Origin of the sequence: Parvibaculum sp. (assembly GCF_035325945.1) — a bacterium.
In the GTDB taxonomy this organism is placed as follows: domain Bacteria; phylum Pseudomonadota; class Alphaproteobacteria; order Parvibaculales; family Parvibaculaceae; genus Parvibaculum.
This window is the reverse complement of the sequence record NZ_DAOKYX010000009.1, coordinates 1-54996: the sequence shown is the minus strand read 5'-3', so window position 1 is coordinate 54996 and position 54996 is coordinate 1. Positions and strand designations below refer to the sequence as shown.

Sequence of the window (54996 nt, the reverse complement as noted above, 5' to 3'; positions counted from 1 at the left end):
CCGGCGGCTGGCACACGCATCTCGCGCTGCTGGCCGAGCAGCTCGAAGGAAATCCGACAACGCCTTTCTGGACAGCCTTCGACGGCGTCGAGGACGAATACCGCAAACGCTATGGGAAGCGGCGTCCCGCCTGATCAGCGCCCTTCGAGCAGGCGACGCGCCTCATGCAGATCGGTGACGACGGCGACGCATTTCGCGCGGATGTCCGCCGTCGGCGCGACGATATCCGGCACCATGACGGGCATCGTGCCAGCGGCATGTGCCGCACGGATGCCGTTGTGCGAATCCTCGAGCACGAGGCATCGACCCGGCTTCATCGCCAGCGCGCCCGCCGCCTTCATGAAGATTTCGGGATCCGGCTTGCCGTTCGTCACATCGTCGCCGGTGAAGACGATTTCGAAATGATCGCGAATGCCCGCGCGGCTCAGGTGCCTCTCGGCGACCGCACGCGACGATGAGGTCGCAAGCGCTATGGGAACACCTCGCGCGCCGAGATCAAGGAGCAATTCACCGGCGCCCGCCTTCAGCGGGATGCCCGCCGCCAGCAATTCCTCGGCGATTTCGGCGATGCGCGACTTGTAGCCGTCGAGCGGAAATCCCTCGCCGAAATGCGCGCGGATGATCGCGTAGCCCGCCGGTCCCGGAACGCCGATGAGCGAATGGAAAAGCGCATCGGTCATCTCATAGCCGAGCGCGGAGCACGCCCTTTGCAGCACGACCCTGTAGATGCGCTCGGTATCGAGCAGCAACCCGTCCATATCGAAGATGACGGCCTCGACGGGATTGGGAAACGACATCACGCTCAAACACTCCGCTCGAAAGCACAAGGGGGAAGCTCCGCGCTTCCCCCTTCATTTGCATCACTCGGCATTCTCATCATTCGGCCGCGGCCTTGAGCGCCGCGGGCCTCTGATCCGGCGGCGTTGCCTCGGCGGCGAGCGCCCGGATCGCCTCGTCCAGCGCCTGCACCTTCTGGTCGGTCGAGCCGAGACGGCGGACAGACACCGTGCGCTCCTCCGCCTCGCGCTTGCCCGCGACGAGGATCACCGGAACCTTGCCGACGGAATGTTCGCGGACCTTGTAATTGATCTTCTCGTTCCGGAGATCGAGTTCGACCCTGAGCCCCGCATCGCGAAGCGCCTGCGCGACATCCTGCGCGTAGCCGTCGGCTTCCGAGGTGATGGTGGCGACCACGACCTGCACCGGCGCGAGCCAGAGCGGAAACTTGCCCTCGTAATGCTCGATCAGAATGCCGATGAAGCGCTCGAGCGAGCCGAGGATCGCGCGATGCAGCATCACCGGGCGGTGCTTGGCGCTGTCCTCGCCGATATAGGAAGCGTCGAGCCGTTCGGGCAGGTTGAAGTCGAGCTGCAGCGTGCCGAGCTGCCAGGAGCGGCCGATCGCATCCTTCAGATGGAATTCGAGCTTGGGGCCGTAGAAGGCGCCCTCGCCCGGCGCCAGCGTATATTTGCGGCCGAGCGCGTCGAGCGCATCGGCAAGCGCGCGCTCCGCCCTGTCCCACGTCTCGTCGGAACCGACGCGCTGCTCGGGCCTGAGCGCCAGACGTACGTTGAGATCCGTGAACCCCATATCGTCATAGACGCTTTCGAGAAGCGCGACGAACGCCTCCGTCTCGCTCTGAATCTGGTCCTCGCGACAGAAGATGTGCGCGTCGTCCTGCGTCATCTGGCGCACGCGCATGAGCCCGTGCAGCGCGCCATGCGCCTCGTTGCGGTGGCAGCAGCCGAACTCGGCCATGCGCAGCGGCAGGTCGCGATAGGATTTCACGCCCTGCTTGAAGATCTGGATATGCGCGGGGCAGTTCATGGGCTTGATCGCCATGAGCTTGGCCTTGCCCGAAACGATCGGCGCATCATCGTCCGTCGAGGGAACTTCGTCGGGAACAACGAACATGTTTTCCCGGTACTTGCCCCAATGGCCGGACTGCTCCCAGAATTTTGCATCGAGAAGCTGCGGCGTGCGAACCTCGACATAGCCCGAGGCGTCGATGCGCCGGCGCACATACTGCTCCAGCGCCTGCCAGACGCGCCAGCCCTTCGGGTGCCAGAAGACGGAGCCCTGCGCCTCCTCCTGCAGATGGAAGAGATCCATCTCGCGGCCGATCTTGCGATGATCGCGCCGCTCGGCCTCCTCCACCATGGTAAGGTAGGCCTTGAGGTCGGCTTCCGTCGCCCAGGCCGTGCCATAGATGCGCTGAAGCATCTCGTTGCGGCTGTCGCCGCGCCAATAGGCGCCGGCGAGCTTCGTCAGCCTGAAGGCCTTGCCGAGCTTGCCCGTCGAAGGCAGATGCGGCCCGCGGCAGAGATCGAGCCAGTTGCCCTGGCGGTAGACGGAGACGTCCTCGCCCGCCGGAATGCCCTCGATGATCTCGGCCTTGTAGGCTTCGCCGATCTTCTTGAAATAGGCGATGGCCTCGTCGCGCGGCCAGACCTCGCGCGTGATCTTCTCGTCGCGGTCGACGATCTCGCGCATCCGCTCCTCGATCTTCTCGAGGTCTTCGGCGCGGAAGGGCTCGGCCCGCGCGAAATCGTAGAAGAAACCGTTCTCGATCACCGGCCCGATTGTGACCTGCGTGCCGGGGAAAAGCTCCTGCACGGCTTCGGCCATCACATGGGCGCAGTCATGGCGCAGGATTTCGAGCCCGTCCGGCGTCGTCGGCGTCACCACCTCGACGATCGCATCCCGGTCGATCATCGTGACAAGGTCTTTCACCTTGCCGTCGATCTTGACGGCGATCGCCTTCTTGGCCAGCGATTTCGCAATGCTCTCCGCAAAGGCGCGGCCGTCCATCGGCTCCGCCAGTTCACGCACCGATCCGTCGGGCAGCGTTACCTTGATCATCTTGTTTTTCTCTCTTCCGTCCCGCGCAATTCGGCCGACCAGGACCAGCGCCCAAACGCCCAGGGCCTGTACCACGGCAACTCGGGGAGGGTCTGCGGCACAGGGTCGAACCCATGCGTACCGTATGGATGGCACCGGCTCAACCTCGAGAGCGCGAGCCACCCGCCCTTCCAGGCGCCATGACGCTCGATTGCCTCCATCGCATAGTCGGAGCAACTCGGCAGGTGCCGGCAGCGCGGACCGAGCAATGGCGAGATGAACCAGCGATAGAGCTGGATCAGGCCACGCATCGCGAGCGAGAAAGGGGCAAATCGCATTCAGGGGCCGACGAATGAGCCGGGGTCCAATGGACCGGCCATAGCGGGAAGTTTGCAAATTGAAGCGAAGGCCGGCACGCAGACGCGCGCCTCAGGGCCCGGCTTCTCAGGCCGGGCCGCTGCTAGTGGGGGTGCCGGGCCGCGCCGCAGTCCCACTCCTCAGGCCCTTGATCTGTGCCGGTTGCAAAGACACGCTCTCGTCCTTGTTTGGCGTTCCGTATGTTTGGCATCCAATGCGGAGGGAGCGCCGCTCCTTCCGGTCCCTGCCGGCAGGCTATGCCGGTATGGTTGACAGAATATTACATTCCGCGGCGGCGAATGCCAGAGACGGCCATCACGCCTTTTCCTGCGCGTCTGCCATCGCCTTGTCGACAGCCTCTTCCACCGCGTCGAAGACGAGCAGCGTGGAAGCGTGGCGCGCCTTGTAGTCGCGCACCGGCTCCAGCACCTCGAGGTCGCGCCACTTGCCGCCATAGATCTCGCGCGGCGGCTCGCCACCCTCCTTGAGCATGCGGCGCATGGCGGCGCCGACCTCGTGGAGTTCCGCCGCTGTCGCGCCGATGACATGGCGCGCCATGATCGAGGACGACGCCTGACCGAGCGCGCATGCCTTCACATCCGCTCCATAGGCGACCACCCGGTCACCTTCGACCTTCACATCGACGGTGACCTTGGAGCCGCAGAGCTTGGAGACGGCCGTCACGCTCGCATCCGGATCGGCAAGCCGCTCCGACAGCGGAATGTCCGCCGCGAGCTTCAGAATGCGCGTGTTGTAAATCTCGTTCAGCATCTTCGTTTCAACCGGCGACCCGCCAGAGCGTTCCCTGCGGGCCGTCCTCGATCAGAATACCGCGCCCGGCAAGCTCGTCGCGGATACGGTCGGCTTCCTTGAAATCCCGCCCCTTGCGCGCCGCCGCCCGGGCCGCGATCAGGGCCTCGATCTCTTCCGCATCGATATGGGGTGTGACCCCGGCTCCTGCAAACCAGCTTTCCGGGTCGGCTTGCAGAAGGCCGACGAGATAGCCCGCATTCTGGAGCGCCGCCTTGAGCCGCGCCCGCTCCGCCGGCTCGGTCGCCACATGCGCCTGCCGGGCGAGATCGAAGAGAACGGCGAGCGCCTTGGGCGTGTTGAGATCGTCGGTCAGCGCCTCCATGAAGGCGTCGGGCACGGTGTCGTTTGCGTCCGCCTCCACATCGGAAAGCGCACGCAAGGCGCCATAGAGCCGGTCGAGCATGCGCCGCGCCTGGGCGAGCCCGTCCGCCGTCCAGTCGAGCGGCTGACGGTAATGGCCATTGAGGAGCGCAAGCCGGATCGCCTCGCCCGGCGCCTGGGCGATGAGATCGTGCACCAGCAGCACATTGCCGAGCGACTTCGACATCTTTTCCTTTTCGATGTTGACGAAGCCGTTATGCAGCCAGAAGCGCGCCAGCGGCGCATGGTCATGCGCGCAGTTCGACTGGGCGATCTCGTTCTCGTGATGCGGGAACTGAAGGTCGATGCCGCCGCCGTGAATGTCGATCGTCCGCCCGAGATGCTTTTCGATCATGGCCGAGCATTCGATATGCCAGCCGGGGCGGCCGCGGCCCCAGGGACTGTCCCAGCCGGGCTGGTCCGGCGTCGAGGGCTTCCAGAGCACGAAGTCGGCCGGGTCCTTCTTGTAGGGCGCGACCTCGACCCGCGCGCCTGCGATCATGTCGTCGCGGTTGCGGCCCGACAGGCGGCCGTACTCGGCATAGCTCGGCACGTTGAAGAGCACATGGCCATCCGCCTCATAGGCGTGGCCGCTGGCGATGAGCCGCTCCATCATCGCGATCATGCCGGCGATGGTTTCGGTCGCCTTGGGCTCGATGTCGGGCGGCAGCACGCCGAGCGTGCCCATGTCCTCGCGATAGATCCGCGCATATTTCTCCGTGATCGCGGCGATCTCGACGCCCTGCTCCTTCGCGGCGGCGATGATCTTGTCCTCGATGTCGGTGATGTTGCGCGCGTAGACGACATTCGGGTAGAGGCGGCGAAGAAGCCGCGCCAGCACGTCGAAGACAACCGCCGGGCGCGCATTGCCGATATGGGCGTAGCTGTAGACCGTCGGACCGCAGACATACATCGTCACCCGCGCCGGATCGGCGGGCTCGAACACCTCCTTGCGGCGGGTGAGCGAATTATGGAGCGTCAGTCGCGGGGACGTCGTCATCGGTGGCCTGATCTCAAGAGCTTGCGTGGAGTCCTGGCCCGGACCCCGGTCGCCGGAGGTCTTCAGGCCGTGAAAGTCGAATCTCGTGTGCTTCGACAGGTCATAAACCGATCTCCCGGGCGCCGGAATGGCGAATATGGCCGCTGGGACGCCCAGCCATTGTTAATCAACCCGATCGGGAGCGGCAAGGCCTGGAAATCCAGCCATTCCGCGCCCGGCGCGGCTGTCCGCAGGCCACTTTAACCCTGAATAGTTTGCGATTTCTATTGGATCGACCGGCCTTGATAGCGGGTTTTCGCAAGGCTATATGCATGCTTCAGACGATGTCACATCAAAATGAGCATGGCATAAACCCCCCGTGCTTGATGGGCAAAACGGGCCGGCGCCGAATGGTACCGGCTTCGTTGACTTGAACCGGCGGCATCCGCCCTCCACATCGGCGAGGACGTGCCGGCGGGAAACCCCGGGGAGCATGACCGGAAGGCCCGTGACCGACCGGGACATCATGCTCTCGATTCAACAGCCAGAGTGCGCCCCTGCCGCAAAGTAGCCCATGCTTGGCGGATCGCGCTCCAGAGATGGTCAAATGGACATGAATGCTGCAGTTGACGGCTTGCGCTCAACCTTGGACGGCACCACCCGCCCCTCGCCCCTGAAGAAGCCCAGCCGCGAGGAAGCGGAAGCCGCCGTGCGCACGCTGATCGCCTGGGCGGGCGACGATCCGAGCCGCGAGGGCCTGCTGGACACGCCCGGCCGCGTCGTCCGCGCCTATGAGGAATTCTTCGAGGGCTACAAGGAAGACCCCTACAAGGAACTGACGCGCACCTTCGAGGAAGTCGAAGGCTATAACGACATGGTCATGCTCCGGGACATCGCCATCGAGTCCCATTGCGAGCACCACATGGTCGCCATTCTCGGCAAGGCGCATATCGCCTATGTCCCGACCTCCAAAGTCGTCGGCATCTCCAAGCTCGCGCGTGTGATCGAGATTTTCTCCAAGCGCCTTCAGACGCAGGAGACGATGACGGCGCAGATCGTCGACACCATCAACCGCGCGCTCGAGCCGGCCGGCGTCGCCATCCTCATCGAGGCCAAGCACCAGTGTATGACCACGCGCGGCGTGAAGAAGCCCGACGTGGCGACCATCACGAGCCAGTTCACCGGCGTCTTCCGCGACGATCCGCGCCTCGAAGCCCGCTTCATGCAGATGATTCGCGGCTATTGATCGCGCTTCGCCCGCGTCCCGTTCCCCGACTGCAAGTTGATGGCCCGCTTCATGCGGGCCATTTGCATCTTTGCTATACAATGCATGAAGCACGTGGATGGCCCGGACGAACCGGGCCGTGAGGCATTCGAGGTTTGGCGCATCATGAGCTCTTCCCTTTTCGGCCCGCGCGGCAGCGAAAACGAGATCGAGAACGGAACCGTCTTCACGCCGAAATTCGATGCGGACGGCCTCATCCCGGTCATCACGAGCGACGCCGCCACGAACGAAGTGCTGATGTTCGCCTGGATGAACGCGGATGCGCTGGAGCGCACGCTGCGCACCGGCGAGGCCTGGTACTGGAGCCGTTCACGCAAATCTCTGTGGCGCAAGGGCGAAACGAGCGGCCAGACGCAGAAGGTCGTCGCCATGCGGGTCGATTGCGATCAGGACGCGCTGCTCATCGGCGTCGAGGTGGGCGGCGATGGCGGCGCCTGCCATGTCGGCTACCGCTCCTGCTTCTACCGCTCGGTCGAACTGGCGCCCGGCGGCGCCGAGGTCCGGCTCCGCACGATCGAGAGCAAGATCGCCGACCGGAAGCCCGGCTGACCCTGCCTCGCCCCGCCTCTTTTCCGCCCGAACGGCATCGACATCCTCCGGCCACGCCGAAGTCGCCCCTTTTCAAGCGGCGCGGCAAAGGCGCATGATGCCCCAACGGGGGGTTCTACTGACGAAGCATCTGGAATGACCCGTCCGAAAATCGGCATTGCACTTGGAAGCGGCGTCGCCCGGGGCTGGGCGCATATCGGCGTACTGAAGACGCTCTCCCGCGCCGGCATCGAACCCGACATCATTTCCGGCACCTCGATCGGCTCGCTCGTCGGCGGCTGCCATATCGCCGGCAAGCTCGATCCGCTCGAAGACTTCGCCCGCTCGCTGACGCGGCGCAGGCTCATCGGCCTCATCGACTTCCGCTTCCGCTCCTCCGGCCTCATAGGCGATGCGAAGCTCGAAGCGATCATGCTCAAACATCTGGGAGGGCTCAGGATCGAGCACCTCGACCGCATCTTCGTGGCCGTGGCGACCGAACTTGCGACCGGCCATGAGCTGTGGCTGCGCGAGGGCAGTCTCGTACAGGCGATCCGCGCCTCCTACGCGCTGCCCGGCGTCTTCACACCCGTGCCGGTCGACAAGCGCTGGCTCATCGACGGCGCCATCGTGAACCCGGTGCCGGTTTCCGTCGCTCGCGCGCTCGGCGCCCGTCTCGTCATCGCGGTGAACCTCAACACCGATCCCTTCGATCCCGCGACGCGGCGGCACTGGGAAGGCGGCCATACCCCGCTTTATGTGAGCCCCATGCCGCCATTGCCGGAGGAATACGACCTCACCGAAGAGATCGACGAACTCGTTGCCGAGGAAGCCGAGGTCGAGGCGGCGATGGCGCCGGGCGAACCGGGCGCCGACAGCCCGCTCATGCTCGGGATCCGCACCACTCTGAGCCGCCTGCGCGGCAAGGGCAGAAGCGCGGAGCGCGAAATCGTCAAACGCGCCATGGGCACGCGGCAGCGCGGGCCGGGCTTTGCGAGCGTTCTCCTCGCCTCGCTCAATATCGTGCAGGACCGCCTCGCCCGCGCGCGCCTCGCCAGCGATCCGCCCGACATCGTCATTGCGCCGAAGATCGGCCACCTGACCCTGCTCGAGTTCGATCGCGCGGACGAACTCATCCGTCTCGGCGAGGAAGCGGCGGAGGAAGCCCTTCCGCAGATCAGGGAAATGTGCGAGCTGCTGCGCTAGCGGACTTCGCTTGCCAGCGTCCGCGCGATGCCGACAAAGCGGCTCAATGTCGGCGAGGGGTTGTCGCGGCGCCAGACGAGGCCCGTTTCGATGCTGGGCGGCTCGCCTTCAAGCGCGACATAGCGCACTCCAGCGCGGCCGAGATTTTCGAGCGAACGTGGAACGAGCGCGATGCCCATGCCCGCCGAGACGAGGCTGATGATGGTCTGCATCTGGATCGCCTCCTGGCCGATGCGCGGCTCCGCGCCACTCACCGCATAATAGCCGGTGATGAGGTCGTGAAAGGCGGGCGCCGTGCGGCGCGGGAAGATGATGAGCGGCTCGGCTTCGAGATCGGCGAGCCTCACCTTTCCCTTCGCGCATTCGACCCGCCCTTCCCTCGCCCAGGCTTCCGGCATCGCCGCGACGAGGGGCTCGCGCAGCAATGCGAAATAATCGAGCGAAGGATGAAGCGTTGCCTGTGGAGGCGGAATGATGAAGCCAGCGTCGATCTCGCCATCGAGCAGCGCTTCGATCTGAAGATCGCTCGTCGCCTCGAGAAGCGTCACCTGAACGGCGGGATAAGCGGCGGTGAAGCCGCTGACGAGCGGCGGCAGAACGCTGTAATCGGCGGTGCTCACAAAGGCGAGCTTGAGGAGCCCCGCCTCTCCGCGCGCGAGCTGACGCGCGACCTCGGGCAGCGCGGCCGCGTCATCGAGCAGCTTTCGCACATGCGGCAGCCATTGGGCGCCGGCAGGCGTCAGCGCGACCATCCGCTTCGTCCGCACAAACAGGCTGACGCCAAGCTCACGTTCAAGTGCGAGAATGGACTGGCTGAGCGGCGGCTGCGTCATGCCGAGCCGCTCGGCGGCGCGGCCGAAATGCAGCTCCTCCGCGACCGTCACGAAATAGCGAAGCTGCCGGAGATCCATCACAGGCCCCGTGATACGAAAAACGTCTTAATATCAGGAGAATAATATATTTCTTTCTTGTTTGAAAACGATCTAAGCATGACTGACCGACGCCGCCACGTCTGACCGGGAGGAAACGCCCATGTCCGCCAATGAAAGATCGAAGCACATCACGCAAGGCATCGCCCGCTCGCCCAACCGGGCGATGTTCTACGCCCTGGGCTACGAAAAGGCCGATTTCGACAAGCCGATGATCGGCATTGCGAACGGCCACTCGACCATCACCCCCTGCAATGCCGGGCTTCAGCCGCTGGCCGATGCGGCGGCCGCCGCCATCAAGGCAGCGGGCGGAAACCCGCAGATGTTCGGTACGCCGACGATTTCCGACGGCATGGCGATGGGCACCGAGGGCATGAAATACTCCCTCATCTCCCGCGAGGTCATCGCCGACTGCATCGAGACATGCGTGCAGGGCCAATGGATGGACGGCGTCCTCGTCATTGGCGGCTGCGACAAGAACATGCCGGGCGGCATGATCGCGCTCGCACGCACCAACGTCCCCGGCATCTATGTCTATGGCGGCACGATCAAGCCGGGAAAATGGAAAGGTGAAGACCTCTCCATCGTTTCGGCCTTCGAGGCGGTCGGCTCCTACATGGCCGGCAAGATGAGCGAGGAGGATTTCGAGGGCATCGAGTGCAATGCCTGCCCGACCACGGGTTCCTGCGGCGGCATGTACACGGCGAACACGATGAGTTCCTCCTTCGAGGCGCTCGGCATGTCGCTCCTCTACTCATCGACCATGGCGAACCCCGATGGGGAAAAGATCGACAGCACGGCGGAATCCGCGCGCGTCCTCGTCGAAGCCGTCCGCAAGAACATCCGGCCGCGCGACATCATCACGCGCCGTTCGATCGAGAATGCCGTCGCGCTGATGATGGCGACGGGCGGCTCCACCAATGGCGTCCTGCATTATCTCGCCATTGCCCATGCGGCCGAGGTCGAATGGACGCTCGACGACTTCGAGCGCATCCGCCGCAAGGTGCCCGTCATCTGCGATCTGAAGCCTTCGGGCCATTATATGGCCGTTGATCTTCACAGGGTCGGCGGCGTGCCGCAGGTTCTCAAGCTCCTGCTCAATGCCGGGCTCATCCATGGCGATTGCCTCACCATCACCGGCCGGACGCTGGGCGAGGAACTGGCCGACATACCGGACAGCCCCGCAGCCGGGCAGACGGTCATCCGCCCGCTCGAAAAGGCGCTCTATGACGAAGGCCATCTCGCCATTCTGAAGGGCAATCTCGCGCCCGATGGTGCCGTCGCGAAGATCAGCGGGCTGAAAAACCCGGTCATTCAGGGACCGGCCCGCGTTTTCGACGACGAGGCGTCGGCGATGGACGCGATCCTGTCGGACAAGATCAAGCCGGGCGATGTTCTGGTGTTGCGCTATCTCGGCCCGCGCGGCGGCCCCGGCATGCCGGAAATGCTCGCGCCCACCTCCGCCATTGTCGGCCGCGGCCTCGGCGAGAGCGTCGGCTTCATCACCGACGGGCGCTTCTCCGGTGGAACATGGGGCATGGTCGTCGGCCATGTGACACCCGAAGCCTATGAGGGCGGCACCATCGCTCTTGTGAAGGAAGGCGATCTCATCACCATCGACGCCCACCGGCTGCTTCTGCAACTCGATGTCGACGAGGCCGAGATCGAAGCGCGGCGCAAGGCATGGCGCCAGCCACCGCCCCGCTATACGCGTGGAGTGCTCGGCAAGTTCGCCCAGCTTGCAAGGCCCGCAAGCGAAGGCGCAGTGACAGGGTAAATCGACGAACGGCGCGGACCGGCGTGAAGATCACACCGGTCCGCTCATCGTTTGGAGCCTAGCTGCTCGCGATGTAGAGGCGCATCGCCTCCGTTTCCATCACGGTTTCCGCGATGCGGTGCTTCACCACGTCGCCGATCGAAACGATCCCGACCAGTTCGCCCTTGTGAACGACCGGCAGATGGCGAAACCGGCCATTCGTCATGATGTCCATCAGCTCATCGGCTGAATCGTTGAGATCGCAGGTGGTGACGCGCGACGTCATGAAATCGCGCACCGGACGGTCGAGCGCCTCGGCGCCGGAAGCCGCGACCGCCTTGACGATATCGCGCTCCGACAGAATGCCGAGCACCTGCTGTCCATGGAGCACCACGACGGCGCCGATACGGCGGCTGGTCAGCAATCGCGCGGTTTCGCCAAGCGTCATGACCGGCGTGGCCGTCACGACATCGGAACCCTTGGCCTTCAGGATAGAGGCAACATTCATGGCTTCTCCTCCGTTACCGGGCTTGAGACCATGATGCGGCATTCAGTCGCACGGAGCAAGCATCACGATTCGCAAGACTGCTTGCGCCGCGAGAACGATTTTCGACGCTTCCCCACCGGGAAGCACCTGATCCCCGGCATCAAACAGGCGATAAGCTCTGCAACGGACCGAAACGGCATCAACGATTCGACGGCAGGCAAATGTGGCAACGCGCCTATCTCCAGCGGCTGAAACATGATCTCGAACACTGGATCGAGCGCGGCTGGGTGACGCCCCAGAACGCCGAGGCCATTCTGGCGTCGGCGGGCGGAGAAGCGGCCACGCGCCGCATTCCCCAGTTGCTCGCCCTTCTCGGCGCGGTGCTGATCGGCTTTGCCGCCATGAGCTTCGTCGCCGCGAACTGGAGCGAGATGTCCAAGCTCGCCAAGCTCGTCATTCTCGTCGGCGCGATGTGGGCAGCCTATGGCGCGGCCTTCGTGCTGGCGCGGCGCGACCACCCGGCCTTTGCGCAAGCCGCGGTCCTCGGCGGGCTCGCGCTTTTCGGCGCGAACATCGCCCTCATCGCGCAGATCTACCATGTCAGCTCGGACGATCCCGGCTGGCTGCTCGTCTGGTGCCTCGTCGCGCTCGCCAGCGCCTGGGCGCTGCCATCGCGGCCAGCGCTGGCGCTTTCGTTGTTGCTCGCGATCTTCTGGTCCGCATGGATCGCGCCGCAGCCGGGCGCCGCGCATTGGGGCTTCTTCCTGCCCTGGGCGGCCGCGCTCGCGCTCACCATCCGGCTGAGCTGGCTCTCCGGCTTTCACCTCGCCATCCTGACCGCCTATGTCTGGGCGATCCTCAATGCCGAGGCGCTGGCAACGGCGCTCGACTGCGGGCGGGGAGAAATCGCTGCGATCTACATCCTCATCAGCATCGTGCTCTGGCTCGCGGGCCTTCGCATATCGCAAACCTCGTCGCGTTTCGGCGGCGCCATGGAAGCCTATGGCATCGCCGCCTCCTTCGCGCTCCTCTGGGTGCTGCAGGCGATGCCGCCCGAAAGCAAGGGCGGCGCTCTGTGGCTCCTGCCCGCAGCGCTCGCAATGGCTGGCGCCGCAACGCTCGGCCGGGGCGACATCCGAAGCGGGCGTCTCGCCCAGCGGGATGCAGGCGGCATAAGCCTCATCGCGCTCGGCGCGCTGCTCTATCCGCCGCTCGCCCATTTCGTGCCGGGGCTGGTGCCCTGGGCCTATGCCGCGCTCTTCCTCGCGCTCTCGGCCTGGCTCCTCGCCTATGGCTCGAACCGAAGGAACAGGCTCGCGCTCAATGCCGGTTTCGCGGCCTTCGCCGTCGAGGTCCTTTATCTCTATTTCGAGACGCTGGGCTCGCTGCTCGGCACGGCCGCCTTCTTCGCGCTTGGCGGCATCATCCTGATCGCAGGCAGCCTCCTCCTCGCGCGGGTACGAAGGAAGCTCGTCGGAGCCGCCGGAGAAGGAGCGCAGAAATGATCGCACGGTTCGGCCGCTTCGGCGCGGCCCTCATCATCCTCGTCCTGCTCCAAACGATCATCATCGGCTGGATCGTCGCCGACCGCATGGCGCTTCTGCGCTCGCCGGATACGGTGACGCTCAAGACGGAGCCGGTCGATCCGCGCGACCTCTTCCGGGGCGACTATGTGACGCTCGCCTATGGCCTTTCGCGACTCTCGCTTGAAAGCCTGACCGGCGACAAATCGTTCAGCGACGGCGACAGGGTTTATGTGGCGCTGGTGCCGGAAGGCGCGGACTGGCGGGCGGCCGGCGTCTGGCGCGACTATCCGAAGAATGCGGGCGACAGCAAGATCATCCGTGGCCGGATCACCAGCGTCGCGCGAAACGTGCCGCGCGTGCGCGCCCTTCCACGCTCGAAAAACGTCGAGGAAGTCCCCTGCGAAGAATGCGTCATGCTGACCGTCACCTATGGCATCGAAAGCTATTTCGTGCCGGAGGGGCAAGGCCGCAAACTCGAAAACGCCCGCAACGCGCAGGCGCTTTCGGTCGATGTCGCCCTCGCCCGCAATGGCGAGGCGGCGATCAAGGGCCTGCGGCTCGACGGCGAACTCCTTTATGAAGAGCCGCTGCTCTGAAGTCAGGAAGCCGCGCGGAAGGCGCGATACCAGCCGCCCGTGAGCACATAGCGGGGGAAAGTGACCCACTGCTCCAGCAGGATGCGGAGCAGTATGTCGGCAGGGCCCCGGAAGGGATCTGGCGGCACCGCTTCGAGCCTGTGCCCTCGCCCCTGCAACGCCAGCGACAGAACCATGGCGGCGATGCCGAGACCCGCAAGCGGCAGCGATGCGGAAGCCGCCCCGCCGATCGCCACCAGCGAGCCGGCCATGAAGACGGGCACCGCGACGATATGGATGAATAGATTGCGGCGCGCCGCATGGCCCTTCGCATAGACGGACCACTGCCGCTTCAGTGTTTCGGAGACGGACATGGTGTGCCTCAGGCTGCGTTGCGCCAGTTGCCGTGAAAACCGAAAGGCACGCGCGCCGGCAATTCCACGCGGGCAAGCGGCCCCTTCGCGATGTCGCCCGTGTCGAGCACGACGAAATCGCTGAGATTGCGCGCCTCGTCATAGACGAGCGTGACGAGCCATCCATCGCCCTCCGGCGCGGCGGCGGAGCGCGGCACGAAAACGGGCTCCATCACATATTTTCCGGCACCGGGCTCCCATTCGCGCCGCCGCCCGATGGCGAGGTCGATATGGACGAGCGTGTCGAAGGGCTTGCCCGGCGCGGGCGGACGGCGATTGCCAGCATAGAATCCATGGCGATAGGAAAGCCCGGCGAAGCGCTCGTCGAGCCGGGGAAACTCGCCGCCCATATCGGTCAGCGGCTCCTCCCTGTAGCTGTTGGAGTTGCCGTCGAGATCGAAGGTCCAGCGCACGAGCATGGATGGCGCATCGGCAAGCGTGAGATCGGCCTTGCTGCCATCGGCATCCGGAAAGAGCGGTACACGGATATATTTCATAACATCGGCGATGACGCGCGTCTTGCCGCCTTCGCGCTGCGTATAGGCGTTCATCGGGTGATAGACATAGCAGGGATCGCCCTCGAACCAGCGGATCGTATCGACGCTCGCATCGCGCGCCATGATGCCGATGCGCGTGCCGGCGGAAGGATCCCAGGCAATCACGGGGCCGCCCTTCATGATCCGCTCGACATCGATCGTCGCCGGAAAGATCGGGAAGATCACATGCTCGTCCGTGGTGATGAAGTCATGCACCATCGAGGCATAAGGCGCCTTGAACATTTCGGAGCGCGCAAGACGGCCCGAAGCATCGACCACCTGATAGGAAATGTCGGGCGAGCCGGGCCCCGCCGCCATATAGCCGAAGAACAGCATCTCGCCCGTCCTGGGGTCGATCTTCGGATGCGCCGTCATCGGGCCCTGATACTTGCCCTCGAAGGTCCATGTGCCCCGGGTTTCGAGCGTGTCGCCATCCATGGCGACGGGCGAGTTGCCCTCGTCCAGCGCCAGAAGCTTGCCGCCATGCCAGACGATGTTGGTGTTGGCGACATTGTTGCGGATGCCCTCTCCGCCCGGCGCCGCCCCCTCGCCGAAGCCGGTGCCGAGAAGCCTGCGGCCCGCTTTCCGCTGGGCGACATACTGCTCCGTCCGCACCCAGCGATTGCGATAGCTCGCCCTGCCGTCCTCGACATGGATCGCATGGACCATGCCCTCGCCCAGAAACCAGTGATGCTGGCTGCCGAGCGGCGGAAACATGGGGTTCGGACCGTTTCGGTAGAGCGTGCCGTTGAGCCCCGCCGGAAGCTCGCCTTCGACGACCACCAGGTCCGGCGCCTCGCACTCCGCCATGACGGGGGCAAAATTGCCGCGTAGAAGCGGATTGTCCGGAAAGGGCTTCGACATGGGTGACTCCCTTCATAACGATGATATAACATTGTTATAGGTAACCATTGAGCTACAGGTCAAGCCCGGCTATCAGAGAGGACGGAGATCTTGAGACGATGAGCATGGACGAGCGGGCTGACATTGCGGCCGACAGGCGCCGCCTCGCGCAGAGGGCGGCATTGCTCGATGCCGCGAGCGAAATGCTGATGCGCGGCGGGCCGGACGCGATTTCGCTGCGCAAGCTCGCGGCGAAGGTCGGCACCTCGACCATGGCGGTCTATACGGCCTTCGGCGGCAAGGAGGGGCTCATCAACGCCCTGTTCGACGAAGCCTTCGACCGGCTCGCCGAGGCGCAGCGCGCCGTGCCGAAGGCGCCCGAGCCGCTCATCTGGCTCCAGGGGCTCGCGCGCGCCTATCGCAGCTTCGCCCTTGAAAACCCGTCCTATTACGCGCTGATGATCAGCGTCACCATGCCGGTGAGCGAGAGCCTGCGCCACGAGGAGCCCTCCTGCACGACGCCGCCCGCGCGCGGCATCGCGCAGCAGCGCGGCTATCAGATGCTCTTCGACGCGGTGAAGGCTTGCGTCGCGGAGGGAAGCCTGCCCTCCGATGTCGCGCCCGCCATCATGGCCGATGCCTTGTGGGCGACCGTTCATGGCCTGTGCAGCCTCGAGCTTGCCGGCTTTCACGCCAGCGCAGAAGCGGCCGAGACGCGCTTCTCGCTTACCTGCGGGGCCGTCCTCAAGGGACTGCTGACGCCGAAGGGGCTGGCGAAACTCGAAGCACTGGCCGCCCGGTCGCTCAAGCCGGAGAATTGACCGACGGGAACTTGCCCAGCGGAAACGGCTTTTCCTCGCGCGCGAAGACGACGAAGGCAAGGCATTCCCAGATGTACTGAACGAGGTTGCGGCTGAAGAGGCGCAAATCCTCGTTCTTCTCCTTGGTCACGAGGAGCACCACGAGCTGAACGAGCCCGAGGAAAATGGCCAGGGAGAACGCGACATTGGCGAGGAAGCCGAACACGATCATGTAGACGAAACGCAGCCAGATCGGCTCCTGCTCGGTTACGCTCGAAGAGGCGGATGTATCGCTCATCGCTCATTTCCTCCACGGATGAAGCCCGACAAAGGGGCTTCGGATCATGTGGCCCTGCCCGGACGAGATTCAATAAGGCAAGTCAGAGCCGATTGCGCCCGCTCCATTCGCCATAGCCGACATTGCCGGGGCCGCCGGACGGCGACATGCGGTAGGGATCGAAAAAGCCGAAAAACAGAAGCCCGGCGAGGAAGCCGCCGAGATGCGCTTCCCAGGCGATGTTCATCTGCTCGCCGGTGACGGTGAGCCCCGTTGGCCCGAAGAGGAAATTGAGGCCGATCCAGACGCCGACGAAAATGAGCACGCGGCGGTCGGTGAGCGCATGAAGAATGCTCGCCTTGGCGCGGGGCGCTGCTCCCTGGCCTCCCATGCCGCCAAGCCCGCCCAGCGCCCCGTCGGCCAGAAAGACGAAGCGCGCCGCGCCGCCCATGAGGCCCGAGATCGCGGCCGAGGCGCCGACCACAGGCACAAGCGAGCCGGGATTGAGATAGACCTGCAACAGCGCGCCCGCGATGCCGCAGAAGAAATAGAAGAGCAGAAACCGGACCGTGCCGATGCGCCTTGCGACCGGACTGCCGAAGGCGAGAAGCCAGACACTGTTGACGATCACATGGGTCCAGCTTCCATGCAGGAAGGTGTAGCTGAAGAGCGACCATAGATCGCCCGCTGCGCCGCCCGGAAAGATGAGATCGGGATGGGCCGGGACGCCGGTGAAGCGGCCGGGAAAAAGCGCGAAGAGGACGAGTATCTCCGACTGCTGATCGTCCGTCAGATGGCTGAAGACGGCATATGCGCCGAGCATGGCAACGACGAGCGCAAGCACCACCCCAGGCACGTTGAAGGCGCGCGGCTCCCTGCGGCGCGGCCTCGTCTCGTCGATGTCAACCATGCGCGGCCGCCATGAGCGCCGCCTCGACGAGCGGCAACCTGTCATTGCCGAAATACATGTCGGTCTTGTTGACGAACATGGTCGGAGAACCGAAGCCACCCCGCGCGACCACTTCCTCCGTGTTGGCGCGCAGACGCGCCTTCACATCGTCCGACTTCATGCGCTCGGCGACCATTTTCCAGTCGAGCCCGGCCACGCCGCAGATTTCGGCAAGCACCTCCGGCTGCGAGATGTCCCTGAGTTCGCCCCAATAGGCACGGAACGTCGCCCAGGCGAAGGGCACGAGCTTGCCCTCGTCGAGCGCGACGATCGCGGCCCGCATCGCATCGACCGCGCGAACGGGAAAGACGGGCGGCTGCCCGATCTCGACACCGCAATAGCGCGCCCAGTCGCGCAGATCCTTGACGTAATAGCGGCTCTTCACCGGATGCGGGTTCGCGCGCTGCTCATAGACGCTTTCATTGACGGCATTGAACACGCCGCCGACCAGGATCGGCCGCCAGTCGATCACGGCGCCCGTCCGCTCGGCCAGCGCCTCGATGCGGCTGAAGGCGAGATAGGTCCAGGGGCTCGAGCAATCGAAGAAGAATTCGAGTGTGGGTCTGATCGCAGCCAAGAGTGTGCCTTTCCAGTCGGGGTCGATTGCCTTTGGCAGTTGTGGCGAGTGTCGCTCGCGCCATGGAACTCCGCAACCCGGCGGCGCGACGCTTGCGCGACCGCGTGCCAGCGGCGCACAGCCTTAACATTTTCCTGCCGCGCGTGTCGAAAGAGGACAGTCGCGGGACGGCCGAATGGCTTGGGCGAGGACGCGACGCCGCAAGACTGCCGCCGGGCAGCGGGCAGAAATGGCGGAAGTCCGCCACACACGACGCATGACCATGGTGGCACAGCGGTTGCAATCCATGGCTCGACTTCGGCCGCGCCCCGAAAACGGCATCCACAAGAAACGACCGTCGGGCGCGACCGGAACCGGCAACCAGGAGACCGATCGTGCTTGCAACCGGACTGTCGAAATTGGCTGAACAGGGACTGCCCAAGCGGACGCTTGGCGCCCTTTCGATCGCCTTCGCGCTCACGGGTTGCATCAGCCCCAGTGCAGGTTCGAACGGCCAGTACACCTCTCCCATCGGCGATGCGCCGGTCATCAACAACGAGACGCCCTATTCGACCGCGCTGCGCTGCCTCGCCACGCACATCCCGGCGAACCAGCAGGCGATCCGCATCGCCGTCGGCAATATCCGCGACTATACGGGCAAGGAAGAAGCGGACGGTTCCGGCCGCAAGCTCACGCAAGGAGCTTCGCTCATGGCCATGTCGGCACTCGGCAAGGCCGGCGTGCCGCTCGTGGAGCGCTATGACACCTCGGTGACGGAACTCGAACTCAAATACACGAACAACAAGCTCATCGGAGATGCCGACGAGAACGACTATCGCAAGATATTCGCGGGCGAAATCCGAGGCAGCAATTACTACCTCGTCGGCGGCATCACCGAACTCAACTTCAACATCCGCTCGGGCGGCGTGTCGGGCTCGGTCGCGAGCACCTCGGACACGGGCTGGGGCGCGGATGCCGGCGGCAAGATCTATGTGATGAATATCGGGCTCGATCTCCGGCTCGTGAACAGCCGCACGCTGGAGGTGGTGGACTTCGTCTCCTACCAGAAGCAGATCGTCGGCCATGAAGTGAGCGCGGGCGTCTTCGACTTCCTCGGCGGCAAGCTCTTCCAGATCGGCGCGGGCGAAAGCGCAATGGAGCCGATCCAGCTCGCCGTGCGCTCCGTCATCGAACGCGCGGTGCTGAAGATGCTGGTGCCGCTCTATCAGGTCAATCCGTCGGACTGCGCGCGCTTCGGCGACAAGGGCGACCCGATGGGCGCGATCGACTATCGCCAGACGAACCCCGGCGCCGCCGAGCGCCCCTCCCCCGTGCGCGAGCGCGAAGCGGAACGCACAGGCCCGGCCGCGACCGAGCAGAGGAGCGTGCAGCGCGCTGCGAGCGATCCTTACGCCTATTACAGCGAGATCGACAATTCCGGTCTTCGCGGTCAGGTGAACTGACGCACGGGCAAGTGTCCTGAAATTTCTCCGGCGGCGTCGCAACCAGATCGTCGGAGATGAGAAGCTCAGGTTGCCGGCGGCCGAACCTTTCGGCCGCACCTTGAGAGCCCGCGGCCGGGCTTTGTATCGGCCGCAACCGAAGCCGCAAACGGGGGCACCGTCCGCGGCTTCGGCAACGAGTTGACTTCGGGGGGAGGGTTCGCCCTCCCCTCACTTTTCGCGTTTTGCGTCTTGCCCTACCCCTCGGCAAACATGAGCAGCAACGCTCCGGCGACGATGAGCGCGACCGCCGCGGCCTTGACCGCGTTCATCTCCTCACCGAAAACGACGATGCCGACAATGACCGTGCCGACAATGCCGACGCCGGTCCAGACCGGATAGGCGGTGCCGAGCGGCAGCGACTTCGTGGCAAGCGAAAGAAGCCACGTCGTCAGCACCATGACGGCGACATTGAGAACGGCGATGCCGGGCCGTGTGAAGCCCTCGCTCGCCTTCAGCGTATAGGTCCAGATGATTTCGCTCACCGAGGCGGCCATGAGAATGGTCCAGGCCATATCGCATACTCCATGTTGCAATATGGCGAAGCCGTCTCCGCCGATCGTTTCGGCGCGGTTGCCATGCGGAAGCCACGCCGCCGGGTCGTCCCGGTATGCAAGCTCACATAGGTCATAAGATGGCGGCAATCAACCTTGCGCGAGCGCTTTTGCGCGCCGCGGGCCGATCATCCCCGACATCCACGAGAAACGCAGGGCCATCGCGGCCGCGCAGGCGATGAGCCCGAGCACGAAAGCGATCCACACACCGAGCCCTTCGAGGCCAAGACCGAAGGCGAGGAACAGCGCCGACGGGAACCCGATGAGCCAGTAACTCGCGCCATTGATCCACATCGGGGCCTGCGCGTCCTTCAGCCCGCGCAGCGACAGACCGAACGTCACCTGCAGGGAATCGAAGAGCTGGAACGCCGCGCCCATGCGAAGAAAGATGACCGCATGCTCGATCACATCGGCATTGGCCGGATCGCTCGCATCGACATAGAGCCCGACGAGTTCGCGCGGAAAGATCGCGAAGGCAAGCCCCGTCACCGTCATGAAGGCGATCCCCATCACGGATGCCGTGACGCCCGCGATGCGAACGCGCGGCATGTCCTTCGCGCCCGCCGCCAGCCCCACGCGAACGGTCGCCGCCGTTGCAACGCCGAGCGGCACCATGAAGGCGAGCGCGCAGGCATTGAGCGCGACCTGATGCGCCGCCACCGATGCCGTGCCGAAATATCCCATCATCAGCGTGCCGGCGTTGAAGAACATCGCCTCGAAAATCATCGACATGCCGATCGGCATTCCGAGCCTGAAGACCTCGGTGAATTTCGACCATGACGCGCGCCCGAAGCGATGGAAGATCCGGTAGCGCGAAAGTTCCGGCGAGATGAAGACGGCCGCAAGCAGCGCGAAGAAGCTGAAGGCGAAGGAAACCGCGCTGGCAATGCCCGCGCCGAGAAGGCCGAGCCTGGGCGCGCCGAAATGGCCGAAGATCAGCGCATAGCCGAGCGCCGCATTGAAGGCGACGGTGAGCCCCATGACGACGAGCGGCGCGCGCGGGCGGCTCAGCGCATTCGCATAGGCGCGCAGCACCTGAAAGCCCAGCGTGAATGGAAGACCCAGCAGAAGCAGACGCACGAAAGCTCCGGCATCGGCGCTGAGCGCCGCCGGTTCGCCGACGGCGAGCAGCATCTGCTCGGTGAAGGCAAGAAAGAGCATCATGGGCGGCGACATGAGAAGGATCGCCCAGAACGCCATCCGCACACTCGCGCGCACTGCAGGCGCGGCGACGCGCCGCTCGCCGAGCGTATGGGCGATCATGGGCGAAACCGCGACGGCCGGCCCCATGCCGAGCAGCCACATCGCATAGAAAAGGCTGAGGCCGAGCGCGGACGCGGCGAGCGCCTCCTTGCTGTAGGCGCCGAGCATGAGGATGTCGATGGTGCCGACGCCCATCTGCGCGAGCTGCGTCACGACGATGGGCCCGGCAAGGCGCATCAGCGCACGCGCTTCGACGAGCCAGACGGGCGAGGCCTGCGGCGATGCCGGGATTTCGGCGGAAGTCTTCAGCAATGAATTGGTCATGGAACGGGCTTTGGTCTGTGAGCCCGGGAACGGCTAAACGGTGAGGCCGATACAAAAAACCCCTCCGAAGCATTCACCAGGCTCGGGAGGGGTGGGATCCTTGGATCAGCGGACGGCTAGTCCGCGCGCTCCTCGCGAGTCGTCGGCGCACACGAGCTATCGGCAACGCCGAAACGCTCTCTCCGTGCTGTGGTCATCGACTGATCCATGGTGCCGCTCGCGTCAGCGCAGGCCCGTGCCTGCAAGGATCGCGATGGTTACGCCCCGCTCCGAAGCCCGTCAATAGATGGAGAGGGATTATGTCCGAAGGGGCGCGATCGGCCGCGCGCCTGTGACCCGGCCGACACACCACGCCCTTGCCATCCCTGTGACATGAAAACGGGGAGAGCATTGCTCTCCCCGCCATGTAACGCATGCAATGCGGATGCGATCAGTAGCCGACGCCACCGCTGAACCAGGCGCCGCCATTGGTGCTGACGACCTGCTCGCCCCGGTCGGCCTTGCGGATCATGACTTCCGCGACGCCCTGCCTGCCATTGCCTGCCATATCGGCGACGCTCGCCCCGCCCTGACGCGGTGCGCAGGCGAGCATGCCGTTCGATCCATGCCGCAGCGCCTCGCCCTCGCGGCATTCGATGACATAGCCGCCCGTGTAATCCAGAACCTTCTGGCCCTCGGCGCCGGCCATCCGGCCGATGGTCGTGACGAGCATGTCGCCCGCAACGCAGTGGAACACCTCGACATCGTCCGTCGCGCCGATCTCGCGCATCGGCGTGCTGAAGCGCGCCGCTTCCTCGAGGCCCTTCGCGCTCACGCAGACGCCCTTCACCGGCTTCATCGCGAGCGCGCCGCGAACGACCACATCGAGGCTTCCCATCGGCGTCGCCTGCGGCGCGGCCACATAGTAGCTGCCGCCGCCACCACCCGAACCGTTGCCATTGCCGATGCCGAAGCCGCTGCCGCCCGACCCGCCGCGCCCGGCGCCCGAAGCCCGCGCCGCGACACCGGCGGCAAGGTTGGCATTGGAATTGGCGTTCGCATTGGCGATGGCGGAGGCGCTGAGATTGACGCCCGTATTCACCGTCACGTTCACGTTATTGGTGTTCGTATTGATGTTGGTATTCGTGTTCGTATTGGTGTTCGTGTTCTTGTTGTAGTTCTTGTTGTAATTCTCGTTGTGGTTCTTGTTGATGACGGTGCCGCCACCGTGCCCACCGCCATGATGCCCGCCGCCACCATCATCGCAGCCGCAATCCTCGGGCGGCGGAGGCGGAGGCGGCGTCTCGCAGCCCCCGCCGCAAGCCTGCGCCGGCGCGGCTCCCGTGAGCCCGTAGAAGCCGACGCTCATGACGAACGCCAGGGCGACCGTCGCGAAGAAGGGGGTCGATTGTTTCATCCTTGCACTCCTGGCCCGCAAGGGCACGTTCTCATGCGCCGCTAGGGCGCGCATGCCCCATGAATGCGAAAGCCATGCCGCAACGACACCGCATCGACGGGCCGGAACCGCACACGGACGAAACCGCAAGCGCGGGAACGCACTAACCCCTTGAAGCAGGCATCATTTGCCAAAATCCCTCGCCGCTCCCTCCGATGCCCTCGACCGGAGGCCGCCGATGCATGGCACGCTTTCTGCTGTGCTGCCCCATGTCGGCTGATTGCCACGCGGAAGCTGTATCGCGGCGGAACGCAAGGCCCTCAGAGGGACAGATCACAAGGCCGACCCAAAACGGGACGGCAGGCTTCGATTGAGTTAGCATTCTCGCAAGGGGGCAATCCCTGCGGCTCGCGCCGCCAGGGATGAGGGGGAGACCCCGCCGGGCGAGAAACCGCGCGGCAGGGGACGAAGAGAATGAAACACAAGACCATTCAGGCACTGTTCGACTACTGGAACACCATTCGCGCGGGCCGTCCCGCTCCCTTGCGCAGCGAGATCGAGCCGGGCGCGATCAGGCGCGTGTTGCCCTATGTCTTCATCCTCGAGCGGCAGAGCGGCGATGCCTTCTCCTTCCGCCTCGCGGGCACCGGCCTTTGCAGCGTCTATGGCATGGAGTTTCGCGGCCACAACATCCTCTCCATGTGGCAGGACGAATGCCATGAAAGCCTGAGAGACGCGCTCCACGCCGTCACGCGCAATGCGAGCGCCGCCATCGTCGAATATACCGCCACCACCAACGACCACCGCGAGGCGACCTTCGAGATGATCCTGCTGCCGCTCGCGCAGGACAATGGCGCCATCACGCGCGTCCTAGGCGCCGCCGTGCCGGTCGATCAGTTCGCGTGGATCGGCGAGCGCCTCTTCGCCCGGCAGTGGATCGACCGCATGCAGATCGTCGATCCGGAACGCATGCCCCGCCGCGAGCGCGCCATCGAAACAGCCCGCCGCATCGTGCGCGAAAAGCCGCCGGTGATTTCGAACCCCATCGGGAATTTCGCGCATCAGCGCCCGCCGCTGCGGGGCGAGCGGACCTATCTGCGCCTCGTCAAGGTGGTCCAGACGGGCGACGAGCGCAAATAGAACCGGGCAAGTCCGAAACGAAAAGGCCGGCGACGGGTTTCCCCCTCGCCGGCCTTCTTCATTCGTATGGGTCGAGGCGGCTCAGGCGGCCGCGCCCCGACGATCTTCCGCAATCGTCACATTTTCGGGCGCAAGCATCGCGCGGCCGAGAATGTCGTCCGAAATCTTCTCGGCGATCATGATGGTCGGCGCGTTGGTGTTGCCGCCGACAAGGGTCGGCATTACCGACGCATCGACGACGCGCAGGCCTTCGATGCCGTGGACGCGGCACTTGGCATCGACAACCGCCATCGGATCGTTGCCCATCTTGGCCGTGCCGACCGGGTGATAGATCGTCTCCGCCGTCTCGCGGACCCAGGCGTCGATTTCCTCATCGCTCTGCTTGTCCGCGCCCGGCCAGAACTCCGGCCCGCGATAGGGGTCCATCGCCCGCTGCGCGAGAATATTGCGCACCATGCGCACGCCGTCGCGCATCACGCGGCGGTCGGTCTCGGCGGCGAGGTAGTTCGGCTGAATGAGCGCATGATCGGCCGGATCGGTCGATTTGATCGACACATAGCCGCGGCTCTCCGGACGAAGCTGGCAGACATGGACGGTGAAGCCGTGACGATCGGACTTGAGGCGCGCATGATCGCGCATCATCGCCGCCACGAAGTGGAGCTGGATGTCCGGGATTTCGAGTTCCGGCCGCGTCTTGAGGAAGGCGCCCGATTCCAGACCGTTCGATGTCGCAAGGCCGCTCTTGAAGAAAGTGTACTGCATGCCCGTCAGGATCTGGCGGAACGGGTTCATCTGGCTGTGCAGCGTGATGGGCTGCTTGCACTCCGCGATGACCGTGCAGTCGAGATGGTCCTGAAGGTTCTGGCCGACGCCCGGCAGATTGGCCACGACATCGATGCCGAACTTCTGCAGCGTGTCGGCCGCGCCGATGCCGGAGAGCATCAGCACCTGCGGCGTGTTGACCGCGCCGCCCGACAGAATGACCTCGCGGGCGGCCTTCACCGTCTTGCGCTGCCCGTCCTGAACATATTCGACGCCGACGGCTTTCTTGCCATCGAACAGGATGCGCGAGGTGAGCGCCTTGACCTCGACCTTGAGGTTCGGCCGCTTGAGCGCGGGCACGAGATAGCCGACAGCCGCGCTGCAACGCTTGCCGTCCTTGATCGTGAGCTGATAGGGGCCGACGCCCTCCTGCTGCGGGCCGTTGAAGTCATCCGTATAAGGATGTCCAGCCTGCTTTCCTGCCTCGACGAAGGCATCGAAGAGCACATTGGTCTTGCGCGCATTGCTGACGCCGAGCGGGCCGTCGCCGCCATGGAAGGCGCTGTCGCCGTTCTCGTTGCCCTCGGAGCGGCGGAAATAGGGAAGAACGTCGGCGAAACCCCAGCCTTCGAGGCCGAGCTGGCGCCAGAGATCGTAATCGCGCGCATGGCCGCGAATGTAGATCATGCCATTGATGGAGGATGAGCCGCCCAGCACCTTGCCGCGCGGCCAGAAGAGCTTGCGGTTGTTCAGATGCGGCTGGCCTTCAGTATAATAGTACCAGTTGACCAGTTCGGTACCGATGAGCTTGCCGACGCCGGCGGGCATATGAATGAGGAAGTTCGAGTCCTTCGCGCCCGCTTCGAGCAGCAGAACCTTGTTCTGCGGATCCTCGGAAAGGCGATTCGCAAGGACGCAGCCCGCGCTGCCCGCTCCGATGATGATATAGTCGAAATCACTCATGATGTTTCCCGGCTGCTTCCTGATTGTTCGAGCCGTCGAGGAGGCGTGTGCTGGCGCCCATCCGTTCCAAGACATCCGCCTGGCGCCCGCCTTGCCCTCGATGGTCTGATTTTCGGTGAATAGTCAGCAATCATGAAAGCTGACGCAAGCGTCAATTTTGCTCGAAGCCGCCAAATCGCAGCAATTGCAAGAAAATCTGCCCCCAATCGGGCGTCTGCGATAAATTTTCGTTAACCCTGCCCCCCTATTCTTCATAATCGCAAGCGCCCTATTTCACCATTGGCGCGGAAGGCTGAGCGAAGAAGACATGAGCGACCAACACGAACGTCGGCGCTATCCGCGCGTTCCGGTGAGTGTGAAAGGGCGTTTCCTGGCGCCCGATGGGGCCGAGCATGCCTGCTCGATCCGCGACATGTCGCTTGCGGGTATCGCGCTCATTTCCGAGGTCGAGGTACCGCTGGGCTCGCACCTCATCATCTATCTCGACGATTTCGGCCGCTTCGAGGGCCCGGTCGTCCGTCACTTCGACGATGGCTTCGCCATCGAGACGGCCCTGACCGGCCCGCGCCGCGACCGCGTGGCCGAGCGCCTCGCCCTCTATGCCAAGGGCGGAGAACAGGCCGCCGCCGAACGCCGCCGCATTTTCCCGCGCTATGCGCCGCAGGACGCCGGGATCGAGGAAGGTTCCGTCCTCACCCTGAGCGACGGGCGGTCGGCCCCCTGCCGTATCGTCGACATGTCGCTCGGCGGCGCCAATGTCGCGACCGAGCTGCGCGCCCCTATCGGCATGAGCGTCTCGATCGGGCGCATGAACGGCCGTATCGTCCGGCACACGGTCGAGGGCATCGCGATCGAATTCACCGACATGCCCGAGCGTGTGAGCGCCATCTCCCGCCCCTTCGGCTGACACCGAATTCCGCACCGTCTAGACTGCGATTCCAAACGCGAGTCAGACCGGAGCGGGGCCATGGGCGACCAGATACTGAAGTACGAACTGCGCGAGAATGTTGCCGTCCTCACCATGGATGACGGCCGCGCCAATGCGCTCGGCCATCCGATGATCGACGCGATCGGCGCCGCGCTCGACCGCGCGGAAAGGGAAGCCCGCGCCGTTCTCCTGCTCGGGCGCGAAAACCGCTTCTGCGCGGGTTTCGACCTCAAGGTCATGGCATCCGGCCGGGAGCATGTGACACCGCTGGTGACGGCGGGCGCGAACCTGCTCCTCAAGCTCTACACGCACCCCCTGCCCATCGTCATCGGCTGCACGGGCCACGCCCTGGCCGCGGGCGGCCTTCTGCTTCTGTCGGCGGATCTTCGCATCGGCGCCGAGGGCGATTTCAAGATCGGCCTGCCGGAAGTCGCCATCCACATGACCTTGCCGATCTTCGGCATCGAGCTTGCGCGCGACCGCCTTGCTCGCAATCACTTCACGACGGCGGTGACGCAGGCGCGGGTCTACAATCCCGTCGAAGCGGTGCAGGTCGGCTATCTCGACCAGACGGCCCCTTCCGGCACTCTGGCCGAGGTTGCCTTCGCCCGCGCCAGCGAACTCGCCGGCCTCCCCCAGCCGGCTTTCCGTAACACCAAGCTCAAGGAGCGCGCGGCCACGGTGAAGCTCATCCGGGACACGCTCGACGACGATTCGCGCACCTTCGACGGCGCTGCCAGTTGACGAGGGGCCGAATTTTCTGGTTCATCGCGGACCTTGGAGTTCACGAGGCGCTGGGGGGCGACAGATGGATATCCGGAGGTTTGACATGCGGTTTCCGAGACTCACACGGATGAAGGCTCTCCCCCTCGCCCTGCTTCTGGCCATGGGTGTCGCGGCAATGCCCGGCACGGCCAGGGCCGATTGCAGCCAGACGAGCACAAACGGCATACTCGGCGGGCTCGGCGGCGCCGTGGTGGGCGGCCTTCTCGGCTCCACGATCGGCGGCGGCTCGGGCAAGACGCTGGCGACCATTGGCGGCGCGCTGGCGGGCGGCCTCATCGGCAACAACCTCGCCACCCAGCTCTCCTGCCAGGACCAGAACTATCTGGGCAACAGCACCGTTCGCAGCCTCGATTCCGGCCAGCCCGTGAGCTGGCGCAATCCCGATTCGGGCACCTATGGCGACGTGACGCCGGTTCGCAGCTACAACTCGAACAACGGCCAGTACTGCCGCGAATTCCAGCAGACGATCTATGTCGGCGGAAAGCAGGAACGCGGCTATGGGACGGCCTGCCGGCAGCCCGACGGAAGCTGGAAGGTCGTCGGCTGACGCCTTTGCGCCTACCATCCCGCTCGCGACCCCGCGACGCCTGAAAAATTTTCCGGCGTCGCGGTTTTCGCCTCCCTGCCGCATTTCGTCCGCTCAAGGATGGATATGCGCGGACGCATGTCCGCAATTCATTGATTCGAATTGAGGAATTTCGAAGCCGACGGAGCAGCGCGGCCTTCGATAAACTTCAATCAAAATTTGAATCAAAAGGTCATCGTATTTTCATAAAATCCGGCCGACCGGCTTAAGCGCGAAAAAATTCCTCCCTGCCAATCTTTCCCCCGCAGCACGGAAGCATTGCTGCGACAGGATTGTGGGCGGTGGACGTGAGACGGCTTTTCTTGCTCGCGGCGGCGGCAGGCGCGGCCTTCTGGCTGGCGGGATGCCAATCGACGGGCAGCATCGGACATACGGGAAGCACGCGCCCTGGCGGCGCAGCGAAGACGGCTGCCTCCCATATGCCCACGGGCCAGCAGGTCAGCCCGCCCTATGGCTATGTCGCCTTCTGCCTGCGCAACAGGGCCGAATGCGAAGGGGGCACGGACGCCCCCCGCGAAGCCAGGCTTACGCCCGCGCGCTGGGCGGAGCTGAACGACATCAATGACGATGTGAACCGCAAGGTCAGGCAGATCGAAGACAGCGAGAATTACGGCGCCGTCGAATACTGGGCCTATCCCAATTCGCGCGGTGGCGACTGCGAGGATTTCGCCCTTCTCAAGCGCAGAACGCTCATCGAGCGCGGCTGGCCGGCCGAGAGCCTCTTGCTGACCGTCGTGCGCGAACGCAACGGTGACGGCCACGCCGTTCTGACGATCGCCACCGACAAGGGCGATTACATTCTCGACAACAAGATCCGGACGATCCTCGCCTGGAACGAGGCCCCCTACAAATGGGTGAAGCGCCAGTCAACGCGCCGCCCCTATATCTGGGTCACTCTCGATCCCTCGCGCTTCGAGGTCGCGGCGTGGGAAAGCGTGCCGCCGCTCGGCTCGCCGCTGCCCTATGCCGCCGCAAAACCCGCTGGCGGCAATCGGGCGCTGAAAACCGCAAACCCGCTGCGGCCGAGCCTCGCCGACGAAAACGGCGCCCCCGCCTCGCCGCATGGCGGAAAGAAAACGGCGCCGCCGCCGAGTGCTTAGAAGGCGGTTCGCGCCGCCCATTACCCCCGACCGGGTTCTCCCCCCGAGCCCGGTCCTGTCGAGGCCGGTCCTGTCGCTCCCCACACGGCAGGACCGGTATTCGACTTTCTGCCCTCAGCGGCCCTTCCACTGCGGCTTGCGCTTCTCGGCGAAGGCGCGCGGGCCCTCGATCAGGTCTTCACTGCGGAAGAGCGCCGCAACGGAGGGATACTTGCCCGTGACGGCGGCCTGAAGGTTCGCCTCGTCGAGGCCCTGATAGACGGACTCCTTCGACGCGCGGATCGACATGGGCGAGCACTCCATGATGAGCCCGGCCCAGCGCTTCGCCGCCGCCATAAGTTCCGTCTGCGGAACAACCTCGTTCACGAAGCCGAGTTCCTTGCCTTCCTTCGCCGGCACCTGCCGTCCGGTGAGGATCATGCCCATGGCCTGCTTGAGCGGGATCTGGCGCGGCAGTCGGTGAAGCCCGCCCGCCAGCGCCGCCAGACCGACCTTCGGCTCGGGCAGCGCAAAAACGGCGTTCTCCGAGGCGATGATGAGGTCGCAGGCAAGCGCGATCTCGAAGCCGCCGCCCATGGCGACGCCGTTCACCGCCGCGATGACCGGCTTGTTGAGATCGTAACGCGCCGTCAGCCCGGCAAAGCCCGAGGGCGGAACCTCGATCTTGTTGCCTTCGGCCTGATATCTGAGGTCGTTTCCGGCGCTGAAGGCCCTGTCGCCCGCGCCCGTGATGATCGCCACCCAAAGATCGGGATCGGCCGCGAAATCGTCGAAAATCTTCGCCAGTTCGAAATTCGCCGGCGGATGCAGCGCGTTCATGCGCTCCGGACGGTTTATGGTAACGACGAGCAGGTGCCCGTCCCGCTCTGCCTTGCAATGTTCAGTGGTCATACGCTTCCCCATTCTGTCGCCGGCCCACGCATCGCAGGCGCGGGCCACCATTCGCGGGCGACTTTGCCCGCTCGGACAGGAGGCGGCAAGCATCGCGCTGTTGACGTCGCGTTAACGAGAACGTCTTATTGGTCAAGCTGAAAAAGTGTCCCACACTGGGCTGTGCCGATTCGCGTCGGCGTATAGAGCCGGACGATGAAGCAAGTTCATGGATGGCAATGGCTGGACCTGAAAAGTATTCCAGTGCTGGAGCAGCAAGGACCACGCCCGGCGGCGAACGCTGGCTCCTGAAATATGCAGACCGCATATATGGCCCCTACACCTTCGAGGCGATGAAGAGCTATATCGCCGAGGGCCGCGTCATCGCACAAAGCGTGATCGCGCCCGAGGGCTCTGCTCCCGGCGCCGAAGACTGGCAACATGCCGCTTCCATCCCCGCCTTCGCGGATATCTTCGCGGAGATGCAGTCTCCCGCCCCTGTTTCCGACGCCGCCGACGCCTCCGCCGCCGCGCCCGCCAGCGAGCAGCCCGCCGCCAACGAGACCAACGACGCCACGCGGCCGCAGAGCCGCCCCGCCTACGGCTCCTCCAAGGGACAGATCGACCGCCGCCGCCAGCCGGAAACATCGAATTTCATCGTCGTCATGGACATCAAGGCGCGCTATGCGGGCGCGCTCGAGCAGGCGATCATGTCGCTCGGACCTGCCTACAAGCTCGCGCCGAATGTCTGGTGCGTGAACACCAACGGCACGGCGGCCGGCCTGCTGAACGATCTCAGCCAGCATATCGGCAAGACCGACAGCATGTTCATCGTCGATGCGACGCGCGACCGCACAGCCTGGTGCAATTTCGGCCCAGAGACCGACGCGAAGATTCGCCGCGTGTGGCGCCGTCCTTTCTGACATCGCAGGCGAGCACTGCTGCGAGGGTGACGGCATCCCGAAAAGGGTGATAGGCTTCGCGCCATGAGCTACGGGTCTTCGGAGATACTTCTGAAGGCCTTTTTTGTTTCAAACGAACCGCGCGCGGTGCTGCCTCTTGCAATGCGCAGCAAGTCCGGCTCCAGGCGCAGAAAGGCATTGTCCCGTGGCAGCAGGCAACGGAGATACCGTTCGGGTGCATTACACCGGCACGCTGAGCGATGGCTCGGTTTTCGACTCGAGCGCGGACGGCGGCCCGATCGAATTCGTCATCGGCGGCGCGGCGGTCATTCCCGGTTTCGAGCATGCGGTCGTCGGAATGGAGATCGGCCAGTCCAAGACCTTCACGATCCCGAGCGCCGAAGCCTATGGCGAGCGCGATCCGCGCCTTGCGCAGGACGTTCCCCGCTCGCAGCTTCCCCCGGAGCTTGAACTTTTTCTCGGCATGCGGCTGACGGCGAGCAATGGCGATGGCCGTGAAATCGCGCTGGTGGTGACGAGCCTCACGGACGAGATGGCCCGGCTCGATGCAAATCACCCGCTTGCGGGCGAGGATCTGACCTTCGCGATCGAGCTGGTCGGCATCAACTGACCGGCGTTCCCAGCGCCTAGCCGCGAGGGTTCGGCAGCGGAAGCCGGACCCCGCGCCGCTTCGCCGCCAAGAAGGCCTTCAGCGCCAGGGTCTTCGTGCCTGCCTCCTGCACATCGACGATCGTGGCGCGCAAGGAAGGCCGCTCCGCCGCCATCCGCTCCGCGTCCGGCATATCGTCCGGCGCGCGGCGGGAAAGCCCCGCAAGCTCGCGCATGATCGACGAGGCATCGCGCCAGTGAACGATCATCGGCGCGCCGAGCGCGCTCACATCGGCGCATTTCTCGGGCGTCGACTCGCCGCGATTGCACAGAACCGTCTCCCGGACGATCTCGAACTGAAATCGCGCCCGGCGCTCGAACTCGTGAAAGAGCCCGCCCTTCCGCGCCGCTTCCGCGAGCGGCATGAGTGAGGCGCAATCCGTCTGCTGACGGTCTAGTAGCTCGTGCATCACTTCATCAGGCACGGCTTCGCCTTCCAGTGACGCGGCGCAGACCCGCCACAGAATATCGGCCGAGGCATGATCGTAGAGCTGAACGAGGCCCTGGCTGCGCTCATCGAGCGAGGCATAGATGCGCGCCACGTCGCGCGGCGACCAGAGCCTGTACTCATCGACAAAACGCACTATGCCGACCTTCTCCTCCGGGCCGGGCGCTGCGAGGTAGCGGCTCGGCGGAGGCGCGGCCACGCCCTGCTTCATGAAGGAATATTCGCGCGCCTCATCGAGGCTCGCCCTGCCATCGGCGCGCGCCGGCATGAACAGGAACTGTACGCCGAGCGGTCGCTCCTCCATGCGGAAAAACGCGACCCCCGCCGCCGAACCACCGAGCCGGAGCGTGCCCTGAACGCCCTTCTCCGTCCGCTCGCCATTGAGGGCATAGTTCCTGCCGCCAGGCACGCTCAGCCGCCCGACGACGCGCGCGCCCGTCTCCTGAAGGCTGAGCGTCATGCCTGCAGCCGTCGCAATGCCGTTGAAATTGCCGCTGAAGCTCGCGGCCATGGCGCCACGCGCGCCCGCAAGCAGGATGAAGGCGGCGATGAGACCCACCAGAAAGAGTGCAAGCCGCAAGGCTGCAGCCGGCTCGCCGCGCATGGCCACGCGCCGGTCAACACGACCCGCCTTGAACGGCAGCAGCGCAACGAACCTCATCGCCCTAGGTCACCCCACCCCCGCCTTCACCGGAAAGGCTCGAACGCCCGCGCTCACCTGCCCACGAAATTGGGCTCGCGCTTCTCCACGAACGCCTTCATGCCTTCCTTCACGTCCTCCGTCCGCATCAGCGGCAGAAGCTGAAGGAAGACATGATGCACATGTTCCGGGAAAGGTTCGTTAAGACCCATGCGCATCATGCGCTTCGCAGCCTGGATGGCGAGCGGCGCGTTCGCCGCGATCTCGCGGGCAAGCGCGCGGGCGCGCGGCATCAGCTCCTCATCGGCCACGACTTCAGAGGCGAGCCCCCATTCGACGCTCTCCTCCGCATTGAGCGTGCGCCCGGTGAAGATGAGCTTCGCCGCCTTCTCCCAGCCTATCAGGCGCGGCAGAAACCATGTGCCGCCCGATTCCGGCACGAGCCCGCGCTTGCAGAAGGCCGCCGCAAGCTTGGCCGATTTCGCCATGATGCGGATATCGCAGCCAAGCGCCGTGTCCATGCCATAGCCGGCCGCGCCGCCATTGAGCGCGCAGATGGTCGGCTTTTCCATTTCATGGAGCACGGTCGGCGGCGTGTTTCTGAGATCGAGCGTCGTCGAGGTGATACCGCCGCTCAGCAGGCCCGAGCCCTGCGCCTGCGCGCGCAGATCGAGCCCGGCGCAGAAGGCGCGGCCGGCGCCGGTAAGGATCACGACCCGTACATCCTTGTCCGCATTGGCCTCGATGAGGCGCGCGGTCAACTGGTCGAGCATGGGGCCGGAAATCGTGTTCATGCGTTCCGGCGCATTGAGCGTGATGGTCGCGATATGCTCCGATACCTCATAGAGCACTTCCTGCGGCCGCGCCGCGGCCTTCTCTGCGTTGCTCATGGCATTCATCCCTGTTCTTTGTTTTTCGTTCAGCCGATCGGCGTCATTTCGCGCGCATAGCGCTTCCAGTTCTGGACATAGTGATCCGCCGAAAGCCTGAGCGCCGCCGCCTGCTCATCCGTCAGTGTCCTGATGACCCTGCCGGGCGCCCCCAGAACCATCGAATTGTCCGGGATCTCCTTGCCCTCGGCGATCAGCGTGTTGGCGCCGATCAGGCAGTTCTTCCCGATCCTCGTATTGTTGAGGATGATACTGCCGATGCCGACGAGGCTGCCATCGCCGATGGTGCAGCCATGAAGCATGACCATGTGGCCGATCGTGACATTGGCGCCGATCGTCAGGGGCGAGCCCGGATCGGTGTGGAGAACGGAGCCGTCCTGCACGTTCGAGTTCTCGCCAACGGTAATCAGCTCGTTGTCGCCGCGAAGCACCGCGCCGAACCAGACGCTCGCATTGCGTTCGAGCCTGACATTGCCCATGACCTGCGCATTGGGCGCGACCCAGTAGTCGCCCTCCGCCGGCAGTTGGGGCCTGACGCCGCCCAGAGCATAAATCGCCATGCGTTTTTACCTCGATCCTGTTGGTTCATCTTGCCGCGGACTATGCCACGCGCCGGGCCGGGAGACGAGACTGCGCACGGCGGACGCAGCGGAAGGTTGCGCGCGGCCCCGCTATATCCGAAGCTTGGCGCCGATCCGAAGGCTGGGAGCGCAATCGCATGAGGCTTTTTCTCGACGTCCTGATCTTCATTCTGCTGGTGCCGGTTCTCTTCATGCTGGCCTATCAGAATGGCGTTCTCGACGGCTATGTCTCCGACGACCTCATCCCGGCCGACCCCTTTATCAAGGCGGAACTGGCTCAGACGACGAGCGGATCGGACCTGAGCCGGCGTATCGACAAGGCGCTCGACGAGGGCGCCTTCGACGATGCGGTCATGTATGCCGACATCGCGGATTACATGGGCTCGGCCATCGAAGCGGGCACGGCGGCGCGGCTCGCCCGCGAAAAGGCGCCCGGCCGCACGGCGCTTCGCAACACTGGCAGCTTCTTTGAAGGCTTCATCACCGGCGAGGGCGGCGACACGGCTTCCTTCATGGGCGCGATCACCTCCGATCTCACCGTCGTCGGCGATCTGCGCGACATCGGGGTCGAGGGTACGAAGCTCGGCAATGGCGAGGAATATTCCCGGCTCGTGCTCGGGCTTTCCGTCGTCGGCCTCACCGCGACCGCCGCGACGGTGGCGACCGGCGGCAGCGCCATCCCGGCCCGCATCGGCGTTTCGCTGCTCAAGGTCGCCCGGAAAGCCGGAACGCTGACGGCGCGCTTCACACGCGACCTGGGGCGTCTCGTCTCTGAAGCGGTGAATTTTGAAAAGCTGCGCGGCACGCTGAGAAGCGTCGATCTCGCAGACAGCGCCGCGACGCGCCACGCCATCGCCGACTATGCGAACGGCGTTTCCATGGCCAAACTTTCTCCGGTGCTGGGCAATGTCGCCGCGCTCGAAAAGACGATCGGTCCGGCCGAGACCGTGCGTCTCATGAAATTCGTGGAGACGACCGACGATCTCGCCAATGTGACGAAGATGAGCGGCAAGCTCGGTACGAAGACACGCGGCATCGCGGAACTTACCGGCAAGACCAGCCTGCGCGCCTTCAAGACGGTCGCAAACCTGATCCTCTGGGCACTTGGCTGGGGCTGGGCGCTGGCCGCGGCCGTGGGAGCCGCGTTCCTTGGCTCGCTTCGCCGCCGGTTCCGGGCGCGAAGCGTCAGCTCGCGAGGATGATGCTGAGCAGAAAGACACCGGACAGGAAGCTCCACATCATCGCGATCAGGGCGGAAAGCAGAAGCCAGGCCGGAGGGCGATGTTCGAAAACCTGGGCGCGCAGCGCATTGCGCAGAATGACGTTGGGACCGGCGAATACGAGCGTCACTACCCCCCCGATCTGACCGAACAGGCTGTCGGACCAGACCTGAAAGCTCGGCGGCTTGCGCGTGACCAGACGGTAGAAGCTACCCGTCAGGCCCGCCGCGACGAAGCCCGTAGCCACAGAAAAGAAGAACGCCAACCAATCTGACATCGATAGCCCCATGCAAACCTTGTCGCGCCACGCCACTCGAATCTGCACAGATGAATGCGCGCCGAATGTCGCAATGCGTTCCCTCCGAACGCCATGCCACCAATTTCGCAAGGCCCGTACCACCGGCGCGGGGGCAAGTTCCGGGCAAGGAATTTTTTATATATTTCAAGCTATTAGCCAGGTATCCGGCAGGCCGCCACAGGCGCGCCCCGCGCCGCTCGTGCCGGATTGCGCCGCCCTTCTGTGCCAGCGCGAAACATCGGCGGGGGCCTGATCGCGGCGCCCCGATTGCGGTGTCCGAGCGCGCCGCTAAGATGCATCCGAAACGGGGGAGTGAGAGCGATTGGCACGGCAGAAGCAATCCGGCGGCGAACTCGTCCATGAACGTCCGGCCTGGATTCTTCCGGTCCTGGTCGCGCTTGCGGTCCTGACCCTGTCCTCGGTCTTCCTCTATTACTATTTCGGCCCCACACCCGCCGAGATCCTCGGCCGCGATCCGCGCGCAAGCGCTCTCACCCGGCGCATCGAGGCGGTGGTCGGCGGCACGCGCTTCCTCATTCCGGAAAATTACACGCGCTATCCCGCGCAGCGGACCGGCGGGGCGCAATCCGAAATCTCGATGCACACGCTCCTGCCGGATTTCGCGCCCTATACGCCGGAACGCGATCAGGAATTTGCCGACAATTCAGCGGAATCGGCGACGCTCTATTTCACGCTCCACGGCGCGAAGAACCTGCTGCCCGCCGAACGCCGCCTGAAGGAAATCTATTCAAAATATCTCGTCTCGGAGAAACCCGAGAAGGATGCGACGGGGCTCGAGAAGTTCAGCTTCAGGCAGGATTCCGGCTATCGGGATCAGGATTTGCTGGTCGGCGAAAATAGCGACGGGCGCCTTGTGCTTCTCATCTGCGAGCGGCAGACGGCACTCAATGCCAGCCCGAACTGCACACGCACTCTTCTGCTTTCGCAGAACCTCGCGCTCACCTATCGCTACAAGCGCGCGCATCTGGCCCAGTGGCAGCGGACCGATGAGCTCATGATCCGCCTCGTGGCCTCGTTCGAGGCGCCGGGCCTGCCCAGCGACCTCGAAGGCACGATTACCGATTGACGATCAATCGGGCAGGTCGATGTCGAGGATCGCCATCTGGAAGGCGTAGGAAACCTCGCCGTCTTCTTCGTCGCGGAAAATGACGCCGATGAATTCATCGCCGATATTCACCTCGGCGGAGTCGTCCTTTTGCGGCCGCTTCGTGACCGTGATCGAAGGAAGACGGAACTTCTCACGCAGATAGGCTTCGATGCGCTTGATTTCGTTCTTGTCCAAGTCCGTCTCCAATCCTCGTTTCCTGCGCCGGCGAGCCCGTACGGACGCGCCCCGCATAGCGAGGTTTTAGCCGCTCGCGCGTTCGCGCGCAAACCATGATCGGGCCTGCCGGGACGCGGAAGCGAACGCAAGCGGCGTCGTCCGGCTTCTGCGTCGCTTCGTCCGATTGGAGAAGGCGCGCGCCCATGCCATGTTTCAGGCACGCAGGAACATTTCGAGGAAACGCGGATGCCGCGTCGCTCGTTCAAATGGCTGACGCTTTTTACGATCCTGCTCACGGCGAGCGCGATCTTCGCGCTTCTCCATGGCTCGACGGCACACGGCAAGGGAGCGAACGCCCCCGCCATCACGGCGGCGTTCACCCACCCCCGATAAGCGCGACCTAGCGCGTCGTATAACCGCCATCGACGACGAGTTCGGCGCCGGTGATGAAGGACGACTCGTCCGACGCGAGAAACAGCACCGTATTGGCGATCTCGTCCGCGACGCCGAGCCTGCCGATGGGGTGCAGCATGGTCAGGAACTGGATCATCTCATTGCCGCTGACGGGCATGCCCGACATGCCTCTGTCGACGACGCCGCGCACCATCGGCGTGTCGATATAGCCGGGATGCACCGAATTGACGCGGATGCGATAGCCCGCCTCCGCGCATTCGAGAGCGGCCGCCTTGCTGAGAAGCCTCACGCCGCCCTTCGCCGCATTGTAGTCGCTGGCATTGGCGGAGCCGACAAGGCCGAGGATCGAGGAAATGTTGATGATGGAGCCCGATCCGCCCTTCGCCGTGGTTTTCTTGATCGTGCGGATGCCGTGCTTGCAGCCGAGAAAGACACTGTCGAGATCGACGGCGAGCGTATGACGCCATTGTTCGAGCGTCTTGTCCTCGATCGGCCCGCCTTCGGGCGCGATGCCGGCATTGTTGACGAGAATGTTGAGCCCGCCGAAACGGTCCTCGGCAAGCTTCGTCACCTGCTCCCACTGGCTCTCATCGACGACATCGTGCCGCATGAAGATCGCCTCGCCGCCGAGGCGCTGGATCTCGGCCGCGACAGCCTCGCCGCCCGCTTCGTCGAGATCGCTGCAAACGACCTTGGCACCCTCGCGCGCCAGCGCCTTCGCGCTCGCGGCACCTATCCCCTTGGCCGCGCCCGTGACGATTGCGACCTTTCCCTGAACCCGTCCCATAGAAGCCTCCGCTTATCGTGCTTATCGTTTTGCGGGCATTCTGACCGTACTCGCCAGTTCCGCAAAGAAGGAAAGCGGCGCCCGGCCATGCTATAGAGCCTGCGACCATTCCAACCTTCAGGGAAAGCCAATGGCCGTCGCCTATCTGCTTCGCTACAAGACTTCGCAACCCTCGGACATTCTGACGCAGCTGCGCGCCTACAAGGAACGCGAGCTCGACCGCTCCCCCCGCCAGGGCTTCCGTCTGGCGCGCCTGCTCACGGCCGCTGACGGCAAGAGCGTCGCCTTCTATAGTGAGTGGGACGATGCGGACGCGCTCGAGGATATGCGCGACTCCGTTCCGTGGGAGGCGTGCATCGACCTTGTCGACATTCACGCCGACGCAAGTGAAGAGACGGTGTTCGAGATCGACTGACGCAACAACCCGCGAGATTTCATGCCCGCGCAAGACTATCCGTCCTCCTACTATGTCGCGACCGCCAAGGGCGTTCCGGCACTCGGTCCGCTGAACGGCGACGAAACGGCGGATGTCTGCGTCATAGGTGCGGGCTTCACGGGCCTTTCCGCCGCGCTCCACCTTGCCGAACGGGGATATTCCGTCACCGTGATCGAGGCGGAGCGCGTCGGCTGGGGCGCGTCGGGCCGCAATGGCGGACAGCTCGGCTCGGGCCATCGCAAGGACCAGCGGACACTCGAGGAAAAGCTCGGGCTCGAATGGGCCCACCGCCTCTGGTCGCTCGCCGCCGACGGCCTCGCCACGGTGAAGGATCTCATCGCCCGCTACGAGATCGACTGCGACCTCAAGCCGGGCGTGCTTCATGCCGCCTGGAAACACGGCGAAGCCGCCTGGTTCCAGGACGAAGTCGACCATATGGCCCGCGAATATGGCTACCATATGCTTCGCTTCGTCCCGCGCGAGGAAATGCGCGAGATGGTCGACACCGAGCGCTATCACGCCGGCATGCTCGACATGGGCGGGGCCCATCTTCATCCGCTGAATTTCTGTCTGGGACTTGCGCGCGGCGCGCTGGCGAAAGGCGTGCGGATCTACGAGCACACCCCTGCGCTCGACATTTCGCGCGCCGATCCTGCCCGTGTGCGAACCCCGAACGGCACGGTGATGGCCCGGCATGTCATTCTCGCCTGCAACGCCTATCTCGGCTCGCTCGCACCGGACATTGCCGGGCGCATCATGCCGGTCAACAATTTCATCGTTGCAACGGAGCCGCTGGGCGAAGCGCGGGCGCGCTCCCTCATCCGCGACGATGTCGGCGTGCAGGACACGAAATTCGTCATCGACTACTACCGGCTCTCAGCGGACGGGCGAATGCTTTTCGGCGGCGGCGAGAATTATTCCGGGCGCCTCCCATCCAACATTGCCGCCTTCGTGCGGAAGCCAATGCTCCGCGTCTTCCCGCAACTGGCCGATGTCCGCATCGACTATGCCTGGAGCGGCACTCTCGCCATCACCATGTCGCGCATTCCGGATTTCGGCCGCCTCGCGCCGAATATTCTTTATGCGCAGGGATTTTCAGGCCAGGGCCTCAACATCGCGACACTGGCGGGCAAGCTCATGGCGGAAGCAATCGCCGGGCAGGCCGAACGCTTCGACTGGATGGCCGATGTCAGGGTGCCGAACTTCCCCGGCGGAACGCTGCTGCGCTATCCGGGGCTCATCGCGGGCGTGCTCTGGTACACGCTGAAGGACCGCCTGCCCTGACATGATCGAATGAAAGACGGCGCGCGACCCGTTCACGGGCCGTCACCCCGGACTTGATCCGGGGTCCACTCCATCGGCGCGGGAGGCGATGAGCCTCAGATCCCCGCGCCGCCCTCGCCTTCGTCGATGATATGATCCATCTCGTGGCTCGGCTTGTCGCAGCCTGCGCAGCCGACGATCTTGGCGGGCACGCCGACAGCCGTGCAATGCGGCGGCACGTCATGCAGCACCACGCTGCCAGCGCCGATGCGGCTGTATTCGCCGATCTGGATGTTGCCCAGCACCTTCGCGCCCACGCTGATGAGCACGCCGCGATGGACCTTGGGGTGGCGGTCGCCGGATTCCTTGCCGGTGCCGCCCAGCGTCACGGCGTGAAGCATCGACACATCGTCGCCCACCACGGCCGTCTCGCCGATAACGATGCCGGTCGCATGATCGATGAAGACGCCGCGCCCGATCTTCGCCGCGGGATGAATATCAACCGCGAAGAGATCGGAAATCCGGTTCTGCAGATAGAGCGCCATCGCGCGCCGACCGTTCGTCCATAGCCAATGCGCGATGCGATAGGCTTGCAGCGCGTGATAGCCCTTGAAGAAGAGCAATGGCTGCACATAGGAATGGCATGCCGGGTCGCGTTCGTAATAAGCGACGATGTCGACCCGCGCCGCCTCGCCGATCTCCGGCGCCGACTTCAGCACATCGTCGAAAATCTCGCGAAGCTGCATGGCGCGAACCTCGACGTTTCCGAGCTTCTGCGCCAGATGATAAGCGAGCGAGGAATTGAAATGCCGATGATTGAGCACCGTCACATGGAGAAAGCTCGCAAGAGCCGACTCGCTCTGCGCCATTTCCTGCGCTTCCGTCCGCATCCGGTCCCATACGGGATCGTAAACGGTGAGTGCATCCGCGGCATTCCGCTCGACGGGCTGTGACATGCGGCGTTCCTTACTGGCCTCACCCGGTTCGGGCGGGCCCCTTTCCTACGCGACAGTCCGGTAAATTAGCACACGGATTCCGGTAAGGTATAGTTTCAACTGCGACGCGGGACGGGCCACTGTCACTGCTCCGGCCCGGTTTCGCGCAGGCGATGCGACTCGATCCCCGCAGCGCATGCCGATGATATGGCCCCGCACCGCCGGAATGTAAGGGAAATTCGTTCATGCCTTTTGCGAAAATCGGCGACCTGGAACTCTACTACGAGCGAATGGGGCAAGGGCCAAGGCTGCTCTTCATCTCCGGCACGGGCGGCGATCTGCGGCTCAAGCCCAATGTCTTCGACGGCCCCCTGCCCAGGCATTTCGACACGCTCGCCTACGACCAGCGCGGCCTCGGCCAGTCCTCGAAGCCCGATCGCCCCTACTCCATGGCCGAATATGCCGAGGACGCGGCGCGATTGATGGAAGAAATCGGCTGGGGTTCGGCCCTCGTCATCGGCGTTTCATTCGGCGGCATGGTCGCGCAGGAACTCGCCATCAACCATCCCCATATGGTCGAGGGGCTCGTGCTTGCCTGCACAACGCCGGGCGGCGCGGGCGGCTCGTCCTACCCCTTCCACACCATCGAGCATCTGAAGGGCGAGGAGCGCGCGCGCCACATGATCCCGATCTCGGATCGCCGCCACGACGCGGCCTGGGCCGCCGCGCATCCCGAACAATATGCAAAGATGGTCGAGCTTGCCGCCGCCGATCCGCATGCGGATGAACCCGGCATGGCGGCTGGGCGCCATCGCCAGATCGAGGCGCGGGCCAGGCACGATACATGGGACCGCCTCGACCAGATCCGCTGCCCCACCCTTGTCTGCGCCGGGCGCTATGACGGTATCGCTCCGCCCGAAATCGTCGGCGCCATGGCGAACCGCATCCGCGGCGCGGAACTGCGCCTCTTCGAGGGCGGCCATCTCTTCATGCTTCAGGACCGCGAGGCATTCCCTGCCATGATCCGCTTCCTCAAGGGCGAGGAATGAAGCGCGGAGAACGCGCTGGCGCCGCCGCCAGGACTTGATTAATGTGCTACATTAAACCTTGAGCGAGCGTGGGAGAAGAGCCGATGGGCCGGAAAATTCTATTCATCACCACCGATCAGATGCGTTTCGACGCCATCGGCGCGAACGGGCAGAAGGTCGCCCGAACGCCGACGATCGACGCGCTGGCCGCGAAGGGCATCAACTATACCCGCGCGCATAATCAGAACGTCGTCTGCATGCCGGCGCGCTCGACCATGATCACCGGGCAATATGTCTCGACCCATGGCGTCTGGATGAATGGCGTGCCGCTGCCCGCGGACGCACCAAGCGTCGCTCAATATCTGCACGAAAAAGCCGGATACCGCACGGCGCTTTTCGGCAAGGCTCATTTCGAGCCCATGCTCGATCTCAATCTCCAGTTCTATGAAAACCGCATGGCGCGCGTCGGTGAATATGGCCCCCATCGCGGCTTCGAGCATATGGAGCTTGCCTCCCACTCGCCGCTCATCCTTCACTACAACGAATGGTTGAGGAAGGTCGCTCCCGATGCCATCGGCAAGTTCTACCGCAATCTCGACGACAAGTTTCAGGTGAACGCCGCAGGCGGCGGAGAAAGCGGCGGCTGCCAGCTCCACTATAACGACATCGCCCGCGAGCATTACCACACCGACTGGGTCGCGGACCGCACCATCGCCTGGCTCGACGGGCTCGGCGCCGGGGATGACTGGTTCTGCTGGGTTTCCTTTCCCGATCCGCACCACCCCTGGGACCCGCCCAAATCGGAACTCGGCCGCCACCCGTGGCGCTCGACGCCGATGCCGGACTTCTATCCGGGCTCGAAGGAGAAGATCGAAGCAATCCTGCGCGGCAAGCCGCGCCACTGGATGGAGTGGTACACGGGCGAGCGCGTGACCAATTTCGAGGCGCCGCCCGCCTTCCGCGCCAAGGACATGACCGCCGATCAGGTGCGCGAGATCAACGCCTTCACCCATGTCGAGAACGAGTTGATCGACGAGGCCATCGCGAAGATCATGGCCGCGATCGAAAAGCGCGGCTGGGGCGACGATGTCGATGTGATCTTCACCACCGACCACGGCGAATTTCAGGGCGAGTTCGGCCTGCTCTTCAAGGGCCCCTATCATGTGGACGCGCTGATGCGCCTGCCGATGATCTGGCGCCCGGCGAAGTCGGCGGGCGTGGCGCAGGCAAGCGTCGCCGCGCCCGTGGGCCAGGTCGATCTCGCGCCGACCTTCTGCGAGATCGCCGGGCTCCCCGCCGCCGAATGGATGCAGGGCAAGCCCCTGCCCCAAAGCGATGCGGAAGCGGAGCGCCAGAAACGCGAGCGCGTTTTCACCGAATGGGACTGCACCCATGTCGACGGCACGACGGTGGGGCTGCGCACCATCTATCGCGACGGCTACACCATCACCGCCTATCTGCCGGGCACGATCTATGACGGCACGGAGGGCGAGCTTTACGACCACAAGAACGACCCGCAGCAGTGGCACAACCTCTGGGACGACCCCGCCTATGCCGCGCTCCGTTCCGACCTCCTCGCCGATCTGAGGGACAATCTTCCGCCGGCGCGCAATCCGCGTCTGGAATGCGTCGCGCCCGTATAGGGCTTCTGCTATTCATGTTCCGCCATGTTCCGCCGTAAGGCGACGCATGGCGGAAACGCAATGAACGAGCAGGTGCCCCATGTCCTCCCCCACGCCCCGCATGATCGCGAAGAAGGACGGCGCGATCGGCTGGATGATCTTCAACAATCCAGAGCGGCTGAACGCCGTCAGCCTCGACATGTGGGAGGCCGTGCCTTCGATCATCGCCGGCTTCGAGGCCGATCCCGAGATCCGCGTCATCGTGCTCAAGGGTGCAGGCGACAAGGCTTTTGTCGCCGGGGCCGATATTTCGCAATTCGGCGAAACGCGATCGAGCGCCGCTGGCGTGCAGACCTATGAGGATGCGACCACCGTTGCCTTCGAGACGATCGCCCGTGCGGATCGTCCGACCATCGCCATGATCGACGGCTATTGCATCGGCGGCGGGCTCGGCATCGCGCTTTCCTGCGATCTGCGTTTCGCGGCGGACGGTTCGACCTTCGGCATCCCGGCGGCGAAGCTCGGCCTCGCCTATGGCGCTTCCGGCACGCGACGCCTCGTCGATGTGGTGGGCCCCGCCTTCGCAAAGGAAATCTTCTATACCGCCCGCCGCTTCACTTGCGGCGAGGCGCTCGCCATGGGCCTCATCAATCGCGTCTTCGCGCGCGAGGAGCTTGAAGCCCAGACGCGCGACACCTGCGCCATCATCACCGAGAACGCTCCGCTCACCGTCTTGACCGCGAAGCGCATCGTGGATGAAGTCTCCAAGGCGCCCGAGAATTTCGACACGCGCTATTGCGACCAGCTCATCGCCCGCTGCTTCGCGAGCGAGGACTACGCCGAAGGCCGCGCCGCCTTCATGGAAAAGCGCAAACCCCGCTTCAAGGGAAAATAATCTCCGCGCCGCCGGGCCGGGCGCAATCGAGGCCAGGGCGGAACGGGAGCAATCAGAACCGACAGGGAGAAACGACATGGCCGGAAGGCTTGAAGGCAAGGTTGCGATCATCACCGGCGGCACAAGCGGCATCGGCCGTGGCACGGTCGATCTGTTTCTGAAGGAGGGCGCGAAGGTCGTCGCGGCGGACCTTCAGGATCACAAGGGCGAGGCGATGGAACGCGAGCTTGGAAAGAATTTTTCCTATTGCCGCACCAATGTGTCGCAGGAAGCGGAGGTGAAGAACCTCGTCGAGCACACCATCGCGAAATTCGGCAAGCTCGATGTCATGTTCAACAATGCCGGCTATGGCGGCGTCGGCGGCGAGCTTCAGGAGATCGACATGAACGGTTTCGACGAAACCGTCGGCGTGCTGCTGAAGGGCGTCGTGCTCGGCTACAAATATGCCGTGCCCCACATGAAGGCGCAGAATTCGGGCAGCATCATTTCGACCGCCTCGGTCGCCGGTCTTCAGGCAGGCTTCGGCCCCCTCGTCTACTCCGCCTGCAAGGCCGCGGTGCATCACTTCTCGCGCTGCGCGGCGATGGAGCTTGCGCCCTATTTCGTCCGATCGAACGCGATCTGCCCCGGCGGCATCGCCACCTCGATCTTCGGCGCCGGGCTCGGCCTCGGCACGCAGGTGGCCGACCAGTTCGCGGAATATATGAAGCCGCATCTGGCCAAGATCCAGCCGACACCGCGCGCGGGCGTCCCGAACGACATTGCCGAGACGGCGCTTTTCCTTGCGAGCGATGCGTCCTCCTTCGTCACCGGGCAGGCGATCGCCGTCGATGGCGGCCTCACCGCGGGGCAAATGGCCTCGCTCGGCAAGCGCATCGACTTCGAGAAGGTGATCGGCGACTTCATGGCCGCCCTTCCGGCCGACCAGAAGCCCGCCTGATCGCGCCCAGCAAGGATTTGGAAACCATCACTGCCTAGGCTTCTTCCCGGAGCATGACGCTCCGGGAAGAGCCCATGTCCAACACGCCCGAAAAACCCGCACTGGCAGGAGGGAGCCGCGACCGGCGTCTCTTTCGCCGCATCGGAACGCGGATCGAGGGGCGTATCGTCTTCGCCGGCGTCGACACGGAATGCATCGTGCACGAAATGTCGGCGACGGGCGCGCTGATCGAGTGTCTGCCGCTCCCCGCCCTCGGCGCCGATGTGGCGCTCGACGTACCCGAGGTCGGTTTCGCCCGCGGTGCCGCGGTCCGCTATGATGGCGATCTCGTCTGCATCGAGCTTGCGACGAGCCTGGAGAAGCGGAACCGCCTCACCGACAAGCTCATCCTCGCCGCCTTTCACAACCCGCCCGACGAATAGTCGCGCGCGAGCCATGGCGTAATGCGCCGGAGCGGTTAAACTCCCCCGCAAAGCTACACGGGGAGACATCATGGCACTCAAGGACAAGGTATCGATCGTCACCGGCTCGGCAACGGGCCTCGGCGCCGCCGTCGCGGTCAAGCTCGCCGAGCGCGGCAGCCGCGTCGTCGTCAACTACACCAAGAGCGAGAAGGAAGCGAAGGAGACGCTCGCCGCCGTCAAGGCGAAAGGCGTCGATGCCATTCTCGCCCAGGGCGATGTGAGCAATGACGAGGATTGCCGCCGCATCGCCAAGGCCGCCGTCGATCAGTGGGGGCGGATCGACGTGCTCGTCAACAATGCGGGCACGACGCAATTCGCTAACCACGCCGATCTCGACGCGCTGAGCGCGGACGACTTCCTCGCGATCTACCGCGTCAATGTCGTCGGCGCCTATCAGATGATCCGCGCCTGCGCGCCGCACATGAAGGCCGCGGGCAAGGGATCGGTCGTCAACATCTCCTCGATCGCGGGCGTCACCGGCATCGGCTCATCCGTCGCCTATGCCGCCTCCAAGGGCGCGCTCAACACGATGACGCTTTCGCTCGCCCGTTCGCTCGCGCCGGAAATCCGCGTCAACGCGGTCTGCCCCGGCTTCATCGGCACGCGCTGGTTCTCGGACCGCTTCGGCGAGGAGCAGTTCCAGAAGATCAGGAAACAGCAGGAAGCATCGACGCCGCTTGCCCGCGCCGGCACGCCCGAGGACATTGCCGCATCGGTCGTGTTCTTTGCGGGCGAAGGCTCCGATCACATCACCGGCGAAACGCTGATCACCGATGCGGGGATGCATCTCGGCTTCGCGCCGCTCGTGGCGCGCTGATCACTCCGTGAGGAACCTCAGCACCGCGTCCTTGTAGGCGCGGTCGCCGACGGTCTTCATATGGTCGCGCTTCGGTACCACGACGGCCCGCGCATTGCGGATGCGCGCGGCCAGCGGTCCCGGCGCGCCCGCCGCCTCGTCCGTCTCGCCCGCCACGATCAGCACCGGGCTGACGATGTCGGCCAGTATCTCCTCCGGGAAGTCCTCGCGCACCGCCGCAAAGCACGCGGCGAGCGCGGCCCGGTCCTGCCCGTTCTGGTCGGCGAAATCGCGAAAGAGCCTGGCGGCGGGATCGGCGATGGAGGACGGGTCTTCGGCAAGCAGCGCCTCGACGACATCCCGCGAGCCCTTGCCCTTGTCGAGCAGGCGCTCGCCGACTCCCGCCGCGATCACACGGTCGAAGCGGTCGGGATATGTCGCCGCCGCGACGAGCGACACCATCCCGCCCATCGAATAGCCCATGAGATCGACGCCCGGCTCGCCCAGATGATCGAGCAGCGCGACGACATCGTCAGCCATCGCATCAAGCGAATAGGCTGCCCGGTCATGCGGCTTGTCGCTCGCGCCATGGCCGCGCCCGTCGAACATGATGACGCGATGGCCTGCGTCGATCAGCGTCCGCGACCAGCTCGTCGCGATCCAGTTGACCTTGTGCGTCGAGGCGAAGCCGTGCACGAGAAGGATCGGCGTGCCCTCCCCCTCGATGCGATAGGCAAGCGTCAGACCATCGGATTCGAAATACTGCACGGATCGTCCTCCTCCGGGTTGGCGGCCAGTCTAACATCTTTCGCAGGGTGGCAAGGACAGGCGCATCCGGCTAGGATTTCGGAAATAGCGGGAGGAAGGAAATGACGGCTTCAGTTCTCAAGCGCCAGGTCTGCGATGCGATCGACGCCATGGCGTCGATGCTCATCGATGTGAGCCATGCGATCCATGCAAAGCCCGAGCTTGCCTTCCACGAGGTGGAAGCGGCGCGGCTGCTGACAGCGCGTCTGGAGAGCGCGGGCCTGCCGGTCACGCGCGGCGCCTTCGGCCTGCCCACGGCCTATGCCTCCGCCTTCGGCCCGGCGGGCGCGCCGGAAGTGGCGATCCTTTCGGAATATGACGCGCTTCCCGGCATCGGTCATGCCTGCGGGCACAACATCATCGCGACGACGGGCCTCGGCGCCGCTCTGGCTCTCGGCGCGCTCGGCGATACGCTTCCCGGCCGCGTGCGCTATCTCGGCACGCCGGCGGAGGAACGCGGCGGCGGCAAGGAACTGATGGCCCGGCAGGGCGCCTTTGAAGGCGTGGACGCAGCGATGATGGTGCATCCCGCCGGCATCGACCTCATCACCATGCCCTGCATCGCGATCTCGGAAGTCGTCGTCACCTATCGCGGGAAAAGCTCGCACGCTTCGGCCATGCCGCATGCGGGCCTCAATGCGCTCGACGCGCTGGTGACCGCCTATCAGGCCATCGCGCAGCTTCGCCAGCACATCAAGCATTCGGAGCGCATTCACGGCATCATCACCAGGGGCGGCAATGCGCCGAACATCGTGCCCGACGAGACGGAAGGCTTCTTCTACGTCCGTGCCGCCAATGCCGAAGAGCTTGCCCCGCTGAAGAAGCGCGTTCAGGCCTGCTTCGAGGCGGGCGCCCTCGCCACCGGATGCACCGTCGAGGTCAAATGGGCGATGGCCGACTATCTCGATCTCAAGACGAACATGCCCCTCGCCCGCTCCTATGAGGCCAATATGCGCGGCCTCGGCCGCGATTTCTTCCCGCTCGAAAAAATGCCGGGCGGCAGTGCGGGCAGCACCGACATGGGCAATGTCAGCCATCGCGTGCCCTCGATCCACCCGATGATTTCCTGCGCGCCGCCCAATGTCGTCATCCACAATCCCGAATTCGCGCGCTGGGCCGGATCGGATCTTGGTGACAAGGCCTGTATCGATGGCGCCAAGGCGCTCGCCTTGACGGCCATCGACTACATGACGGATGCAAGCCTGCGCGAAAAGGCAGAGGCCGAATTCGCCGCGACGGCGGAAGGCTCCGCCCGCTCGATCGCAGCCGCCTATGACCCCAACGGCAAGGCCGAGATCGGCGGCTGCGGCTGCGGCGCCCACTAAGGGCTGTCAGATCACCGGCGCCTCGACGGCCTCGACTTCCTCAACCACACGCTCGTCGAGAATCCGGCGCAGCTCCTGCTGCTCCTTCAGGCCGATGGGGAACCCCCACATGATGATCGTCACGCAAAGGTTGCAGAGGAACGGCACCGCCACATAGATCACATTGAGGTTGAACAGCGCTTCAGGCGTGTTGTTGCCCTCGGCCTTGAAGCCGATGCGATCGAGAATGAAATAGACGGCGCCGATGGCGATGGCGCTGCCGACCTTGGCCGTCAGCGTCAGCAGAGCGTAGAAGAGCCCCGTGCGGCGCTGGCCTGTCTTCACCTCGTCAAAATCGCCCACATCCGCCATCATCGAGCGATAGAGCACCGACGGCGTGCCGACATTGACGCCGAGGAAGACGAGAATGAGCGACGCGACCCAGATATTGCCCGGCGGGATGAGGAACAGCGTCGGCACGAAGCACACGTTGAAGAGCGACGCGCCGATCATCGTGTAGTGCTTGCCGAACCTGTAGGAGAGCTTCAGCACCAGCGGCACGAAGCCGACACCGGCGAAGAAATAGAGAAGCAGAAGCTGGTTCGTGTAACCGCCCACTTCCCAGACGTATTTCGCCTCGAAGATGAACATGGCGCCAAGCGCCGAGCCGGAAATGCCGCTGAAGAGATCCGCGATCACAAGGCGGCGAAGGCCATCATTGGTCATCAGCGCCTTGAAGGCTTCGCGCCAGTGCAGATGCGGCTGCGGCTTGGCATCGCGCTCGCCCATCATGGTCACGGCCAGAAGCGTCGCCAGCGGCGTCACGATGATGATGAACCAGCCGATCACTTCCACGCTGTTATGCGCGGCATCCACACCACCGAGAGACTGGATCACCACCGGCAGCATCAGCACCAGCGGCACGCCCAGCACGGAGAGGCCCTCGCGCCAGCCCTGAATCCGGGAGCGCTCGTTATAGTCGTCGCTCAGTTCCGCGCCCCATGACATATGGGCGAGCAGCAGCATAGTGAAGCCGAGATAGAGGACCAGCAAGCCGCCGACGAGATACGCCTCTGTCACGGCCTCGATCGGCGCGAAGCCCAGAGCGCCGATGGCCGAGTTGAGCACCGGCAAGCCCCGCTTCGGAATGAAGACGAAAAAGCTCGCCAGCATGATGAGCGGCGCGGAGATCACCACCCATACCCGGCGGCGGCCCCACCGGGTTTCGAACTTGTCCGAGACATAGCCGAGAAGCGGATCGACGATCACGTCCCAGCCACGGGCAAGAGTGAAGGCGGCACCGACCGCGATCAGGCCAAGCCCCATCGTGGTCGCATAGAACTCCGGCAGATGCACGGCCAGCGGAAGACCGAGGGCGGCGATGGTGATCGAGGGCATCGCATATGCGAGCAATCGAAAGGTTGAATGTCTCTCCTCGGCCATGCCAGGTACGCTCCGGTCTGAAGTCATGTATTACGGAATGAGAGGACGAGGCATGCGCCTGAAGCCGGCGCAAACCGTGGACACGCATAACGGGGAAAATAGAAGCCTCAATCGCGCGTCGCCCCCTGCCGCAGCAGGCATGGCCCCTCCCTGGGAAAGGCGGATTACGGGGGTTCTTTGCTGCCCCCGTTTTACCGCCGGGCCGGAGTATGCCGAAGCGCGCGACAACGGCCAAGCATTACCTTGCGGCATCTATCGCCTGGCAGCGGAATTATCCGCGCTCCGTCATTTCGAGTTCCTCGACATAGCGCTCCTCGAGCTTCTCGCGCAGCGCCTGCTGCTCCTTCAAACCGATCGGAAATTTCCACATGATCGCTGCAACGAGAAAGTTGCAGATGACGGGCACGGCGACGAAAACGATGGAGAGACCGTTGATCGCATGTGCAGAATTGTCGCCCCTCGGATTGAATCCGATCAGCGCCAGCGTCCAGAACACGATGCCGACCGCCACCGCGCCGCCGACCTTCTGGGTCAGCGTGAGCATCGAATAGAAGAGGCCCGTGCGGCGCTGGCCCGTCTCCAGCTCGTCGATATCGGCGACGTCCGCCATGATGGAGCGATAAAGGATCGTCGCGCTGCCGACATTGACGCCGAGGAAGACCAGAACCGCGGCCGCCACATAGATGTTGCCGGGCGGAATGAGGAAGAGCACCGGCGCGAAGCAGGCGTTGAAAAGCGATGTGCCGACGAGCGTGTGATGTTTGCCGAAACGATAGCTCAGCTTCAGCACGAGCGGGATGAAGCCGAGCCCGGCAAAGAAATAGAGCAGCATCAGCAGGCTGGCGAAGCTCTTGAGCTGCCAGACATGCGTGACCTCGTAGATGAACAGGGAGGCGAGCGAGGCGGCGGAAAATCCGCTGGCGAAATCAGCCACCACGATGAGACGCAGCGCCTTGTTTTTCAGCAGCGGCAAGAAGGCGTCCCTGAGCGAGACATGCGGCTGGGGTCGCGAGGGGCGCTCGCCAACAAAGCGCAGATTGAGGAACACAGTCAGCGGCAGCAGGACGATGATGAACCAGCCCATCGCCTCGACGCGGACTGATTCCATGTTTTCCGCGCCCATCGTCTCGATGATCGCGGGCAGCATCAGCACGAGCGGCACGCCGAGAATCTGGAAGGCTTCGCGGAACGCCTGCACCCGCGAGCGCTCATTGTAGTCGTCGCTCAGCTCGGCAGCCCAGGCCATGTGCGAAATGGTGAGCATCGTCCAGCCGACATAAAGGACGAACATCCAGAAAAAGAGATAGGCCGGCGTCACCGGCGCCGTGGGAATGAAGACGTAATAGGCCGCGAGCGCGGTGATCGGCACGGAAAGCACGATCCAGTGCCGCCGCCTTCCCCAGCGCGAGGGAAACTTGTCCGACAGCACGCCCATCGCCGGATCGGTGATCACGTCCCAGAAGCGCGCCAGCATGAAGATCGTGCCGACCGTGGCGAGTCCGAGTTCCATGGGGCCCGCATAGAAATGCGGAAGATAGACGCCGATGGGCAGGCCGAGCGCGGCAATGGGGATCGCGGGCCCGGAAAATGCGGACAATTTCCAGGCAGAGAGGCGGGCTTCGGCCATTCGGTCGCTAACTCCGTCTATGGGCTGTGGGAAAGTTTCGCGGACAGGTAGTATGAACAAGCGGCATGGCCCGGCCAAGCCCTCAACTTCCGGCTAGGAATTCACAGGCCGCCGGACTAATTTAGCGCCGGTTCGGCGGGACACCCCGACAAGAAACGAAATCCGGCAGCGAAAGGCGAAGAGCGATGCACGGCCAAGGCACACCGAAATTCTCCAATGACGCTGGCGTGTCTGAAATCCGCATCGGCGTGCGCGAATTCGAGTGCATGGGCGCCCTGCCGCCCAACGACCATCCGCATGTCTTCCTCGACATGGGCCGCGACACAGAAATCCTCTGCCCCTATTGCTCGACGCTCTACAAATTCGACGCCTCGCTCAAGGCGAACGAATCCGTCCCCGCCGACGCGATCTCCCTTCTGAGGGCACACGCCTGATCTTTCTCACCAGGTGAGGAAGAGGCCGACGGCCGTCGCGAACATGATGGCGGTTGCGAGCCAGCCCAGCATGCGCAGGCCCGATGGCAGCATGAGCGGGCCCATGATCTCGCGCCGCCGCGTCATCAGCATCATCATGAACATGACCGGCACGGCGACGATGCCGTTGATGACGGCGCTCCAGAAGAGCGCCTTGACCGGATCGACATCCGAAAAATTCATGGCGACGCCGATGAGTGTCGCGAAGGCCACGACCCCGTAAAACGCCTTCGCCTCGCCGGGCCGGCGCGCAAGACCAGAGGGCCACTGCATCGCCTCGCCCACCGCATAGGCCGCCGAGCCCGCAAGCACAGGCACGGCGAGAGCGCCAGTGCCGATGATGCCAGCCGCGAAGATCGCGAACGCATAAGGCCCGGCGATGGGCCTCAGCGCCTCCGCCGCCTCGGCGGATGTGTTGATGTCGGTGATGCCGTGCGCGTGCAGCGTCGCCGCCGTGGTGATGACGATCGCGAGCGAGACGACATTCGAGAATACCATGCCGATGACCGTATCGAGGCGGATGCGGCTGAACTCGCGCGGCGCGGCCGCGAGATCGTCCCGCAGCGGATTGTATGACGGTTTCGCTTCCGCGCCCTCGACCTCCTCCTCCGCCTGCCAGAAGAAAAGATAGGGGCTGATCGTCGTGCCCAGCACGGCGACGACGCATGTGATGAAGGCGGGGTCGAGCGAGACTGTCGGCACCAGCACGTGATAGGGCATTTGCGCCCAGGGCACATCGACGATGAAAACCGTCGCGACATAGGCAAAGAGCGAGAGCGTCAGCCACTTCAGAATGGGTTCGTAGCGCGCATACTGGATGAAGACTTCCGCGAGCACGCTCACCGTGCCGAAGAGCACGACATAGAGAAATGCCGGACCGCCGATCAGCAGCTTGAGCGCCGCGCCCATGGCGCCGAGATCCGCGCCGATATTGATGGCGTTTGCCGCGAATAGCAGGCTGACAATGGCATAGAGGACCGGCCGCGGATAATGCCGCGCGAGATTGCCCGCAATGCCGTGGCCGGAGACGCGTCCGATCCGCGCGCTGATTTCCTGGATCGCGGCCATGAGCGGAATGCTCAACACCAGCGTCCATCCGAGCGCATAGCCGAATTGCGCCCCGACCTGCGAATAGGTGGCGATGCCGCTCGGGTCGTCGTCGGAAGCCCCCGCCGTCAGCCCCGGGCCGAGGATGGAGAAGACGCTCCCTCTCCGTTCCGCAGATGGATCGACGGCGTCTTCGTCCTGGCTCATAGGCGTGAGATCGTTGCCTGGGTTCCGCTCAAGAAGCTATGCGGCGATTGTGGTTGATGTGAGGCATGAGGTGCGGCCGGATGCGACGCCAGCCCCCGCGCGCCTGAAGCCCGAGCCCGGCGCCCGTTGTCGCCGATGCTATCGACACGCGGCGGGTCAGCGCTCCACCACCTTGCGATAGAGATGCCAGGTGGCATGCCCGAGCACCGGGATGACCACCGCCAGCCCCAGAAAGAGCGGGATCGATCCGATCGCCAGCCCGCCCGCGACGACGAGGCCCCACACGGCCATCGGGCCGGGGTTCATGGCGACGGCGCGGATCGAGGTACGGATCGCCGTATCGAGGCCGACATCGCGGTCGATCAGCAGCGGAAACGACACGATGCTGATGGCCATGGCAAAGAGCGCGAAGAGAAAGCCGACGCCGCAGCCCACAACGATCATCGTCCAGCCGGGTCTCGTTGCGAAGATGTCGCGGATGAAGGTGGAAACCGAGCCGGGCGATTCAGGCCCGAGCGTCCAGTGATAGATGAGCCAGGCCGCAACGAGCCAGAGCAGGAAGGTCACCACCAGCGCGAGGCCGAGAACGACGATCCCCGCGAATGCGGGCAGGCGCACGACATCGAACGCATTCGTCCACGATACGGAAAGCCCCTGCTCGCGCCGCCTGCTCATCTCGTAAAGGCCGATCGCGGCGAAGGGCCCGATCAGCGCGAAGCCCGACGCGAGCGGAAAGAGCAACGGCAGCATATCGCTGCCGAACATGAACCGCGCCAGAACGAGGCCGACCACGGGATAGAACACGCAGAGGAAGATGACGTCGGTCCGGTAGGCGCCGAAATCGTCGAGACCCTTCGCCAGCGCATCGCCGATGTCCCGAACGCCGATCCGGCGGATCGCCGGGGCGGGCGAATGCATGGTCTCCTGAATGTGATGCAGCGAGGGGCCCGCCGCGCCCAGGGCGAGCGCCATATTGTTGAGCTGGGCCCAGCTCCATTCGATGGGGTTCCTGATGGCCATGTCCGCACCTCCCGAACCGATGGTTCAAGGGCCGGGGGACCGCTCATGCCCGGGCGCCGATCGCGCCGCCAGTCACGAGAGACCCGCGACCTTCCGAGGTAAAAACTATACCTCAAATGGCGGCTCGCGTCTCGCGCGGTTGACTCAAGTGTTCTCTATATGTTCTCATTCCATCCGACTTCAAAACGAGCGTGCAGTGATGCGTCAACCCACGGAACCCGAACGCCTTTATCTGGATTTCGACGGATTTTTCGCATCCGTTGAACAACAGGCACGGCCCGGTCTGCGCGGTCGCCCCATAGGGGTCGTGCCGTTTGCCAATGCCGAGCACACCTGCGTCATAGCCTGTTCACGCGAAGCGAAGCTTCGTGGCGTCAAGAATGTCATGCCGCTCGACGAAGCACGAAACCTGTGCCCTGACATTGTTTTCGTGCCGCAATCGCCCG

58 protein-coding genes and 1 pseudogene (1 of these 59 only partly in view) are annotated in these 54996 nt (G+C 64.4%); 30 read left to right on the top strand and 29 right to left on the bottom strand.

Going from position 1 to position 54996, the window contains the following annotated elements; translation table 11 throughout:
- Positions 1-134 carry the 3' portion of an SRPBCC family protein gene (locus tag PKA57_RS06840; RefSeq protein WP_324298841.1) on the top strand. It extends 418 nt beyond the left edge of the window, so 134 of the gene's 552 nt are visible here — the last part of the coding sequence; its start codon lies beyond the left edge, outside the window; it ends in the stop codon at positions 132-134.
- Here PKA57_RS06840 and PKA57_RS06835 read toward each other — a convergent pair whose 3' ends face one another.
- The 5 genes from PKA57_RS06835 to cysS form a co-directional block, all read right to left on the bottom strand.
- Positions 135-797: an HAD family phosphatase gene (locus PKA57_RS06835; protein WP_324298840.1), complete on the bottom strand. Its 663-nt coding sequence runs from the start codon at positions 795-797 to the stop codon at positions 135-137. It lies immediately after the preceding gene.
- A gap of 79 nt (positions 798-876) precedes the next feature.
- Positions 877-2862, bottom strand: a complete 1986-nt coding sequence (gene thrS / locus PKA57_RS06830) for a threonine--tRNA ligase (RefSeq protein ID WP_324298839.1) — start codon at positions 2860-2862, stop codon at positions 877-879.
- On the bottom strand, positions 2859-3152 hold the full coding sequence (gene yidD, locus PKA57_RS06825; RefSeq protein ID WP_324298911.1) for a membrane protein insertion efficiency factor YidD: 294 nt from the start codon (positions 3150-3152) through the stop codon (positions 2859-2861). The genes thrS and yidD overlap by 4 nt, the downstream gene beginning before the upstream one ends.
- 361 nt (positions 3153-3513) lie before the next feature.
- Positions 3514-3969: an iron-sulfur cluster assembly scaffold protein gene (locus PKA57_RS06820; protein WP_324298837.1), complete on the bottom strand. Its 456-nt coding sequence runs from the start codon at positions 3967-3969 to the stop codon at positions 3514-3516.
- Between the two features lie 7 nt (positions 3970-3976).
- A complete protein-coding gene (gene cysS / locus PKA57_RS06815) occupies positions 3977-5371 on the bottom strand; it encodes a cysteine--tRNA ligase (protein ID WP_324298834.1) in 1395 nt (464 codons plus the stop codon).
- Between the two features lie 592 nt (positions 5372-5963).
- Here cysS and folE point away from each other — a divergent pair.
- The 3 genes from folE to PKA57_RS06800 all read left to right on the top strand — a co-directional run bounded on the left by folE (position 5964) and on the right by PKA57_RS06800 (position 8369).
- Complete coding sequence (gene folE, locus PKA57_RS06810; protein WP_324298909.1) at positions 5964-6596, top strand: GTP cyclohydrolase I FolE; 633 nt, start codon at positions 5964-5966, stop codon at positions 6594-6596.
- A gap of 144 nt (positions 6597-6740) precedes the next feature.
- Positions 6741-7184, top strand: a complete 444-nt coding sequence (gene hisI / locus PKA57_RS06805; RefSeq protein WP_324298832.1) for a phosphoribosyl-AMP cyclohydrolase — start codon at positions 6741-6743, stop codon at positions 7182-7184.
- Between the two features lie 135 nt (positions 7185-7319).
- The gene (locus PKA57_RS06800; RefSeq protein ID WP_324298830.1) at positions 7320-8369 is read left to right on the top strand and encodes a patatin-like phospholipase family protein; all 1050 of its coding nucleotides are present in this window, start codon (positions 7320-7322) and stop codon (positions 8367-8369) included.
- Here the strand turns inward: PKA57_RS06800 and PKA57_RS06795 are convergent.
- Positions 8366-9280 (bottom strand): LysR family transcriptional regulator, encoded by a 915-nt coding sequence (locus tag PKA57_RS06795; RefSeq protein WP_324298829.1) that lies wholly within the window; start codon positions 9278-9280, stop codon positions 8366-8368. The two genes, PKA57_RS06800 and PKA57_RS06795, sit on opposite strands and share 4 nt — an antisense overlap.
- Positions 9281-9401: 121 nt before the next feature.
- On the opposite strand from PKA57_RS06795, the gene ilvD reads away from it, so the two are divergent.
- Entirely contained in the window at positions 9402-11075 is a 1674-nt protein-coding gene (gene ilvD / locus PKA57_RS06790) for a dihydroxy-acid dehydratase (protein WP_324298827.1), read from the top strand.
- A 58-nt stretch (positions 11076-11133) separates the two neighbouring features.
- On the opposite strand, the gene PKA57_RS06785 is transcribed toward ilvD, so the two are convergent.
- Complete coding sequence (locus PKA57_RS06785; RefSeq protein WP_324298825.1) at positions 11134-11562, bottom strand: CBS domain-containing protein; 429 nt, start codon at positions 11560-11562, stop codon at positions 11134-11136.
- Between the two features lie 200 nt (positions 11563-11762).
- Between PKA57_RS06785 and PKA57_RS06780 the strand changes: the two genes are divergently transcribed.
- The gene (locus PKA57_RS06780) at positions 11763-13046 is read left to right on the top strand and encodes a DUF2157 domain-containing protein (RefSeq protein ID WP_324298823.1); all 1284 of its coding nucleotides are present in this window, start codon (positions 11763-11765) and stop codon (positions 13044-13046) included.
- Complete coding sequence (locus PKA57_RS06775) at positions 13043-13663, top strand: GDYXXLXY domain-containing protein (protein ID WP_324298821.1); 621 nt, start codon at positions 13043-13045, stop codon at positions 13661-13663. The genes PKA57_RS06780 and PKA57_RS06775 overlap by 4 nt, the downstream gene beginning before the upstream one ends.
- A gap of 2 nt (positions 13664-13665) precedes the next feature.
- Here PKA57_RS06775 and PKA57_RS06770 read toward each other — a convergent pair whose 3' ends face one another.
- Together PKA57_RS06770 and PKA57_RS06765 are read right to left on the bottom strand one after the other, a co-directional pair.
- Complete coding sequence (locus PKA57_RS06770) at positions 13666-14016, bottom strand: hypothetical protein (protein WP_324298820.1); 351 nt, start codon at positions 14014-14016, stop codon at positions 13666-13668.
- Between the two features lie 8 nt (positions 14017-14024).
- Positions 14025-15455 (bottom strand): carotenoid oxygenase family protein, encoded by a 1431-nt coding sequence (locus tag PKA57_RS06765; protein WP_324298818.1) that lies wholly within the window; start codon positions 15453-15455, stop codon positions 14025-14027.
- Positions 15456-15553: 98 nt separating this feature from the next.
- Between PKA57_RS06765 and PKA57_RS06760 the strand changes: the two genes are divergently transcribed.
- Positions 15554-16255 carry a TetR/AcrR family transcriptional regulator gene (locus tag PKA57_RS06760; protein ID WP_324298816.1) on the top strand — a complete coding sequence of 234 codons (702 nt, stop codon included), beginning with the start codon at positions 15554-15556 and terminating at the stop codon, positions 16253-16255.
- Here the strand turns inward: PKA57_RS06760 and PKA57_RS06755 are convergent.
- The 3 genes from PKA57_RS06755 to PKA57_RS06745 all read right to left on the bottom strand — a co-directional run bounded on the left by PKA57_RS06755 (position 16239) and on the right by PKA57_RS06745 (position 18037).
- Positions 16239-16532 (bottom strand): DUF4389 domain-containing protein, encoded by a 294-nt coding sequence (locus PKA57_RS06755; RefSeq protein WP_324298814.1) that lies wholly within the window; start codon positions 16530-16532, stop codon positions 16239-16241. The genes PKA57_RS06760 and PKA57_RS06755 overlap by 17 nt on opposite strands.
- Before the next feature lie 82 nt (positions 16533-16614).
- Positions 16615-17421, bottom strand: coding sequence for a rhomboid family intramembrane serine protease (locus PKA57_RS06750; protein WP_324298812.1), 807 nt, complete (start codon positions 17419-17421; stop codon positions 16615-16617).
- Entirely contained in the window at positions 17414-18037 is a 624-nt protein-coding gene (locus PKA57_RS06745) for a 2-hydroxychromene-2-carboxylate isomerase (protein WP_324298810.1), read from the bottom strand. The genes PKA57_RS06750 and PKA57_RS06745 overlap by 8 nt, the downstream gene beginning before the upstream one ends.
- A 374-nt stretch (positions 18038-18411) precedes the next feature.
- On the opposite strand from PKA57_RS06745, the gene hfaB reads away from it, so the two are divergent.
- Positions 18412-19479 (top strand): holdfast anchoring protein HfaB, encoded by a 1068-nt coding sequence (gene hfaB / locus PKA57_RS06740; RefSeq protein WP_324298808.1) that lies wholly within the window; start codon positions 18412-18414, stop codon positions 19477-19479.
- Positions 19480-19715: 236 nt separating this feature from the next.
- Here hfaB and PKA57_RS06735 read toward each other — a convergent pair whose 3' ends face one another.
- The 3 genes from PKA57_RS06735 to PKA57_RS06725 all read right to left on the bottom strand — a co-directional run bounded on the left by PKA57_RS06735 (position 19716) and on the right by PKA57_RS06725 (position 22995).
- Positions 19716-20033, bottom strand: coding sequence for an SMR family transporter (locus PKA57_RS06735; protein WP_324298807.1), 318 nt, complete (start codon positions 20031-20033; stop codon positions 19716-19718).
- Positions 20034-20162: 129 nt separating this feature from the next.
- Positions 20163-21599 (bottom strand): MATE family efflux transporter, encoded by a 1437-nt coding sequence (locus tag PKA57_RS06730; protein ID WP_324298805.1) that lies wholly within the window; start codon positions 21597-21599, stop codon positions 20163-20165.
- A 430-nt stretch (positions 21600-22029) separates the two neighbouring features.
- Positions 22030-22995, bottom strand: a complete 966-nt coding sequence (locus PKA57_RS06725; RefSeq protein ID WP_324298803.1) for a hypothetical protein — start codon at positions 22993-22995, stop codon at positions 22030-22032.
- Between the two features lie 453 nt (positions 22996-23448).
- Between PKA57_RS06725 and PKA57_RS06720 the strand changes: the two genes are divergently transcribed.
- Complete coding sequence (locus tag PKA57_RS06720) at positions 23449-24114, top strand: PAS domain-containing protein (RefSeq protein WP_324298801.1); 666 nt, start codon at positions 23449-23451, stop codon at positions 24112-24114.
- A gap of 81 nt (positions 24115-24195) precedes the next feature.
- On the opposite strand, the gene PKA57_RS06715 is transcribed toward PKA57_RS06720, so the two are convergent.
- The gene (locus PKA57_RS06715; RefSeq protein ID WP_324298799.1) at positions 24196-25839 is read right to left on the bottom strand and encodes a choline dehydrogenase; all 1644 of its coding nucleotides are present in this window, start codon (positions 25837-25839) and stop codon (positions 24196-24198) included.
- 307 nt (positions 25840-26146) lie between these two features.
- On the opposite strand from PKA57_RS06715, the gene PKA57_RS06710 reads away from it, so the two are divergent.
- From PKA57_RS06710 to PKA57_RS06695, 4 genes are all read left to right on the top strand, one after another.
- Positions 26147-26746 (top strand): PilZ domain-containing protein, encoded by a 600-nt coding sequence (locus tag PKA57_RS06710; RefSeq protein ID WP_324298797.1) that lies wholly within the window; start codon positions 26147-26149, stop codon positions 26744-26746.
- Positions 26747-26806: 60 nt separating this feature from the next.
- On the top strand, positions 26807-27511 hold the full coding sequence (locus tag PKA57_RS06705) for a crotonase/enoyl-CoA hydratase family protein (RefSeq protein WP_324298795.1): 705 nt from the start codon (positions 26807-26809) through the stop codon (positions 27509-27511).
- A gap of 85 nt (positions 27512-27596) precedes the next feature.
- Positions 27597-28100: an RT0821/Lpp0805 family surface protein gene (locus PKA57_RS06700; protein WP_324298794.1), complete on the top strand. Its 504-nt coding sequence runs from the start codon at positions 27597-27599 to the stop codon at positions 28098-28100.
- A gap of 326 nt (positions 28101-28426) precedes the next feature.
- The gene (locus PKA57_RS06695) at positions 28427-29239 is read left to right on the top strand and encodes a transglutaminase-like cysteine peptidase (protein WP_324298793.1); all 813 of its coding nucleotides are present in this window, start codon (positions 28427-28429) and stop codon (positions 29237-29239) included.
- Positions 29240-29353: 114 nt separating this feature from the next.
- Here PKA57_RS06695 and PKA57_RS06690 read toward each other — a convergent pair whose 3' ends face one another.
- The gene (locus PKA57_RS06690; RefSeq protein WP_324298792.1) at positions 29354-30130 is read right to left on the bottom strand and encodes an enoyl-CoA hydratase-related protein; all 777 of its coding nucleotides are present in this window, start codon (positions 30128-30130) and stop codon (positions 29354-29356) included.
- Positions 30131-30348: 218 nt separating this feature from the next.
- On the opposite strand from PKA57_RS06690, the gene PKA57_RS06685 reads away from it, so the two are divergent.
- Positions 30349-31032 carry a hypothetical protein gene (locus PKA57_RS06685; RefSeq protein ID WP_324298790.1) on the top strand — a complete coding sequence of 228 codons (684 nt, stop codon included), beginning with the start codon at positions 30349-30351 and terminating at the stop codon, positions 31030-31032.
- 184 nt (positions 31033-31216) lie between these two features.
- Positions 31217-31642, top strand: coding sequence for a peptidylprolyl isomerase (locus tag PKA57_RS06680; RefSeq protein ID WP_324298788.1), 426 nt, complete (start codon positions 31217-31219; stop codon positions 31640-31642).
- A 16-nt stretch (positions 31643-31658) separates the two neighbouring features.
- On the opposite strand, the gene PKA57_RS06675 is transcribed toward PKA57_RS06680, so the two are convergent.
- From PKA57_RS06675 to PKA57_RS06665, 3 genes are read right to left on the bottom strand one after another with little or no spacing between them, the layout of a single operon-like run.
- Positions 31659-32789: a hypothetical protein gene (locus PKA57_RS06675; RefSeq protein ID WP_324298785.1), complete on the bottom strand. Its 1131-nt coding sequence runs from the start codon at positions 32787-32789 to the stop codon at positions 31659-31661.
- A 53-nt stretch (positions 32790-32842) separates the two neighbouring features.
- On the bottom strand, positions 32843-33658 hold the full coding sequence (locus PKA57_RS06670; RefSeq protein WP_324298783.1) for an enoyl-CoA hydratase-related protein: 816 nt from the start codon (positions 33656-33658) through the stop codon (positions 32843-32845).
- A gap of 29 nt (positions 33659-33687) precedes the next feature.
- Positions 33688-34218: a gamma carbonic anhydrase family protein gene (locus tag PKA57_RS06665; protein WP_324298781.1), complete on the bottom strand. Its 531-nt coding sequence runs from the start codon at positions 34216-34218 to the stop codon at positions 33688-33690.
- A gap of 158 nt (positions 34219-34376) precedes the next feature.
- On the opposite strand from PKA57_RS06665, the gene PKA57_RS06660 reads away from it, so the two are divergent.
- Positions 34377-35441 carry a hypothetical protein gene (locus tag PKA57_RS06660; protein WP_324298779.1) on the top strand — a complete coding sequence of 355 codons (1065 nt, stop codon included), beginning with the start codon at positions 34377-34379 and terminating at the stop codon, positions 35439-35441.
- On the opposite strand, the gene PKA57_RS06655 is transcribed toward PKA57_RS06660, so the two are convergent.
- Complete coding sequence (locus tag PKA57_RS06655) at positions 35425-35772, bottom strand: hypothetical protein (RefSeq protein WP_324298777.1); 348 nt, start codon at positions 35770-35772, stop codon at positions 35425-35427. The genes PKA57_RS06660 and PKA57_RS06655 overlap by 17 nt on opposite strands.
- A gap of 307 nt (positions 35773-36079) precedes the next feature.
- Here PKA57_RS06655 and PKA57_RS06650 point away from each other — a divergent pair, with 307 nt between their 5' ends.
- Positions 36080-36844 (top strand): hypothetical protein, encoded by a 765-nt coding sequence (locus PKA57_RS06650; protein WP_324298775.1) that lies wholly within the window; start codon positions 36080-36082, stop codon positions 36842-36844.
- Positions 36845-36847: 3 nt separating this feature from the next.
- Here PKA57_RS06650 and PKA57_RS06645 read toward each other — a convergent pair whose 3' ends face one another.
- Entirely contained in the window at positions 36848-37060 is a 213-nt protein-coding gene (locus PKA57_RS06645; RefSeq protein WP_324298773.1) for a DUF3126 family protein, read from the bottom strand.
- Positions 37061-37288: 228 nt separating this feature from the next.
- Between PKA57_RS06645 and PKA57_RS06640 the strand changes: the two genes are divergently transcribed.
- The gene (locus PKA57_RS06640; RefSeq protein ID WP_324298771.1) at positions 37289-37435 is read left to right on the top strand and encodes a hypothetical protein; all 147 of its coding nucleotides are present in this window, start codon (positions 37289-37291) and stop codon (positions 37433-37435) included.
- Positions 37436-37442: 7 nt separating this feature from the next.
- Here the strand turns inward: PKA57_RS06640 and PKA57_RS06635 are convergent, their stop codons facing one another.
- On the bottom strand, positions 37443-38243 hold the full coding sequence (locus tag PKA57_RS06635; protein ID WP_324298769.1) for a glucose 1-dehydrogenase: 801 nt from the start codon (positions 38241-38243) through the stop codon (positions 37443-37445).
- Between the two features lie 130 nt (positions 38244-38373).
- Between PKA57_RS06635 and PKA57_RS06630 the strand changes: the two genes are divergently transcribed.
- Positions 38374-38658 carry a hypothetical protein gene (locus PKA57_RS06630; RefSeq protein WP_324298767.1) on the top strand — a complete coding sequence of 95 codons (285 nt, stop codon included), beginning with the start codon at positions 38374-38376 and terminating at the stop codon, positions 38656-38658.
- A 21-nt stretch (positions 38659-38679) separates the two neighbouring features.
- Positions 38680-39963 (top strand): FAD-binding oxidoreductase, encoded by a 1284-nt coding sequence (locus PKA57_RS06625; protein ID WP_324298765.1) that lies wholly within the window; start codon positions 38680-38682, stop codon positions 39961-39963.
- A 95-nt stretch (positions 39964-40058) separates the two neighbouring features.
- Here PKA57_RS06625 and cysE read toward each other — a convergent pair whose 3' ends face one another.
- Entirely contained in the window at positions 40059-40898 is an 840-nt protein-coding gene (gene cysE / locus PKA57_RS06620; RefSeq protein WP_324298763.1) for a serine O-acetyltransferase, read from the bottom strand.
- Positions 40899-41122: 224 nt separating this feature from the next.
- On the opposite strand from cysE, the gene PKA57_RS06615 reads away from it, so the two are divergent.
- The 6 genes from PKA57_RS06615 to PKA57_RS06590 all read left to right on the top strand — a co-directional run bounded on the left by PKA57_RS06615 (position 41123) and on the right by PKA57_RS06590 (position 46643).
- The gene (locus PKA57_RS06615) at positions 41123-41926 is read left to right on the top strand and encodes an alpha/beta fold hydrolase (RefSeq protein WP_324298761.1); all 804 of its coding nucleotides are present in this window, start codon (positions 41123-41125) and stop codon (positions 41924-41926) included.
- An 83-nt stretch (positions 41927-42009) separates the two neighbouring features.
- Entirely contained in the window at positions 42010-43548 is a 1539-nt protein-coding gene (locus PKA57_RS06610; RefSeq protein WP_324298759.1) for a sulfatase-like hydrolase/transferase, read from the top strand.
- A 79-nt stretch (positions 43549-43627) separates the two neighbouring features.
- On the top strand, positions 43628-44422 hold the full coding sequence (locus PKA57_RS06605) for an enoyl-CoA hydratase (protein WP_324298757.1): 795 nt from the start codon (positions 43628-43630) through the stop codon (positions 44420-44422).
- A gap of 76 nt (positions 44423-44498) precedes the next feature.
- Positions 44499-45362 (top strand): glucose 1-dehydrogenase, encoded by an 864-nt coding sequence (locus PKA57_RS06600; protein WP_324298756.1) that lies wholly within the window; start codon positions 44499-44501, stop codon positions 45360-45362.
- Between the two features lie 74 nt (positions 45363-45436).
- Positions 45437-45784 carry a PilZ domain-containing protein gene (locus tag PKA57_RS06595; RefSeq protein WP_324298754.1) on the top strand — a complete coding sequence of 116 codons (348 nt, stop codon included), beginning with the start codon at positions 45437-45439 and terminating at the stop codon, positions 45782-45784.
- A gap of 70 nt (positions 45785-45854) precedes the next feature.
- Entirely contained in the window at positions 45855-46643 is a 789-nt protein-coding gene (locus PKA57_RS06590) for a glucose 1-dehydrogenase (RefSeq protein WP_324298752.1), read from the top strand.
- Here PKA57_RS06590 and PKA57_RS06585 read toward each other — a convergent pair whose 3' ends face one another.
- Positions 46644-47390: an alpha/beta hydrolase gene (locus tag PKA57_RS06585; RefSeq protein WP_324298750.1), complete on the bottom strand. Its 747-nt coding sequence runs from the start codon at positions 47388-47390 to the stop codon at positions 46644-46646. It lies immediately after the preceding gene.
- A 101-nt stretch (positions 47391-47491) separates the two neighbouring features.
- On the opposite strand from PKA57_RS06585, the gene PKA57_RS06580 reads away from it, so the two are divergent.
- Positions 47492-48754: a M20 family metallopeptidase gene (locus PKA57_RS06580; protein ID WP_324298748.1), complete on the top strand. Its 1263-nt coding sequence runs from the start codon at positions 47492-47494 to the stop codon at positions 48752-48754.
- 6 nt (positions 48755-48760) lie between these two features.
- On the opposite strand, the gene PKA57_RS06575 is transcribed toward PKA57_RS06580, so the two are convergent.
- Both PKA57_RS06575 and PKA57_RS06570 read right to left on the bottom strand, forming a co-directional pair.
- A complete protein-coding gene (locus PKA57_RS06575; protein ID WP_324298746.1) occupies positions 48761-50176 on the bottom strand; it encodes an MFS transporter in 1416 nt (471 codons plus the stop codon).
- Positions 50177-50447: 271 nt separating this feature from the next.
- Entirely contained in the window at positions 50448-51803 is a 1356-nt protein-coding gene (locus PKA57_RS06570) for an MFS transporter (protein WP_324298744.1), read from the bottom strand.
- A gap of 185 nt (positions 51804-51988) precedes the next feature.
- Between PKA57_RS06570 and PKA57_RS06565 the strand changes: the two genes are divergently transcribed.
- Positions 51989-52237, top strand: a complete 249-nt coding sequence (locus tag PKA57_RS06565) for a zinc-finger domain-containing protein (protein WP_324298742.1) — start codon at positions 51989-51991, stop codon at positions 52235-52237.
- 6 nt (positions 52238-52243) lie between these two features.
- On the opposite strand, the gene PKA57_RS06560 is transcribed toward PKA57_RS06565, so the two are convergent.
- Positions 52244-53530: a divalent metal cation transporter gene (locus PKA57_RS06560; protein WP_324298740.1), complete on the bottom strand. Its 1287-nt coding sequence runs from the start codon at positions 53528-53530 to the stop codon at positions 52244-52246.
- Between the two features lie 156 nt (positions 53531-53686).
- The gene (locus PKA57_RS06555) at positions 53687-54448 is read right to left on the bottom strand and encodes a DUF2189 domain-containing protein (RefSeq protein WP_324298907.1); all 762 of its coding nucleotides are present in this window, start codon (positions 54446-54448) and stop codon (positions 53687-53689) included.
- Positions 54449-54749: 301 nt separating this feature from the next.
- On the opposite strand from PKA57_RS06555, the pseudogene PKA57_RS06550 reads away from it, so the two are divergent.
- Positions 54750-54996: pseudogene (locus PKA57_RS06550) on the top strand (type VI secretion protein ImpB); the annotation flags it as partial.

Bases quoted from the DNA above. Each gene is read 5' to 3' on its own strand.
- PKA57_RS06835 (WP_324298840.1), bottom strand. From the start codon at position 797: ATGTCGTTTCCCAATCCCGTCGAGGCCGTCATCTTCGATATGGACGGG.
- thrS (WP_324298839.1), bottom strand. From the start codon at position 2,862: ATGATCAAGGTAACGCTGCCCGACGGATCGGTGCGTGAACTGGCGGAG.
- yidD (WP_324298911.1), bottom strand. From the start codon at position 3,152: ATGCGTGGCCTGATCCAGCTCTATCGCTGGTTCATCTCGCCATTGCTC.
- PKA57_RS06820 (WP_324298837.1), bottom strand. From the start codon at position 3,969: ATGCTGAACGAGATTTACAACACGCGCATTCTGAAGCTCGCGGCGGAC.
- cysS (WP_324298834.1), bottom strand. From the start codon at position 5,371: ATGACGACGTCCCCGCGACTGACGCTCCATAATTCGCTCACCCGCCGC.
- folE (WP_324298909.1), top strand. From the start codon at position 5,964: ATGAATGCTGCAGTTGACGGCTTGCGCTCAACCTTGGACGGCACCACC.
- hisI (WP_324298832.1), top strand. From the start codon at position 6,741: ATGAGCTCTTCCCTTTTCGGCCCGCGCGGCAGCGAAAACGAGATCGAG.
- PKA57_RS06800 (WP_324298830.1), top strand. From the start codon at position 7,320: ATGACCCGTCCGAAAATCGGCATTGCACTTGGAAGCGGCGTCGCCCGG.
- PKA57_RS06795 (WP_324298829.1), bottom strand. From the start codon at position 9,280: ATGGATCTCCGGCAGCTTCGCTATTTCGTGACGGTCGCGGAGGAGCTG.
- ilvD (WP_324298827.1), top strand. From the start codon at position 9,402: ATGTCCGCCAATGAAAGATCGAAGCACATCACGCAAGGCATCGCCCGC.
- PKA57_RS06785 (WP_324298825.1), bottom strand. From the start codon at position 11,562: ATGAATGTTGCCTCTATCCTGAAGGCCAAGGGTTCCGATGTCGTGACG.
- PKA57_RS06780 (WP_324298823.1), top strand. From the start codon at position 11,763: ATGTGGCAACGCGCCTATCTCCAGCGGCTGAAACATGATCTCGAACAC.
- PKA57_RS06775 (WP_324298821.1), top strand. From the start codon at position 13,043: ATGATCGCACGGTTCGGCCGCTTCGGCGCGGCCCTCATCATCCTCGTC.
- PKA57_RS06770 (WP_324298820.1), bottom strand. From the start codon at position 14,016: ATGTCCGTCTCCGAAACACTGAAGCGGCAGTGGTCCGTCTATGCGAAG.
- PKA57_RS06765 (WP_324298818.1), bottom strand. From the start codon at position 15,455: ATGTCGAAGCCCTTTCCGGACAATCCGCTTCTACGCGGCAATTTTGCC.
- PKA57_RS06760 (WP_324298816.1), top strand. From the start codon at position 15,554: ATGAGCATGGACGAGCGGGCTGACATTGCGGCCGACAGGCGCCGCCTC.
- PKA57_RS06755 (WP_324298814.1), bottom strand. From the start codon at position 16,532: ATGAGCGATACATCCGCCTCTTCGAGCGTAACCGAGCAGGAGCCGATC.
- PKA57_RS06750 (WP_324298812.1), bottom strand. From the start codon at position 17,421: ATGGTTGACATCGACGAGACGAGGCCGCGCCGCAGGGAGCCGCGCGCC.
- PKA57_RS06735 (WP_324298807.1), bottom strand. From the start codon at position 20,033: ATGGCCTGGACCATTCTCATGGCCGCCTCGGTGAGCGAAATCATCTGG.
- PKA57_RS06730 (WP_324298805.1), bottom strand. From the start codon at position 21,599: ATGACCAATTCATTGCTGAAGACTTCCGCCGAAATCCCGGCATCGCCG.
- PKA57_RS06725 (WP_324298803.1), bottom strand. From the start codon at position 22,995: ATGAAACAATCGACCCCCTTCTTCGCGACGGTCGCCCTGGCGTTCGTC.
- PKA57_RS06720 (WP_324298801.1), top strand. From the start codon at position 23,449: ATGAAACACAAGACCATTCAGGCACTGTTCGACTACTGGAACACCATT.
- PKA57_RS06715 (WP_324298799.1), bottom strand. From the start codon at position 25,839: ATGAGTGATTTCGACTATATCATCATCGGAGCGGGCAGCGCGGGCTGC.
- PKA57_RS06710 (WP_324298797.1), top strand. From the start codon at position 26,147: ATGAGCGACCAACACGAACGTCGGCGCTATCCGCGCGTTCCGGTGAGT.
- PKA57_RS06705 (WP_324298795.1), top strand. From the start codon at position 26,807: ATGGGCGACCAGATACTGAAGTACGAACTGCGCGAGAATGTTGCCGTC.
- PKA57_RS06700 (WP_324298794.1), top strand. From the start codon at position 27,597: ATGCGGTTTCCGAGACTCACACGGATGAAGGCTCTCCCCCTCGCCCTG.
- PKA57_RS06690 (WP_324298792.1), bottom strand. From the start codon at position 30,130: ATGACCACTGAACATTGCAAGGCAGAGCGGGACGGGCACCTGCTCGTC.
- PKA57_RS06685 (WP_324298790.1), top strand. From the start codon at position 30,349: ATGGCTGGACCTGAAAAGTATTCCAGTGCTGGAGCAGCAAGGACCACG.
- PKA57_RS06675 (WP_324298785.1), bottom strand. From the start codon at position 32,789: ATGAGGTTCGTTGCGCTGCTGCCGTTCAAGGCGGGTCGTGTTGACCGG.
- PKA57_RS06670 (WP_324298783.1), bottom strand. From the start codon at position 33,658: ATGAGCAACGCAGAGAAGGCCGCGGCGCGGCCGCAGGAAGTGCTCTAT.
- PKA57_RS06665 (WP_324298781.1), bottom strand. From the start codon at position 34,218: ATGGCGATTTATGCTCTGGGCGGCGTCAGGCCCCAACTGCCGGCGGAG.
- PKA57_RS06660 (WP_324298779.1), top strand. From the start codon at position 34,377: ATGAGGCTTTTTCTCGACGTCCTGATCTTCATTCTGCTGGTGCCGGTT.
- PKA57_RS06640 (WP_324298771.1), top strand. From the start codon at position 37,289: ATGCCGCGTCGCTCGTTCAAATGGCTGACGCTTTTTACGATCCTGCTC.
- PKA57_RS06635 (WP_324298769.1), bottom strand. From the start codon at position 38,243: ATGGGACGGGTTCAGGGAAAGGTCGCAATCGTCACGGGCGCGGCCAAG.
- PKA57_RS06630 (WP_324298767.1), top strand. From the start codon at position 38,374: ATGGCCGTCGCCTATCTGCTTCGCTACAAGACTTCGCAACCCTCGGAC.
- PKA57_RS06625 (WP_324298765.1), top strand. From the start codon at position 38,680: ATGCCCGCGCAAGACTATCCGTCCTCCTACTATGTCGCGACCGCCAAG.
- cysE (WP_324298763.1), bottom strand. From the start codon at position 40,898: ATGTCACAGCCCGTCGAGCGGAATGCCGCGGATGCACTCACCGTTTAC.
- PKA57_RS06615 (WP_324298761.1), top strand. From the start codon at position 41,123: ATGCCTTTTGCGAAAATCGGCGACCTGGAACTCTACTACGAGCGAATG.
- PKA57_RS06610 (WP_324298759.1), top strand. From the start codon at position 42,010: ATGGGCCGGAAAATTCTATTCATCACCACCGATCAGATGCGTTTCGAC.
- PKA57_RS06605 (WP_324298757.1), top strand. From the start codon at position 43,628: ATGTCCTCCCCCACGCCCCGCATGATCGCGAAGAAGGACGGCGCGATC.
- PKA57_RS06600 (WP_324298756.1), top strand. From the start codon at position 44,499: ATGGCCGGAAGGCTTGAAGGCAAGGTTGCGATCATCACCGGCGGCACA.
- PKA57_RS06595 (WP_324298754.1), top strand. From the start codon at position 45,437: ATGTCCAACACGCCCGAAAAACCCGCACTGGCAGGAGGGAGCCGCGAC.
- PKA57_RS06590 (WP_324298752.1), top strand. From the start codon at position 45,855: ATGGCACTCAAGGACAAGGTATCGATCGTCACCGGCTCGGCAACGGGC.
- PKA57_RS06580 (WP_324298748.1), top strand. From the start codon at position 47,492: ATGACGGCTTCAGTTCTCAAGCGCCAGGTCTGCGATGCGATCGACGCC.
- PKA57_RS06575 (WP_324298746.1), bottom strand. From the start codon at position 50,176: ATGGCCGAGGAGAGACATTCAACCTTTCGATTGCTCGCATATGCGATG.
- PKA57_RS06570 (WP_324298744.1), bottom strand. From the start codon at position 51,803: ATGGCCGAAGCCCGCCTCTCTGCCTGGAAATTGTCCGCATTTTCCGGG.
- PKA57_RS06565 (WP_324298742.1), top strand. From the start codon at position 51,989: ATGCACGGCCAAGGCACACCGAAATTCTCCAATGACGCTGGCGTGTCT.
- PKA57_RS06560 (WP_324298740.1), bottom strand. From the start codon at position 53,530: ATGAGCCAGGACGAAGACGCCGTCGATCCATCTGCGGAACGGAGAGGG.
- PKA57_RS06555 (WP_324298907.1), bottom strand. From the start codon at position 54,448: ATGCATTCGCCCGCCCCGGCGATCCGCCGGATCGGCGTTCGGGACATC.